We start from the raw sequence: 56,512 nt of genomic DNA on the forward strand, positions 1-56,512 counted from the left end.
CGGCGATCCGTGGATCACCCGATGCCATGTCTGCGATGCCACCATAGCTCAGGATATGCTTTCGATAGAAAGAGAAGTCCCCATGCGAACAGGAGCGCGAAGAATGAAACCAATGATGAAGCTGCTCGCCACCGGCATTTCCCTGGGAGCCGGGTTTGTCGGCAGCAAGCTGGTGGACCGCCTGTGGAAGGGATTCACCGGCAATGATGCCCCGCGCCACGGCCAGGAAGCCGAAGCCGAAGCCTCGATGCGCCAGGCCCTGGCGTTCGCCGTCTTCTCCTCCGTGGTGGCCGCAATCATCCAGGTCCTCACCGACCGCGGCACCCGCAAGGCGTTGGCCAAGCTGAACAAGTAGTTCCCCGGCGTTTGCGCCGTGGACAGGCAGGGCCTCGGAGCACCGTGATGCGGTGCTCCGAGGCCCTTGTTCGTGGTGCCGGCAGTGGCGCTAGTCCTTGTTCTGGCGGCTGGCGTTCTCCACCACGGTGCGCAGTTCATCGCTGTACAGCGTTTCGCGCTTCACGTGCTTGGTGCGGTACCCGGAACGGCCAATCATGTGCGCGGAGACCGGTGCGGTTAGCAGCTGCACGCCCCAGGCCAGGGCGAGCACCGGCACCACCTGCCAGGAGCGCAGGTGGATGGCCAGCCCGATGAACAGCAGCAGGAAGCCAAGCACCTGGGGCTTGGTGGCCGCATGCATCCGGGTGAGCAGGTCGGGGAAGGTCAACAGGCCTATGCCGGCGATCAATGACATCAGCGAGCCGACGATCATGCAGCCGGCGGCCACAATTTCCAGGAACTGATCCATCACGCATTCCTCTGGTCGGAAACGAACCGGGAGACGGTGACCGAGCTGATGAAGCCGATGGCGCAGGCGATCACCACGAACAGGATGTGGTTGGTGTGCCGGTTCAGGTACATTTCCAGGCACAGGGCGGCGGAGATGATCAGCAGCATCACATCCAGGGCCAGCACCCGGTCCAGGATGGAGGGTCCGCGGGCGACCCGGATCAGGCAGGCCACCGCACCCACCGAGAGCAGCACTCCGCTGATTCCCACGATGATGTAGCTCAACGCTTTGCCTCCTTGGCCTTCTGGCGGGCGCGCTGGGCGATGTCCTTGCGCACCTGCTTGACGTACTCGTACTCGTCGTGGCTGCCGATGGCCATGATCACCCGCCGTTCGATTTCATGGATCTTCGCCCGGGAGCGGGCGACCTTGATGGCGTTGGAGGCGTTGAGGTAATGCAGGTACAGGGTGGAGCTGCGACGGTCCACCTCCACCACGAACGATCCGGGGATCAGGGTCAGCACGTGCCCGACCGTGGTGACGATCAGGTCCGAGTCGGTGTGCAGGCGCACCGCAATGATGGAGCTGCGGGTCTTCTGGCGCCGGAAAAGCGCCAGGTAGGAAACCTCCAGGCTGGCCGCCACCACCTGCATGATGAACCAGCCCAGCAGCAGGAAGCAGTACCACGGGTTGATGCGCCCCGACAGGCGCACCGGGGGCAGCGGGAACAAGGCGACCAGCAGCAGGGACAGCAGCGCCCCCACGATTAGGGTTCCGGGGGTGAAGTCCTGCCACAGCGCGCCCCAGACCAGGGTCATGAACAGCAGCAGCGGCCACTCCTGGCGCAGTGTGGCGCGGTTGCGCTGGCCCGAGGCCTCATCCAGCGCGTCGGCGATGCGCTGGTCGCGTGGCTCGTCAATACGTTTTGGCATGTGTCCTTCCCCTTTAGCCTGGCGGCAGAACCGCGGTGATGTAGGGGGCCCGGCTCAGCAGCTCGGCGGCCACCCGCTGACAGAAGGCAAAGAGCGGTCCGGCGAACACGGTCAACGCCACCCCGGCAGCGACCAGGGCCCCGGTGGAGTAGCGCATCCCCCAGGGCAGGAACTTCGCCTCCATCTGCCGGGCGAGCCTGGCCCCCAGGATCGGCCCCTGATTGCCCGAGGACTGGATCAGTTCGGTCATCTCCTTGGACTGGTCCACCAGGGACGCCTGCGGGTCCTCCGCCTCGGCCGCCCGGCGCCAGAAGGCGCGGGCCCAGACGCGGATGATGGCCAGCAGGGTCAGCAGGCTGGTCAGCAGCCCGGCGGCGATCACCGCCCAGTTCAGTGCCCCGCCCTGTTCGGTCGCGGCGTGCAGCAGGCCGAACTTGCCCAGGAACCCTGAGAATGGCGGGATGCCGCCCAGGTTGATGGCCGGGATGAAGAACAGCACCGCCAATGCCGGGGAAAGGCGGGCCAGGGATCCCAGTTCGGTGATGTTCGCGGTGCCGGCTCGCCGTTCAATCAGCCCGGCGACCATGAACAGGGAGGTCTGCACGATGATGTGGTGGCCCACGTAGTAGATCGTGGCGGCAATCGCGGTTTCGGTGCCGACCGCGATCCCGAAGATCAGGTAGCCGATGTGGCTGGTCAGCGTGAAGGAGAGCATGCGCTTGAAGTCCGACTGGGCCAGCGCACCGAAGATGCCGATCACCATGGTCAGCGCCGAGACCACCAGCAGCACCGAGTTCACTTCCCCGCCCGGGAACAGCAGCGTCTCGGTGCGCACGATCGCGTACACGCCCACCTTGGTCAAGAGTCCGGCGAACACGGCGGTCACCGGGGCCGGGGCGGTCGGGTAGGAGTCCGGCAGCCACAGCGAGAGCGGGAACACGGCGGCCTTGATGCCAAAGGCGATCAGCAGGAAGCTGTGCAGGATCAGCTTTGTCCCCGAATCCAGGTCGGCCAGCTTCAGCGCCAGATCCCCCATGTTCACCGTGCCGGTAGCCGCATAGATCAACGCGATCGCGGTCAGGAACAGCACCGAGGAGACCACGGAGACCACCACATAGGTGATGCCCGAGCGGATCCGTTCGGCGGTGCCGCCCAGGGTGAGCAGCACATAGCTGGCGGTGAGGAAGATTTCGAAGCCCACGTAGAGGTTGAACAAGTCCGCGGCCATGAACGCGTTGGACACCCCGGCCAGCAGGATCAGGTAGGCAGGGTGGAAAATCGAGACCGGACCGTGCTCATCCCCGTCGGCCATCCCCTGACTGGTGGCGAACAGCAGCACCGCCAGGGACACCACGGTGGAGACCAGCAGCATGAACGCGCTGAATCCGTCCACCACCAGGGCTATGCCGGTGGGGGTGTCCCACCCGGCGATGGTGATCGCGTAGGTCTGCCCGTTCCAGGTGGCCGCCAGCATCCCGACCTCCAGCAGCAGCGTGGTGCACAACACCCCGATGGTGATGATCCGCTGCCAGCGCACCTTGCGCCGGGCCAGGAAGGTCGCGCCGGCGCCGAGGATCGGCAGGATGACCGCCAGCGGGGCCAGGGACATGAGCTGCTGCATCTATTCCTCCCCCTCGCGGATCGGTCGGCCTTCCTCATCGACGAATTCGGTGGTGTCTTCCTCCACGGGAGCGTCCTCTTCTTCGTCGTAGGCACTGGCCTGGGAGACGCGGATATCTTCTTCATCGTCCCGCACGGTATCGGCGTTGGTCAGCGACCAGGACCGGTAGATCAACGCGAGCAGGAACGCGGTCACCGCGAAGGTGATGACAATGGCGGTCAGGATCAGCGCCTGCGGCAGCGGATCCGAGTACTCATCGGCCGGCAGGTCGGGCTGGAACAGCGGGGCCTTGCCCATCCTCCCGCCGGCGGTGAGGATCAGCAGGTTCACCGCGTTGCCCAGCACTACGATGCCCAGCAGCACCCGGGTCAGGGTGCGTTCCAGTACCAGGTAGTAGCCCACCGCCAACAGCACGCCCGTGATGACCAGGAAGGTGATGTTCACACTCACCGGCCCACCCCCGTCTGGTAGCTGGCCACCACATCATGGCGGGCCACCGGGGAGCGGCCCTCGGAGAGCTGGTCGATTTCGCTGCCCAGGGATCGCAGCACGTCCTGCACCAGGCCGAGCACCACCAGATACACTCCAATGTCGAAGAAGGTTGAGGTCACGAACTTGTGTTCGCCAAATAGCGGAAGGCTGAACTGCCAGACGTAGGTGCTGAACACCGGGTCCCCCGCCAGCAGCGGAATGATGCCGGAGCAGGCCGCCACGGCCAGCCCGCCACCGATGAGGATGTTCGGGGAGACGCGCATCGATTCGGCCAGCTCCACCCGCCCGCCGGCCAGGTAGCGGATGGTCAGCGCCAGCCCGGCCAGCAGCCCGCCGGCGAAACCGCCGCCGGGGTTGTTGTGCCCGGTGATCAAGGTGAACACGCTCAACAGCAGGATCGAATGGAAGATCAGGCGGGTGACCACTTCAAAGACGATGGAGCGGCGTTCGGCGACCAGCGTGTGCCCGGCGATCAGCCAGTCCTCATTGTCCGAGGTGGCGAACTTGCGGGCCAGATCCAGGCGGGCCTGGCCGAATTCGCCGGTGGACATGGCCTCCGAACCGTGGTCGATGGAACCGCTTTCCACCTCGCGGGCACGCAGCCGGCGACGGGAGGGCACCGCCACGAAAATCAGTGAGGCCACCCCGGTGGCCGCGGCGGCCAGCACGGTGATTTCCCCGAAGGTATCCCACACGCGCAGGTCCACCAGGGTCACGTTGACAATGTTTGAGCCGTAGCCCTCGTGGTAGGCCAGGTCCGGGAAGGCCAGCGAGATCGGCGCCTCCTGGCGCGCTGCCATCATTCCGATGGCAACATATACGGTCATCAGCGCCAGGGCGGTGGCCAGGACGGCCCGTCCCAGCTTGATCCGGGAGATGCCCACCCACAGCCGCTTGGGCAGGGCGCGCAGGGCCAGCACGAACGCGACCAGCACAATGGTCTCCACCAGCAGCTGGGTCAGCGCCAGGTCCGGTGCGCCCTGCAGCGCGAAGATGGCGACCATGCCAAAACCGGTCACCGAGACCATCAGCACCGCCATGAAACGCTTCGAGGCGCGGATCGCCGCGATCGCCCCGACGATCATGATGGCGCCGATGACGATCTGGGCGGGATGGTCGGCAATCACCCACTGATCGGGCCAGGGGGTGGGCACGGTCAGGGCGATGCTCAGCGGAACCACCATCGCCACGGCCAGGATCACGCCCAGGTAGAAGGAGAGCGAACCACGCTGGGTCCGCCCGGTCACCCAGATCGCCAATTCGTCGGTCAGGTTCACGATGCCGCGGTAGGCTTCCTCCGCGGCCGGCAGCCGGCGGTGCAGCCGGGCCGAATAATCCGCCCGCGCCCGTCCCACGAACAGCAGCACACCGCCGAGCACGGCCAGGACGCTGAGACCCAGGGCCGGGGTGAAGCCGGCCCACAGGGCCAGGTGCACCTCGATCGGCTGCGGGTAGAGCCCGGCGGCGTGCTTCACCAGCGGCTCCACCAGGCCGGGCAGCACGCCCAGCACCACGGTTCCGGCGGTGAGCACCAGCAGCGGGGCCAGGAAGATCAGCGAGGGGCGCTTGCAGGCGGTGGGCTGCATGCCGCGCTTGCGTCCGAAGGCGCCAAGCACGAAGCGCAGCGAGTAGGCCACGGTCAGGCCCGTGCCGAGCACAATGCCGGCCACCGGGAGCCAGGCCAGCGGCCCGCCCTGCTGCAGCAGCGCGTCGAACACCGATTCCTTGGCCACGAACCCGTACAACGGCGGGATCCCGGCCATGGACGCGGCGGCCAGGGTGGCCACGGTGGCCAGCACCGGCATGCTGCGTCCCAGCCCGGAAAGCTTGCGGATGTCACGGGTTCCGGTGTTGTGGTCCACGATGCCCACGGCCAGGAACAAAGTGGCCTTGAACAGCCCGTGCGCCAGGGTCAGGGCCAGCGCGGCAAAGGCGGCATCGGCGTTGCCCAGCCCGAAGATGGAAATGATGAACCCGAGCTGGGAGACGGTGCCGAAGGCCAGGATCAGTTTCAAGTCGTATTGCTTCAGCGCCCGGTAGCCGCCGATGATCATGGTCAGGATGCCGATGCCCACGGCCAGCGGCCCCCAGAACATCGTCTCGGAAAAGCCCGGGGCCAGGCGGGCCACCAGGTAGACACCGGCCTTGACCATGGCCGCAGCGTGCAGGTAGGCGGAGACCGGGGTGGGGGCGGCCATCGCGCCGGGCAGCCAGAAGTGGAAGGGCACCAGCGCCGACTTGGACAGCGCGCCGAGCAGCACCAGGGCGACGGCCACGTCGATGTGTCCGCCCATGGCGCTCAGCTGCGGGGCCGCCGCCACAATGTCTGAAAGCCGGTAGCTGCCGGTGGAGGTCCCCAGGATCAGCAGACCGCCGAGCATGGCCAGCCCGCCGAAGGTGGTGACGATCAGGGCATTCATGGCCGAGCGGCGAGCGGTGATCAGCGCCTGGCTGAAGCCGATCAGCAGGTAGGAAAGCACCGAGGTGATTTCCCAGAAGATGAACATGATGATCACGTCATCGGCGGTGACCAGCCCGGTCATGGCCCCGGCGAAGGCGACCAGCTTGGCCGCGAACGGGCCCACGCCCATGTCGTCGTTCTTGAAGTAGCGGGCACAGTAGACCAGCACCAGGGCGCCGACCCCGAGGATCAGCAGCAACAGCACCGCGGCCAGCGTGTCCAGGCGGAAGTCCAGGTTTACCAGGAACTCGGGGATCCAGGGGATCTGGATTGAGGGCGGGGCGTTCGGCAGCCCGTTGGCCAGGCTGGGATCGGAGGCCAGCACCTGCGGGAATCGGGTGAGCAGCCAGATGAATCCCATTGCGGGAACTACGGCGACAGTATAGAACCCATTGCGTCGGAAAATCCGAAAAATCAAAGGGCAGAGCGCAGCAGTTGCGAAAAGCGCAATGAGAATAATTAACACACGTCTCCTCTGTCGACTTGTATGGGGCAGAGTCCGACGATTTACACGGCCGGTCTGTTCATTTTATCAGTGCAAAGCCGCTTTCTACCGTCCGGTAGATCACCTTGCTCGCTCCTGACCACAGAAAATTCGGGAGTGAACGCTTGGACCCAGATTTCTCCCGTTGCCTCGAATTCATGTTCTGATCACCATTAACCGGATACGATGCGAGCATGGAAAGCAACGTGGCGCGGGATCTTGCCCGACCAAAAAACTCGTGGCTTAATACTGCGACTCTGGCCTGGGCCAGCTGGGACTGGGGCCAGGCCGCCATCAACGCCGTGATGACCACCTTTGTCTTCACCGTCTACCTCACCAGTGAGCTGTTCGGATCCACCGATCACGCCTCGGTGGTGCTGGGCCAGGCGCTGACCGTGGCCGGGGTGGCCATCGTCCTGCTGGTGCCGGTAACCGGGATGCGTTCGGACGCGGCCGGGCGGCGCAAGTTGTGGCTGACGGTGAACTCGCTGGTCGTGGTGGCGCTGACCGCCGCCTGCGTGTTTGTTGCCCCGGACCCGAAGTACCTGTGGTTGGGAGCCTCGCTGATCGCCGCGGCCTCGGTGTTCTCCGAGTTCGCCTCGGTGAACTACAACGCGGTGCTCACCCAGATCTCCACCCCGGCCACGATCGGCAAGGTCTCCGGTTTCGGCTGGGGCATGGGCTATGTGGGCGGGATCCTGGCCTTGGCCCTGGTCCTGTTCGGCTTCGTGGACCCGTTGTTCGAATGGCCCGGTGCGAACACCGAGGATTCGTGGAACCTGCGCTGGGTGGCGATCTTCAGTGCCCTGTGGTTCCTGGTCTTCGCGCTGCCGGTCTTCTTCCGCATTCCCGAGTCCCCCGCCAGCCAGTCCGCGCGCATCCCCCTGGCCAGCTCCTACAAGGTGCTCTTCGGGCGGATCGCCCAGCTGTGGCGGGAGGACCGCAACGCGGTCTTCTTCCTGGGCTCCTCGGCGATCTTCCGTGACGGGCTGGCCGCCATCTTCACCTTTGGCGGGGTGATTGCCGCCGGGACCTTCGGGTTCGCCCTGAACGAGGTGATCATCTTCGCGATTGCCGGGAACGTGGTGGCGGCCCTCGGTGCGCTGGCCGGCGGGTGGCTGGATGACGTGATTGGACCCAAACGGGTCATCCTGGGTTCGCTGGTCGGACTGCTGGTGGCCGGGCTGGGCGTGTTCTTCTCCCCCGAGGCCAGCGGCTTCTGGTTGTTCGGGCTGCTGTTGTGCCTGTTTGTTGGTCCCGCGCAGTCCGCGTCCCGCTCGCTGCTGGCGCGCATGGCCCCGGCGGGCCGCGAAGGGGAAATGTTCGGGCTCTACGCCACCACCGGTCGGGTGGTCAGTTTCCTGGCCCCGGCCCTGTTCACCACCTCGATCGCGCTGGCCACTCCCCTGGTGGAGCCCGGGGCGGCGCAGCGCTACGGGATCCTGGGCATCCTGCTGGTGCTGCTGATCGGGTTGCTGTTGCTGCTGCCGATCAAGACCCCGCGCACCCGATTGGAAGACTAGCCCGCCTCCGGGCGCACGGGCCCGGCGCGGGCAGAATTAGTTTTCCAGGAGGCTGCGATGGAAATTCAGGTGGCTGCGTGAGGCCGTTGGCCCGCGCTGCCCCTGATAGCGGTTGCCGTAGGGGCCAGAACCGTAGGGGTGTTCGGCCGGCGAGGTGAGCTGGAAGAAGCACAGCTGGCCGATCTTCGACCCGGGCCAAAGCTTGATCGGCAGGGTGGCCATATTGGACAGTTCCAGGGTGACGTGGCCGGAGAAGCCGGGATCGATGAACCCGGCAGTGGAGTGGGTGAGCAGCCCCAGGCGGCCCAGTGAACTCTTGCCCTCCAGGCGGGCGGCGATGCCGTTGCCCAGGGTGACCTTCTCGTACGTCGCGCCCAACACAAATTCCCCCGGGTGCAGCACGAACGGCTCATCCGGGTCGACTTCCACCAGCCGGGTCAGTTCCGGCTGGTCGGTGGCCGGATCGATGTGGGCGTACTTGTGGTTGTCGAACAACCGGAAGAAGCGGTCCAGCCGCACATCCACCGAGGCCGGTTGCACCATTTCCTCGGAGTACGGTTCCAGGGCGATCTGCCCGCTGTCTATTGACCGACGAATGTCACCATCTGAATACAACACGCCTATAAATTTATCCTGCTGGCGCCCCCGACGGTAACCCGCGGCCGAATGTGGCGCAAATGGGGCGATTGAATCGGCGCAATCCCACATGGCTGCGGGCCACCTTCAGGCACTATCCTTGAAGTGTTGTCGTGCCAAAACCCAAAGGATGGTGTCTTACCAACAATGCGCTCCGTTACCCGGGCAGCCAGTGCCGCGCTGGTCTCACTGCTGTTGGCGGCAGGCGGCCTTTCCGCCGCGAACGCCGCCCCCGCCGATGAGGTGCCCGAGGTCAGTGCCGAGGAGCTGTCCGACAGCAGCAGCCTGTTGGCCTTGATCAACCCCAGCATCAAGCTGCCCGAGGAGGACTACCACCCCAAGGGGCTGCGCAACGTCGCCGGTTCGGGTGATCAGTTGCGCGACGAGGCGGCCGACGCGGTGGAGGATCTGGTGGCCGATGCCCGCAAGGCCGGGCACCCGCTGAAGGTCATCAGCGCCTTCCGTTCCTATGAACGCCAGCAGGTGCTGTTCAACCAGTACCAGACGAAGTTCGGCACCGAGTATGCCGAGCGGATTTCGGCCCGCCCGGGAACCAGCGAACACCAGCTGGGTCTGGCCGCCGATGTTGGCTACAGCGGCAGCAAATGCGAACTGCACGCCTGCTTTGGCCAAACTCCGGCCGGCAAGTGGATTGCCGAGCACGCCGTGGACTACGGGCTGATTGTCCGGTACCCGGAAGGCGAGGAGAAAACCACCGGCTACCGTTACGAGCCGTGGCACCTGCGCTACATCGGCACCGAGCATGCCCAGGCAATGAAGAAGCTGGACATGGACACGTTCGAAGAGTACTTCCAGCTGCTGGTGGAGAACACCGAGCAGGGCGACCAGGCCGCACAGGAGTCGGCCCCATCCTCCCCCGCCCCGAGCGACAAGGAAGATGATGCGGCATCGCAAGAGGCCAGTGAACCGAGCCCCACGCCGACCTCCCTACGGGAGCCCGAGGACCTGATGGTGCTGCGATTCCTGCCGCCCTTCAGGGATTGGGCATTCGGGCTGGGCCAGTAGCTCCTGCCGGCCCTCCCCCAGAACTGCACGAAGGCCGCCCCACTGGGGCGGCCTTCGTTGTTGGTACCGGTAGGCGGTGCGACGTCGGTTAGTTCGCGCGCACCGGGATGCCGGTGAAGGTCGGCTTGGAGGTGGCTTCGAAGAAGTCGTTGCCCTTGTCATCCACGACGATGAATGCCGGGAAATCCTCCACCTCGATCTTCCACACTGCCTCCATGCCCAGCTCCTCGTATTCCAGGACCTCGACGTTCTTGATGCAGTCCTGGGCCAGGCGGGCAGCCGGACCGCCGATGGAACCCAGGTAGAAGCCGCCGTGGCTGTTGCACGCGTCGGTGACCTGCTTGGAGCGGTTGCCCTTGGCCAGCATCACCTTCGAGCCGCCGGCCGCCTGGAACTGCTCCACGTAGGAGTCCATGCGCCCTGCGGTGGTCGGTCCGAAGGACCCGGACGCCATGCCGTCCGGGGTCTTGGCCGGGCCGGCGTAGTAGACCGGGTGGTCCTTGAGGTACTGCGGCATTTGCTCGCCGGCGTCCAGCCGTTCCTTGATCTTGGCGTGGGCGATATCGCGGGCCACGACCAGCGGACCGGTCAGCGAGAGCCGGGTCTTGACCGGGAACTTGCTCAGCCCGGCCAGGATCTCATCCATCGGCTTGTTCAGGTCCACCTTCACCACGGAGCTGCCGCCGGTGCCGGTCACCCCGTCGGTGGCCTCCCCGTGTTCGGCCACGGCCGGGTGGGACTCGTCGGGCATGAAGCGGGCCGGGTCGGTTTCCAGCTGTTCAACGAAGACGCCTTCTTCGGTGATCTTCGCCAGCATCTGCCGGTCGGCGGAGCAGGAGACCGCGATGGCCACCGGCATCGAGGCGCCGTGGCGCGGCAGGCGCACCACGCGCACGTCATGGCAGAAGTACTTGCCGCCGAACTGCGCACCGATGCCGAAGTTGCGGGTCAGCTCCAGGACCTTGTCCTCCAGGTCGGTGTCGCGGAATCCGCGCCCGGTCATGGCGCCCTCGGTGGGCAGCGTGTCCAGGTACTTCGCCGAGCCGTACTTCGCGGTCTTCAAGGCCATCTCGGCGCTGGTGCCGCCGATGACGATGGACAGGTGGTAGGGCGGGCAGGCGGCGGTGCCCAGGGAGCGCAGCTTCTCATCGAGGAAGCGCAGCATCGAGTTCTCGTTCAGGATCGCCTTGGTCTCCTGGTAGAGGAAGGACTTGTTGGCGCTGCCGCCGCCCTTGGCCATGAACAGGAACTTGTATTCGGTATCCGCCCCGGGCTTGGTGTTGGCGTACAGGTCGATCTGCGCCGGCAGGTTGTTGCCGGTCTGCTTTTCTTCCCAGGTGGTCAACGGAGCCAGCTGCGAGTAGCGCAGGTTCAGCTTGGTGTAGGCGTTGTAGATGCCGCGTGAAAGCGAAATTTCGTCCTGCTCCTCGGAGAGCACCCGCTGTCCTCGCTTGCCCATCACAATCGCGGTGCCAGTGTCCTGGCACATCGGCAGGATGCCGCCAGCGGCGATGTTCGCGTTCTTCAGCAGGTCCAGGGCCACGAACTTGTCGTTCGGGCTGGCTTCCTCATCGTCGAGGATGTTGCGCAGCTGCTGCAGGTGGGCCGGACGCAGGTAGTGGGAGATGTCGCGCAGGGCGGTTTCGGCCAGCAATTCCAGGGCCTGCGGGGAAACCTGCAGGAACTTCTTGCCATCTGGACCGGTGGCGACATTGACACCGTCCGAGGAAATCTTGCGGTAGGGGGTGTTGTCCTCGCCGATGGGCAGAAGATCTTCATAACGGAATTCAGGCATGCTCAGTCCTTGCATCTTTTGTGGGTTGCTCGAGAGCCATTTTAGGCTCTCGGCCGCAAAATGCGGATTTGGTGTTTGCGCGGGTGGGCCAAGGGCGACATGCTTGAGGGCATGAGCAACGAAAACCCAGAGGCAACCTCCCAGTCCGGGCAGCCCGAACAGCTGCCGGACATGATCATCGAAACCCCGATGGACCAGGAGCGGGCCCGGCCCAAAACCCACTTCGAGAACATGATCGCCGCGGGCCTGAACAAGCCCGAGCTCTCCGGCTCAGTGGTGGGCGCCTTCATGGCCGCCGAGGTGTATTTCCTTTCCCGCGAGGAAGTCACCGGCGAAAACCCCAACGCGCAGCCCATGTTGCTGACCAATCCCGCCGGGGCGCCGATGGTCGCGGTGTTCAGTTCACTGGAGCGCATCCCGGGCGCCTACATTGACCAGGCACCCTACGGTGTGAAGGTGCAGGGGGCCACCATTGTGCGCGCCCTGGAGGGCACCGGGATTGTCATCAATCCCGGTGACGATCTCAGTTTTGAGATTCCGGCCGAAGGTGTGACGGTGTTGCGTCAGGAACTGGGCAAGGGCCGAGGCAGCCACTAGCCGTCGCGCGCCGCCGGCACCCGCGCCGGGATGTAATCATGGTCACACCCCGGACAAGCGGTTGGCCGCGGATTTCCGCGGTTCGAGCGCCGCACCTGTGGCCATTGGCGCATGCCACAGGTCATCTTGACGTCATTGGCTTGAAAACCAGGGCGCTGATTGCGCTATGCTGGGATACGCCCGGGCCGCCAATAGGCCGCTCGGAGCTTTGCGGGCGTAGCTCAATGGTAGAGCGCTAGCTTCCCAAGCTCGATACGCGGGTTCGATTCCCGTCGCCCGCTCGCAAGACCAAACGCCGGGACCCAGCAGGGTCCCGGCGTTTGGCGTCTGGGCACCCACCAGGGCGCCGGCCCGCTGGCGCGGGATCGACTCCCAGCCGCCGTCCCAGCCGGTGCCCCACCCGAGCAGCACAATGATCCAGGAGGCCGTCATGACCGGAGTGCTGTCCGGCTTCTCCATCATCTGGGTGGTCATCCTGGTCGGCTACGCGGTCGGGCGCACCGGGGTGCTGGGCGACCAAGGCCGGTGGGTGCTGAACCGGTTGACCTTCTTCGTGGCCAGCCCCGCCCTGCTGTTTCTGGCCATCGCCGATTCCGAACCGACCCAGGTGCTCGGACCGCTGCTGTGGATCGCCACCATTTCGGCGTTCCTCACCGCCGGGATCTATCACCTGGCCACCTTCAAGTGGCTGCAGCGCCCGGCTGCCGAACGCATCGTCGCCGCCATGAGCGCCTCCACCGTGAACTCCGCGAACCTGGGCCTGCCGATCGCCCTGTACGTGCTGGGCGACATGGCCCATGCCGCCCCGGTGATCCTCTTCCAGCTGGCGTTGTACCAGCCGGTGAACCTGGCCATGCTGGATGCAACCACCATCAAGCACCGCACCACCTTCTGGGCGTTGGCCTCGGCCACCGCGAAGAACCCCATGATCATCGGCTCCCTGGCTGGCCTGGTGGTCGCGCTGACCGGCGTGCAGCTGCCCGAACTGGTGTTGGCGCCCATTGAACTGATTTCCGGGGCCTCGATCCCGGCGATGCTGCTGGCCTTCGGGATCTCGCTGGTCGGTTCCAAGCCCCTGGACCCAGGCACCGGGCGACGGGCGGACGTGCTGATTGGTTCGCTGGCCAAACTGGTCATCCATCCGCTGATCGCCTGGCTGCTGGCGGCCTTCGTGTTCCGCCTGCCCGCGGAAATGATCGTGGCGGCGGTCATCATGGCCGGGCTGCCCACCGCGCAGAACATCTTCGTCACCGCCTCGCGCTATGAACAGGGCGTGGTGATCGCCAAGGACACCGTGCTGATCACCACCATCTGCGCCATCCCGATCATGATGCTGCTGGCGCTGTTGCTGGGCGTGTAGCCCCTGCCTGATCACGGCGGCCATCTCGCGCTGCGCCCGCCCTATGCCGCCGGTCGGCCCGGCGCGGTGTGGGCTGTGTCAAGAGTGTGAATTTTTGTGACACCCCCGCCCCGGAAACTCCCCGCCGGCCGGCGGGGCAGGGAATACTCGGATATGACCGGGACGTTGTGACGTTCAGGCCATCACCCGCCGCAACCAAACCGAGGGGTTCTCATGAAACGGATTTTCACCGCACTGTCCACCGCAACCGTTCTGGCCTTATCGCTCAGCGCCTGCGGCTCCTCGAACGATTCGGGCGGCGACGAGGCCAGCGGCTCCACCTACCAGCAGGTGCAGGAATCCGGGACCCTGACCGTGGGCACCGAAGGCACCTACCGCCCCTTCTCCTACCATGAGGGCAACGAGCTGACCGGCTACGACGTCGAGGTGATCGAGGCCGTCGGCGAGAAGCTGGGGGTCGAGGTCGAATTCGAGGAAACCCAGTGGGATGGCATCTTCGCGGGCCTGGATGCAAAGCGCTTTGACGTCATCGCCAATCAGGTGAGCGTGAACGAGCAGCGCGAAGAGAAGTACCTGCTGTCCACCCCCTACACCGTCTCCAACGGGGTCATCGTGACCAAGTCGGACAACACCGAGATCACCTCCTTCGAATCCCTCAAGGGCAAGAGCACCGCCCAGTCACTGACCAGCAACTGGTATGAGACCGCCAAGGACGCCGGCGCGAACGTACAGGCCGTGGAGGGCTGGGCGCAGGCCGTCACCCTGCTGAAGCAGGGCCGGGTGGACGCCACGATCAACGACAAGCTCACCTACCTGGATTCGCAGAAGAACCAGCCGGATGACGCGATCAAGATCGCAGCTGAATCCGATGACAAGTCCGAGGTTGCCGTGGCGATGCGCAAGGACGACACCGAGCTGCATGAGGCGATCAACAAGGCGCTCGATGAGCTGCGCCAGGACGGAACCCTGGCTGAACTGTCCGACAAGTACTTCGGCAGCGACGTCACCAAGTAGCCTTTTGCCGTGTGCGGGCCCGGCCCGCACACGGCCCGTGCACTGAACGAATGGCGAGGCATCCCCCACCGTGGGGTTCGGCCTATGCGTACACTTGCCCCAAGGAGATTTCCTCGGGGCAAGTTGGCTTAAACCGCAAGGAGAAAGAGGACCGATGGACCAGACATGGCAACTGGTTTTGGATTCACTGTGGCCCCTGGCCAAGGGGGCACTGACCGGAACCATTCCCCTGTCGCTGTCCAGCTTCGCACTGGGACTGATTCTGGCGCTGGTGATCGCGTTGATGCGCATCAGCGCGAACCGCTTCGTCTCTGCGATTGCCCGGATCTACATATCGGTGATCCGCGGCACCCCGCTGCTGGTGCAGCTGTTCGTGATCTTCTTCGGCATGCCCTCGGTGGGAATCACCGTTGATCCCTGGCCCAGCGCGATCATCGCGTTCACGCTGAACGTGGCCGGCTACGCGGCGGAGATCATCCGCGCCGCGATCCTCTCGGTCCCCTCCGGGCAGTGGGAAGCCGGCTACACGATCGGCATGTCCCGCACCCGCACCCTTTACCGGCTGATCCTGCCCCAGGCGACCCGGGTGGCGGTCCCGCCGCTGTCCAACACCTTCATCTCCCTGGTCAAGGACTCCTCGCTGGCCTCGCTGATCCTGGTCACCGAAATGTTCCGCCGGGCCCAGGAAATCGCCGCGAGCAGCCTGGAATTCATGACCCTGTACCTGACCGCGGCCGCCCTGTACTGGGTGATCTGCCTGGTTCTCTCCACCCTGCAAACCCGCCTGGAAGGAAGGCTTGAAAAATATGTTGCCTAACACCGCAGCCCCGCTGCTCACGGTTACCGGGCTGCACAAGGCCTTCGGCGACAACCAGGTGCTGCGCGGCATCGACTTCACGGTGCACGAGGGTGAAGTGCTGGCACTGATTGGCCCATCGGGCTCCGGAAAGACCACGGCGCTGCGCTGCCTGAACGGGCTGGAGGCCGCCGATTCGGGGACCGTCGCCTTCGCGGGCGGCCCTCAGGTCACCTTTACCCCGCAGCTGCGCAAGAAGCAGGCCTCGGTGCTGCGGGACCGTTCGGCGATGGTGTTCCAGGGCCATCACCTCTTCCCGCACCTGACGGTGCTGCAGAATGTCACCGTGGGGCCGCTGGAGGTGCAGCGCCGACCCAAGGCCGAGGTGCTGGAGCAGGCCAACGCGCTGCTGCAGCGGGTGGGGCTGGCCGCCAAGGCCAGCGCCTATCCCTCATCGCTTTCCGGCGGCCAGCAGCAGCGGGTGGGAATTGTGCGCGCCTTGATGCTGCAGCCGGACCTGCTGCTCTTCGATGAGCCGACCAGCGCCCTGGATCCTGAACTGGTCGGGGACGTGCTCACGGTCATCAAGGAGCTGGCTGCGGAGGGCTGGTCCATGGTACTGGTCACCCATGAGCTCGCCTTCGCCCGGGACGTGGCCGACACGGTGGTGTTCATGGACGAGGGGCACGTCATCGAACGCGGCCCCGCCGCGCAGGTGCTGCGTGAGCCGTCCCAGGAACGCACCAAGGCGTTCGTGCACCGGCTGCTGAACCCCTTCTAAGCGCCGGTGCGCGAACCGGAACACCTGGCGGCGACAGGTGCTGGCGGTACCCTGGAGGGCAACGCCGTACGGCGCGGTAATTTAAGAACTCACCAGCGCAGCCGATACCCTTATGGGGAGATGAACGCACCTAATCCTGTGACCCGAGTCGCTCTGCGCTGGGCCCTCGTAGTACTTGCCCTTGTGCTCCTGTTCGCCGCGGCGATCATAGTTTGCAACCGAACGATCTGTTCCCCGGCAGCACAGGTCAAGCACCTGCATCAGCTGTTGGAGGAAGGCAAGGGCGCCGAGGCGCTGGGTCTGCTGGGGGCCAAGGTGCCCCAGGGGGACGCGGTGGCCCTGGATGGCGAGGTGCTTTCCCGCACCCAGTCCGGCATCACCGAATTCGAGGCGGATACGGCCCAGCAGGATCAGGATGTGCCCGGCAGGGTGACGGTCACCGCCCACTACAAGGCCCACGGGGTGCCCAGCGAATCGACCTATGCGCTGCACCATGACGGGAAGTCCTGGATGTTCTTCGACACCTGGAAGTTCGAGGAAGTCACCCTGCCCACCGTGCAGATCAAGGCGAACACCGTCAACGAGATCGAGGTCAACGACCAGAAGATCCCGCTGCAAAAGGGCCGCACCGAGCTTCCGGTGTTCTTCCCCGCCGTGCTGGACGCCGGGTTTGAAACCAAGAACTTCAAGGCCGACACCCGCGGCAAGCTGATCACCTCCCCGGTCCAGAAACCGGTGGAGATCGCCCTGCGCACCGAGCCGACCAGCCATTTCACCCAGAACATCAGCAAGCAGCTGAAGAAGTACCTGGATGGGTGCGCCACCCAGAAGGTGCTGATGCCCACGAACTGCCCGTTCGCGTATCACACGACCGCGCGGGTGGATGCCAAGACCATCAAATGGCAGATCACCGACTACCCCAAGCCGAAGGTGTCCTACTATGACGGGGCCTGGGTGCTGGGACCGCTGACGGTGAAGGCCGAGCTGCAGCTGACCGAACAGGATCTGCGCACCGGTGAACTAAAGCCGAAGGTGGTCAAGGACGCGTTCGGGTTCAACGCGAACCTGGACACCAGCACCACCGAGGTCAATGTGCGCCCCGTGGCCGCCGTGGAACAGCCGGCCCACTAGCCGGTCGCAGCCGGGGCGCCGACTCTAGCCCTCGCCCTCACGTCCCGTGGGTTCTTCCTGGTGGCGCAGCCGCAGCAGCTGCACCTGCCGGCGCAGCGGGATCGCATCGGCACGGAACTTCTGCCACAGGATCAGGGCAATGATCCCGGAGACCAGGGAGGCGCCCGCGCCCAGCCCGACCGCCATGCGCGGCCCGAACAGGGTGGCCAGCCAACCGACCAACGGCGCCCCAATCGGGGTGCCGCCCTGGACCACCATCAGGTACAGCGCCAGCACCCGGGCCCGGTATTGTCCCGGAACCGAGGTCTGCACCATGGTGTTGCAGCTGTTCAGGAACGTGAGTGCAAACAAGCCGATGGGGACCAGGGAGAGCGCAAAGAGCGTGTAGGTCGGCATCAGGGCGGACAACAGCGCGCTGGCCCCGAAGAACGTGGCGCCCAGAATGATGTAGCGCCACCGCGGCCGGGAGCGCCGGGCCGCCAGCAGGGCTCCGGCGAAGGTGCCCACGGCCATAATGGTTCCCAGCATGCCGTACTCCCCCGCCCCGACCCCGAACACCTGGGCCGCCATCATGGCGTTGGTCAGTTGGAAGTTCAGCCCAAAGGTGCCCACCACGAACGCCAACCCAAAGATCAGCAGCAGGTCACGGCGTCCACGCACATAGGCGAACCCCTCCTTCACCTGGCCCTTGGCCCGCGCCACCCGCTTCGCCGCGTGGATTTGGCTGCGGTCCAGGTTCGTCAGCGAGAACAGCACCGCAATGAATGAGAACCCGTTGATCAAGAACGCCGGGCCGGTGCCGAACGCGGCGATTACCAGGCCGGCCACGCCGGGGCCGGCCAGCCGGGCCAGGTTGAAGTTCGCACTGTTCAGCGCCACCGCGTTGGTCAGGTGGGTACCTGGCACGATCTCCGAGACGAACGCCTGGCGGGCCGGGGCGTCAAATGCGGAGCCGACGCCCAGCGCGGTCGCCAGCACGTACACGTGCCACAGCTGGGCCACATCGAGCAGCACCAGGGTGCCGAGCACCAGGGCGCACAATCCCATGAAGCTTTGGGTGCACAGCAGCACCTTGCGTTTTTCGTAGCGGTCGGCGATCAGTCCGGCATAGGGGGCCAGCAGCAGCACCGGCAGGAACTGCAGGCCGGTGACGATGCCGGTGGCCGTGCCGTCGTTGTTCGTCAGCTCGGTGAGCACCAGCCAGTCCTGCGCGACCCGCTGCATCCACGTGCCAATGTTCGATACCAGCGCGCCGATCACCCACAGCCGGTAGTTGCGGATCGACAGTGCCCGGAACATCTTCGTAGCCACGTGTTCTGATAGCCGGCCCAGTCGGGTGCCGGCGTTCCTCCTCACCCTTTGTAGTCTAGCCACGTTGCCGGGACCCGAAACGGTGCGGTCATGAAACTTTCACCCCGCCTGCTTCCCGCTGCGCCTGGGCTTCACACCCCGGGGGCTTCAGTGCCTAGAATTAACCCAGGCACACACCGGAAGGAACATGGCAATGGCCAGCGCAGAAGAAACCCTGGAACTCAGCGGCACCACGCGCCTGATTGGCGAGCGGCTGATCCTTGAATTTGATGCCGACTCCAGCGGGCTGCTGCCCAGCCGCGGCCAGGTTGCCGTGCGCCTGCAGTCCGCGGACAGCACCCCCACGGTGGTGTTGGAACCCGATGGCCGGCGCGGGCACTGGCTGGCGCTGGACCAGGACGCCACCGCGGCATTGGCCAGCGGCCCGGGCGAGCAGCTGACGCTGCGGGCCACCCTGGCCGAGCAGTGGCCCGAGACCCGCGTGCCGCAGGACCTGGCCGAGGCGCTGGAGGAGGCCCAGGATCTGGAGGGGACCTGGGAGAGCCTGACCCCGATGGCCCGCTGGGAATGGGTGCGCTGGGTGGGGGCCACCAAGAACCCGTCAACCCGCCAGCGCCGCGTGGAAGTGAGCATCTCCAAGCTGCGGGACGGCAAGCGCCGCCCCTGCTGCTTCGACCTGTCCTCCTGCACCGACCCGGAGGTCGCCAAGAGCGGCAAGCTCATCGAGGCGTAGTCGGCCACCGAACCACAACAGCGGGCCGCCCACCGGATCCTCTCCGGCGGGCGGCCCGCTGCCTTGCTCTTCGTACGGCCCTTCCCGTACGCGGGTTAGTTCACCCCGCGCAGGTCCAGCTCCAGCTGCTGGTCCCCTTCGGCATCCAGCAGCACCGGGATGCCCCAATCCTGCTGGTACAGGTGGCAGGCGGCGTGGTCCGGAATTTCTCCACCCGGCTCCCCGTCACAGGCGGCGGCGCGGGCGGTGATGTGCAGGACCCCCTCGGGCACGTCCGGGTTCAGGCTCAAGGTGCGTTCCAGGCCCACCGAGGTGCCGGCCCCCTCCAACAGCAGCTCCTCCGGGCTGGCGGAGATCTTCAGCTGGGTCGGGTCCCCCCACCGGTCATCGAGCTTCTGCCCGCTCGGGGCGGCGAAGCGCACGGTGATCCGGTGCTGCCCGGAACGCACCTTGGTACGCGGACGCTGGGTCTGGCTGGCGCCCTTGTCCACTGACAGGGCCTCTGCCGGGACCGGGATGCGCACCAGCTGGTGAGCGTTGGTTTCCACGATCAGCAGCACCGGGTCCCCGTCCACCGAGTCATCCAGCAGCACGTCCGCCGGTTCCTTCAGACCCTTGGCCAGGGTGGAGACGGTTTGGTTCACCGGATCGTAGCGGCGCACCGCCCCGTTGTAGGAGTCGGCCACCGCCACCGAACCATCGGGCAGGTTCGCCACGCCCAGCGGGTGCTGCAGGCGGGCCTGTTCGGCCGGCCCGTCACGGAACCCGAAGTCGAACAGGCCGGTGCCGATGGCGGTGGAAACCTGAAGGGCCTGGCCACGCTCATCGGTGGTGACGCTGCGCAGCGCACTGGTTTCGGAGTCCGCCACCCACACGGTGCCCTGCGCGTCGATGCTCAGCCCGGAGGACTGGGCGAACCAGGACTCATGGGCCGCACCGTCGGCCAGCCCCTCCAGGCCGGTGCCGGCAAAGACGCTGACCGCGCTGGTGCGCGGGTCGAAGGAGAAGATCTGGTGGGTGCCGGCCATCGCCACGATTACCTTGCCCGCCGGGTGGTAGACCACGTCCCAGGGCGAGGAGAGGGAAATGTTCAATGCATCGGTGCCCAGTTCGGTGGGCTGTTCGGTGTTCCGGGCCGTTTCGGCATCCAGCAGGCGCTGCACGCCGTTGCCGGCCAGGGTGCCGACCTTCCCGGTGCCCAGGTTGACCGAGCGCAGCCGGTGGTTCACGGTGTCCGCCACGACCACGTCGTAGCCGACCTCCTCGGCCAGTTCGGCCGGCAGCAGGCTCAACCCCTGCAGTTCGTTGAACTGGGCGCTGTCCGCGTCCCCGTCCGCGTAGCCGCGCACCCCGGAGCCGATGGTGCGCACCACGCTGGACAGGTCCGGCCCCAGCTCCACCAGGCGGTGGTGGCCGGAGTCGCCGACCAGGAAGTTCCCGTTGGGCAGCGGCATGACCTTGCCCGGGAAGCGCAGGTCCCCCTCGCGGGCCGGCGGGGCCACGTACGGCCCATCCCCACGGTGCAAGGTGCCCTTCGCCTCGTGCTCGGCAACCAGTTCGGCGACCAGGGAGCGCAGCCCGGCCGCGTGCCCCTCCCCGGAGAGGTGGGCGACGATGTAGCCCTCGGGATCCAGCACCACCAGGGTGGGCCAGGCGCGGGCCGCGTAGGCCTGCCAGGTCTGCAGTTCGGGGTCATCGAGCACCGGGTGCTCAATCTCGTAGCGTTCCACGGCGGCGGCCAGCGCGTCCGGGTCCGCCTCGTGTTCAAACTTTGGCGAATGCACGCCCACGGTCACCAGCACGTCCCGGTACTCTTCCTCCAGCGGGCGCAGCTCGTCGAGCACGTGCAGGCAGTTGATGCAGCAGAAGGTCCAGAAATCAAGCAGGACAATCTTGCCGCGCAGGGCCTCCAGGTCCAGCTGCCGCCCGCCGGTGTTCAACCAGTTGCGGCCCACCAGTTCGGAGCCGCGGACCTTGTATGCGGTGCGGACGGAAGAAGTATCAGGGCTCATGCCAAGGGCTCCTTAGGTTGGGGACAGCGGTGGCCGATGGCCGACCGGGATACGTCCATGGTAGTCGTGGCCCGCCCCGGCGGCGGTGCGCATGACGCTGTGCGAAGCCGGGGCCGGGCCGGCGGTGTTACAGCTGGCCCAGCACGCTGTCCATGATCTGCTTGGCGACCTGGCCGAACTGTTCATCGGCCAGCGATTGGCCGGAGATGAAGGAGACCATGGCCACGTACTGGCCCTTGGTCTGCACCAGCACCAGGGTGTCCTGAGCGGTGTCCGCGTTGCCGCGCCGGGTATAGGCCAGCTGGGACTCCACCTCGCCGACCTGCGGGTTGCTGAACTTCAGCGTCTCGGTGTACTCGCTGCGGTTCAGCTTCACGCTGGAGCAGTCGGTGCGCATGGTCAGCACGGTCTTGAAGTGCTCCTCCACCGGGGCCCGGTCCGCGACCTTGGCCACCTCCACCGAGCCGGCGATGTTCCCGGCCTGGTTGGTGAAGTCGGTGCGCGCCACCTCGGTGCCCAGCTGCGCCGGGGACCAGTTCAGCGCCTCCAGCGGCTGCTCGCACTGGGAGGGCAGCACCACCACATCCTTCAGGGTGTCGGTGGGCGGGGTGGCCAGTTCCTTCAGCTGCTCCTGGCCGATCCGCTGGGACTGGTCAAAACCCAGTTGGGCGGCGAAGACGGCACCGACCTGGGTGGCCAGCTCCACGGTGGAGGCCTGCCCGGTTTGCTCGCTGCTGCCCGGTTCGGGGCTGGGCAGCGGCTTGCCGCTGGGCTTCGGGTTGGCGGTGGCGGAGACATGGATGTCATCCTGCGGCATCTGCTCGGCCTGTGGTTCTGCCGAGCAGCCCGCCAGCAGCAGCCCGGCCACCAGCAGTCCAGCGCCGGTCCTGAATCGTTTAGCTGCCACGGTGCTCCCTGTGCTCAACTTGCTGCTCCATTTTCTTGTCCATCTGCTTCAGCCGGGCGAACATTTCGTTGTAGGCGGCCAGGTCCGCGTCCCCGTCACGGTCCGCTTGGCGGTCCACGCGCTTCTTCTCCCGGTCATCGCTGCGCGCCCAGGTGATCATCACGGCGATGGCGATCACCAAGGTCGGCACCTCGCCGATCGCCCACATCGCCCCGGCACCGACCACCTGGTCCTCCAGGGCGCTGCCGCCCCAGGTGCGGCCCATGTTGCCGAACCAGTCGGCGGCCAGCAGCGTGTCGGTGCTCATCAGCGCCACGGCGAAGAACGCGTGGAAGGCCACGGTGGCCAGCAGCAGCAGCAGGCGGAACGGGTAGTTGAAGCGGAACGGGATCGGGTCGGCCTCAATGTGGCTGAGCACGAACAGGTATCCGGTGAGCAGGAAGTGCACGTTCATCAGCTCATGCCCGGCGTGGTAGCGCATGGCCGGTTCCAGGATCGGGGTGAAGTAGAAGATCACGATGGACCCGGCGAAGTTCACGGCGGCGAAGATCGGGTGGGTGATGACCTTCGAATACGGTGAATGCACCAGCCACAGGATCCATTCGCGGGCCCCGCGGGTCCCGTCGGTGCGGGTGGGCAGCACCTTCAGCGCCAGGGTGACCGGGGCGCCGAGCACCAAAAAGATCGGCACGATCATGGTCAATGACATGTGATCGACCATGTGCACCGAGAACTGGATTTTGCCGTACACGGTCAGGGCGCCGCTGGTGACATAGAACAGGGCCACCAGGCCCACAATCCAGCTGATCAGGCGCAGCACGCTCGGCTTGTCCCCGCGCCGGCGCAGGGTGATGAACGCCCACAGGTAGAACACCAGCAGGAACACGCACACCGCCACCCACAGCCAGTCCGGGCGCCACACCGTGAACCAGCTGGAGGTCTGCAGCGGTTCGGGCAGTTCATAGCCGGTCAGCAGCCGGGCCGGGGTAGGCTCGGCCGGCGGGTCATCCGGGGTGGGCGGTGCGGTGCGCGAGAGCACGGTGGCCACCGACATGGTGGCGCCCATCAGCGCCACCTCCACGGCGATCACCCGCCAGGCCGCGGCCACGGCACTGACCTTCCCGGCCAGCAGCCGGGGAATGATCCAGTTGCGGTGCGCCAGTCCCAGCGCCCCCAGGATGAGGGTCAGCACGATTTTGGTGATCACCAGGGTGCCGTAGGGGCTCAGCCACTGGTCCCAGTCGGTGATGCGGATCAGGGCGGAGACCAGCCCGGAACCGGCCATCAGCACGATCGCGCCGGCGGCCAGGGTCGAGTAGCGGCGCAGCACCACGCCCAGCAGCAGCGGCCGGTCCTGGTAGCGTCCCGGGGCAGGGCCGGTCAGGGTGGGGGTCAGCAGCCCAAGCACCACCAGCCCGCCGAACCACAGCACCACGGCCAGCAGGTGCAGCCCGATGCCGTTGACCGCGGCGTAGTGGTCATCCCCGCCGGCGGCGTGGCCGATGAAGGCCAGCGGCACGATGCCCAGCAGCGAGAACCCGGCCACCAGGCCCACCCCCACCTGGGAACGCACGGCCAGGGCCAGGGAGGTGACGATCGCGGAGATCACGATCATCCACGCCCAGGCCCGCCCGGTGGCGATCTGCAGGATGTAGTCCAGGATCGCGGCGGTGTAGTTCGGTTCAAAGTTGATCGGCACCCCGGCCAGGTCCCAGAAGGTCAGGATCAGCACGCTGCCGGCGGCCAGCGTCCACACCACCCCGGCCCCTGCGGCCAGGTTCATGGCGCGGGTGAAGGAGGGGTGCTCCGTGCCGGCGTCGGTCACCGGGTTCTCCGCGGTGGGTCGGCGCGACTTGGTGCTGCGCGGGATGATGCAGGAGGCGAAGATCAGTGCCGCGATGGCCACGGACATCGCGGTGTGGTGGATGATCCGGCTGATCGGCAGCGCCCAGCGCACGAACCCGCCCGGATCAGCCAGCAGCCGGGGGGCGGTGATGCCGCCGACCAGCACGGCCAGCAGGAAAGCCACCACCATGCCCAGCACACCGGGGATGATGAAACGGGTCAGTTTCGGGACAGGCATGCCCAGCTCAGCCTGCCGGGGTTCGCGTGATTGTGTCGCCATAGCCTCTCCATCATCTCATTGCGCGCCAACCGCCGTTAAGCTTCCGGCGGCTGGTTGGCGCATCTCACATGTGCGCTTCCGAAGGGGCCGGGCCCCACGCCCGGGCCCCTTCGGACGGCGCTAGTGCCCTGCGGCCTGGAACAGCTGCTGGCCCAGGTACATGCCCTGGCTGATGCCCGGCAGCACCCCGTACACGGCCGAGCCGATGGGGGTGGTCCATTCGTTCAGGGCGTCCAGTTCGGCCAGCCGGGTTTGGACCGGGATGAAGCTGCGGGCCACATCCACCTGGTAGCTGGCGAACAGCAGGCCGGCACTCCCGCCCTCCTGGTAGCTGTAGCCGCGGCGCCACAGCACCTCATCCCCGCTGGCGGGCATCGCCCGGGCCACATGGGCGTGCCCGGCGATCGCCGGCAGCCCCAGTTCGGTGACCGCCTGCAGGTCCACCGGGTCCTGCGGGTGCTGCCCGGACAGCGGGGCGCCGTCGCTCTGCCGGCGCCCGAGCGCGAAGTCCCGGGCGGGGCGGTCCACCTCATCCCAGGTGTCCAGATCCATCTGGATCCGGCGCAGCACCAGGGTGGTGGCATCCGGGAACCAGGCGTCGGACGGCTCATGGCCGAACACCGCCAGCCGGCGGGTGTCATCCTTCGGGTTCGCGATCCCGTCCACCTGCCCAAACAGGTTGCGGAACGGTGAACCGGCCGGTTGGGAGCTGGCGGCATGGGTGAACCCGTGCTGCTCGTATTTCACCCGCGTGATCGAGCGCAGGTTCTTGCGCACCGAACGCACCGCGTGCGCCAGCACCGTGGGGTCCTCCGCGCACAGCTGGATCACCAGGTCCGACTGGCCGTACTCTTCACGCAGCCGGTCGATCTTGAACTTGGGCAGCGGTCCCAGGCTGGCGGGGGCCAGGTCGGGGCCGATCAGCCCAATCGCGGCACGGCTCAGGCCCACGGTCAGGCTCAGGTTCGCCGGCAGCTGCGCCATCTCCGGTTCCGTGTCGGCCAGCACCCCCTGGCCGGCCATGAGCCGAACCGCGTCATCGGTGATCATCCGCAGAATCGAGCGCAGCCGTTCGCGCTTCGCGGCGGGCTCCAACCCCTCCACCACCATGTCGATGCCCAGGAACACGGCGTGGGCCTGCGGATTTTCCAGGATCCCGGGCTGGTGGCGCCCGTACGGGGAAAGGTATCGGGCCAGTGCCGGTTCGGGCGCCGCCGGGCTGGCGGCGGCCTGCTCGGCGGTGAGCTGGCCAACCCCGAACCCGCTGACCAACCCGCCCAGCGCCGCCACGGCGGAGCCGGTCAGCAAGGTGCGCCGCGAAGGTTCAGCACGGCGGGTCGATGCCGGAAGCCCGCTCATTTAGTGCCCTCCCCCGTGCTCCTCGTGGGTGCCCTCGGTGTCCTGGGAGTGCTGCGAGTGGTAGCTTTCGTTCGCGCCGTCGTAGTTGCGGATGGGGAACTGCACGTCCTTGCTGGAGCCGTCGGCGAATTCCAGGCGCAGGGTGGCCACCTCGGCGGGCACCAACGGCTGCTTCAGGTCCATGAACATGATGTGGTTGCCGCCCGGGGCCAGTTCCACGCTCTGTCCGGCAGGAATCTGCAGCGCCCCCTCGATCTGCTGCATGACGGCATCGGTGCCCTGGCCGGCCATTTCATGGATCTGCAGGGCGTTGCCGTGTTCCTGGTCCACCACTGCCTCCAGCTCCACCGGCTGGTCGGAGTCGTTGCGCAGGGTGCCGAACGCGGCGCTCATCCCCTTTTCGGCGGCCTTCGCCCACGGGTCGGTGACGGTCAATGCGTCGGCCTGCCGGCTGGCGTGCTGTTCGTTGTGGCTGTTCTGGGCCGTTGGCTCCTGTGCGGTGCCGTCGGCTGGGGCGCAGCCGGTGAGCAGCAGGGCCGCCCCCAGGCCGAGGGCGGCAAGGGACTTGGTCGAGATCTTCTTTGACATCATGATTTGTTCGCTTTCTTGCCCGCCGCGCGTGCTCACCAGGGGTGCGCAGGGTAGGGCTGGGCGCGCCTCGCAGGTGGACCGGGAGGGCGCGCCGGATGGGCGCGCCACCCCGGAGAAATGCGTTGGGGTGCGCGGCAGCGGCGCGCGGCAACTGCTGGGCTGCGGCGGCGTGGCGGTAGGTTCGGGAGGTGGCGCGATTCCGCGCCGGAAATTTGGTGGAGGGGCTACTTCATGTTGTTGCGGCGGGCGAAGTTCACCAGCACCGCCACGGCGACACCGAAAATCGCTACGCCGACGATGATCCACACGATCGGGTTGATACCGGCGGCGGCCTCCTGCGGCGCGGTGGCCGGTTCCTCCGGTGACTGGGTGGCAGCATCCTGGACGCCGGCTTCGTCGCTGGCCTCGGTGCTCGGGGCCGCTGCGGTTTCGGACGCGTCGCTGCCGGCCGCCTGGCCCTCCAGGGTGAAGCCCACGGTTCCGTCGATGGGGTGACCGTCGGAGGAAACCACGCGGTAGGTCACGGTGTATTCACCGTTGGGCAGCGGCTGGTTCGGGGTGGCGATGACATCCCGGCCCTTGACCTGCAATTCGTTGTCGAACTTTTGGCCCTCGGCGTTCGAGATGACCACCACGGTCATGTCTGCGCCCTCCACGTGCTGCAGTTCGCCGGAGAAGTTCAGCTTGATCTGCTCTGGCGACTCACTGATCGTCGATTCGTTCTTCGGGGTGGAGCCGGTCAGCTGATCGTGGGCGTTGGCCGCGGTGCCGGCGGTGAAGATCGCCAGCACGGCGATCAGCAGGGCCGCGAAGAGGCGTGCGGCGTAGGTCGTCTGGCGGGTGATGGCCAGGGTCTTCATGGGTTTTCCTTCCATCCCTGTCCGCAGGTGTTCCCCTGGGACAAGGCAGGTATTGAGTTCGGGGTTCAGGCGAAGGTCAATACGGCGGAAGGCGGTCCGCGCAGCAGCGGCAGCCGGTGGTCGTGCCGGCCGGAGAGCACCGGCACTTCACGAGTGTTCGTGGTGACGCGGGGCCAGGGGGCCGGGGCGGTGCGCAACAGCAGCAGCAGTCGGCGCACGAAGGAAAGGCTCAATATCTCCAGCACGGCCCGGGCCAGTCGTTCGCCCTGGCGCAGGGTGAAGATGGTTAGCACGGCGGCGCCCATGTGGGCGGCGAGCATGTCCAGCGACGCGGCCTGGACGGCTTGCGGGTTCACGCCCAGCGACATGACGTGGTTGGCGTGCACGCCGGTGCCGGTGGCGGCAACCAGGCTGGAGCCGTGGTGCGTCATGACCGACAGTGCCAGGTGGTAGAGTCCCTGGCTTCCGAAGACGAGCAGGCTCAAACTCAACAGGCTGTTCTTGCGCCCTAGCATCGCCATGGCCACCACCGCGGAGACGCAGGTGATCAGGACCATGACCACCAGGGATGCGACGGTGGGGACGGCGTGGGCGTGGGCGGCAAACGCCATCCAGGTGCACACAGCGGCAGCAAGCCATCCGCGCATGACGCGTGGTGCTGCTGTGCTCATGACTGTGCTACCCCTACCGGTTCGAGCTGGACGTGCCCATTGTGGGTAATTCTACGTTAGGTAGAAGCAGGGATCGAATCGGCCCCTGCACCATGCAGCAGAGGCCGGAATCCATGATGGATTCCGGCCTCTGGCAACAGTTCGCCCGGGTAAGCCCGGACACCGTTGAAAGTCTGAAAGAAGACTACTTCTTGGCTACGGCGGCCTTCAGCTTCGAACCAGCGGTCAGCTTCACCGAGTGGCCGGCCGGGATCTGGATGGCTTCGCCGGTCTGCGGGTTGCGGCCGGTGCGGGCGGCGCGGTCGGTGCGCTCAACGGCCAGCCACCCCGGGATCGATACCTTCTCGCCCTTGGAGATCTGCTCGACGAAGACGTCGAACACGGCATCCAGCACACCGTTGACGGCAACCTGGGAGTTATCGGTCTTTGCTGCAACAGCAGCAACAAGTTCGCTACGGTTCATAGCCAATGTATGGTCCTCCTGGACTAGTCTTCCTTGGCCCAACGAGCCTTGGACGCCACGCGGTCGCGCGGTCTTCTAGAAACAGAACCTATCAAATGATTATGGGCGAAACGCCCGAAATCACCGGAAATCTGCGGATTTTTTTGGAGATTGGCGGAATTTCAAGCTCGGCTTGACTAGTTCACCACATTTTGAGGTGCGCCGATCCGGCGCTGAGTGAAGACTGTGCCATCTGTTGCTAGAGGCCGAAGGGGTCGCTCCCGTCATTGGCTCGCCGATAAAGCTCCCACACCGGATCCAGGAGTTTCTTGCTGCGGGTCAACCGGGACGGTTTGACCATGCGCACCCGCCCCTTGGAGAGCAGTGCCGGGCCAAAATACGCCCCGCGTTCGGTGGCGGCGATCCCCGGGTTCAGGGCTGCCTCGATGATCGGCACCGCCCCCTGGTGCTTGCCCTGGGCAAAGCCCGACTGCAGCTGATCGCGCCAGCGCCGGGCCGGGGTCGGTTCGTTGATCCCCGGCACCGCGATGCTCAGACCGGATATGGAGTATCCCGGGTGCACGGCCAACGACCGGGCCGGCCAGGACAGTTGCTTCAGGCGGTGGTCCAGGGCCATGGTGAAGCACTGCAGGGCCGCCTTGGACTGGGTATAGGCGCGGTAGGCGCTGTACCTGTGGTGCAGTTCCAGGTTCTGCGGGTCGGCCGGCAACATCCGGGTGGACATGGATCCCAGGCCAATTAGTCGCAGCTGCCGCTGGCGGAACTGCTCCGCCAGGGAGCCGATGAGCCGGGCATGGCCCAGGAAGTTGGTGGCCAGGGTCAGTTCGTGCCCGTCGACGCCCACCTGGCGTTGCCGTGGGGTGTGGATCAGGCCGGCGTTGGCGACGATGATGTCAAGTTCCTCCGAGGCCAGGTCGCGGCCAAGCCGGTCAACGGAGGCGTAGCTGCTGGTGTCCAGTTCATGCTGCCGTATCCGGCTGCCCGGGACGAGCTGTTCAATCAGCTCCCGGGCCAAGCGACTGCGCTGCATCGAGCGGCTGGCGATGATGACCTGTGCCCCGCTGGCCGCCAGACCCAGTGCGGTGAAGAAGCCAAGCCCGGCGTTGCCGCCGGTTACCAGGGCAGTCTTGCCCTGCCCCCAGCCGTTCCAGCGTTCCCGGTTGGCATGGACGGTATCCGCTGGTTCCCCGTGCCCCAGCAGGCCTACCGCTCCGTGTCGATACTTTCTGGTCATGGCTTTCAGGCTACTACGGGCCATGGCACGACACTGGGAGGCGGACGGCGACTATTGCCGCAGCGACCGGCACGGTGACACGATGGATTCATGAGCAACGAGTCCAAACGCCCCGGCGAAGACGCGTCGCTAAATGCCGCCCGCTATCAGATGCAGCGCTCCAGCGAGGAGGCGTTGCCCGAGGACGAATATGCCCGGCGGGCAGGACGCAGCGACCCGCAGGCCAAGCCCCGCACTCCCCTGCAGTATCACGCCGAGGATGAGGCGTGGCAGGTGGCCAATTCGGCGATCGAGGAAGCCATGTCTCGCGGGGAATTCGACAACCTGGCGCTGGCAGGTCAAAGGATTGACCATGTCACCGGCGACAGCGACCCGGACTGGTGGCTCAAGGGCCTGATGAAGCGCGAACAGATCAGCGGACTGGGTCCTCCGGCCCTGACGTTGCGGGTTGAGGATCAGCACCTGGAGCAGGTACTGGACCAGCTGCCCGGCGAGGCCGGAGTGCGGGAGCATCTGAAGGATTTCAACCGCCGCGTTATTGAGGCCCGCCGTCAGCTGCAGGGTGGTCCGCCGGTGATTACGGCGTTGCGCGACGTGGAGGAAGAAGTGGCCCGGTGGCGGGATCGTCGTGCCGCCCGCAAGCCACAGCAGCCCTCGAACGAGCCCGCGGCCCGCCGGCGCTGGTGGCAGCGGCGCACCAACCAGCCACGGCCGTGATGATCCAGTTCGGCCGTTAACGGCAGCATGCCGCCGCGCCAGTCGGCGCAGCGGCATGCTGCTGGGGACGAATCCCTGAACTTTGGTGCTTACCAGGAGGACTTGGTAATGCCCGGCAGCTCACCGCGGTGAGCCATGTCGCGGAAGCGAACACGGGAGATACCAAACTTCTGGAAGGTACCGCGCGGGCGACCGTCGATGGAGTCGCGGTTGCGCACGCGCACCGGCGAAGCGTCACGAGGAAGCTTCTGCAGGCCCACGCGGGCTGCTTCGCGAGCCTCGTCGGAAGCGTTCGGGTCCACAAGGGTCTTCTTCAGTTCGAGACGCTTTTCGGCGTAACGCTCGACGATGACCTTGCGCTGTTCGTTCTTGGCGATCTTTGACTTCTTGGCCATGTCTTAGCGCTCCTCTCGGAATTCAACGTGCTTACGGACAACCGGGTCGTACTTCTTCAGAACCATGCGGTCCGGGTTGTTACGACGGTTCTTGCGGGTCACGTAAGTGAATCCGGTACCGGCGGTCGACTTCAGCTTGATGATCGGACGTACGTCCTTATCCTTCTTTGCCATGTTTAGAGCTTCACACCCTTCGCAAGCAGTTCGGAAACAACGGCGTCGATACCGCGCACGTCGATCAGCTTCATACCGCGAACGGAAACGTTCAGGGTCACCTTACGACGCAGGGAAGGAACCCAGTAGGTCTTCTTCTGGATGTTCGGGTCGAAACGACGCTTGGTGCGACGATGCGAGTGGGAGATGCTGTGTCCGAAGTTCGGAACTGCACCGGTCACCTGGCATACAGCTGCCATGATCACTCCTCAGTTAGTAGTAGTAAAATTTGACGGTACTCGCGCGTGACAAGGGCCAACGAGCCCATACCACTCAGGCGTTATGAGTCCCGCCAACCAGTGAAACACCGTTAATACTGCACACTATGAAGGTAACCAGGCTGGGTGAGAACCAACCGAAGCGCCTTGAAGCATGTAAGACGGTGAACTTCGTGACCGGTAGAGCATTTTCCCCGTACTCAGGTGGTCGCGATATTCGGTATTACGGGCTACGCACGCCCACAATGCCACCGCAATGGCGGCACAACGAAGCGCGCGATTAACGCCATATTAGGATAGCCAATAAATCGGCGGCAATCCAAATCGGCTCAGGAGCGCTCCAGGATCCAGTGTTCGGGGTCCAGACGCTGCACAATTTTTCGCGCAATCCGCCTCAGATCCTTAACGTCCTTGTCATCGAGGGATTCGAAAACCAGTTGGCGTACCGTGGCCACATGATGCGGGGCCATCTGCACCAGCATGTCCCATCCCTTGGTGGTCAATGAGGCGATCTTCACACGCGCGTCCCCCTTGGACTGCAGGCGCACCACCCAGCCGCGGGCCTCAAGCTTCTTCACCACGTGGGACAGCCGGGAGAGCGAGGCGCTGCTGCGCGAGGCCAGCTCGGTCATGGTCAGGTTGCGTTCCGGGGCCTCGGAGAGCATCGCGAGCATGTGGTAGTCGAACAGGGTGATGCCCTGCAGGTTCTGCAGCTCGGTATCCAGTGCTCCGGGCAGCAGGGTGATCACGCTGTTCAGGGCCAGCCAGGCCTCGCGTTGTTCCTCGCTGAGCCAGACTTGCTGATCTTCCATCGTGCCCCGTACCCCGTTCACTGTCGTTCCACCGCCTGGGTTGCGCCCCGGGAACCAAGTGTAGGCCACCGTGGCCGGCGCTCCCCGCCCGGCAGCCGCCACCGGCCGCAGCGCAGCACGGGTGCTGTCCTGCGGCCGGTGGCCTCACTTGGCGGCTTACTGCGCTTTTTCCAGGGCGCGGCGTTTGCGGTAGCTGAGCACCTGCCCGATGACCACGACCAGCAAGGCCAGGATGAACATGGCCGAGCCGATGACATTGGCCTGGGCCGGGATGCCGCGCGTGGCGGCCACGTAGATGAACTTCGGGAAGGTCTCATAGTTGCCCGAGTTGAAGTTCGTGATGATGAAGTCATCAAAGCTCATCGCGAAGCTCAGCAGGGCGGCGGCGATGATGCCGGGCAGCAGCAGCGGGAAGGTGACCTTCCAGAATGTGGTGCGCGGGTTGGCGTACAGATCCGCTGCGGCCTCCTCCAGTGTGGGGTCCAGGGCCGAGACCCGGGCCCGCACCGTGACAATCACAAAGGCCATGCAGAACACCACGTGGGAAATCACGATCGTGGTGAATCCCAGTTCCCATCCCAGGTTCAGGAACTGCGCCAGCAGCGCCGCACCGAGCACCACTTCCGGCGTGGCCAGGGGAAGGATGATCAGCAGGTCACTGACGTTGCGGAACCTGAACTTGTAGCGCACCAGCCCCAGGGCGACGCAGGTTCCCAGCGCGGTGGCAATCACGGTGGCGACCACCCCGATCTGCAGCGAATTGCCCAGTGCCTGGCATACGGCCGGGGCACCGCACGGGTTCAGCCAGTTCCCCCAGGTGAAGCCGCGCCACTCCAGGTTGGTGCGGCCGGCGTCATTGAAGGAGTAGATAAATATGTACGCGATCGGCACCAGCAGGTAGATAAAGGCCAGCCCGCCGATGGCCGGGATGATCCAACGTCCAATCTTGTGTCGCATCATGTGCTCCTACATCAATTCCTTGGTGCCAAAACGTCGGATATAGATAATGACCAGGATCAGGATGGAGAGCATCAGCACGAAGCTGAGTGCCGCCGCCCCCGGATAGTCAATGACCCGGAAGAACCGGGAGTCGATGACCTGGCCGATCATCGTGGTGTTGCGGTTGTTGCCCAGCAGTGCGGCGTTGATGTAGTCGCCGGCCGCCGGGATGAACGTCAGCAGGGTTCCGGCGAACACCCCGGGCGCCGACAACGGCAGGGTGACCTTGCGGAAGGTGGTCGCCGGGCTGGCGTACAGGTCCCCGGAGGCCTCCAGCAGCCGGGTGTCCAGGCGATCCAGGTTGGCATAGATCGGCAGCACCATGAACGGCAGGAAGTTGTAGGTCAGCCCCGCCACGACGGCGAAGGGTGTCGCGGTCAGGTGCCCGTCGGGCGGCAGCAGCGCCAGCGCCTTCAGGCTCTGGGCGACGAATCCCTCATCGGCCAGGATCTGTTTCCAGGCCTGGGTGCGCAGGATGAAGCTGGAGAAGAAGGGGGCGATCAGCAGCACCAGCAGGATGCCCTTGAGCAGCCCGTGGTTGCGCAGGCGCACCGCCACCAGGTACGCCATCGGGTAGCCGATCAGCAGTGCCAGCACCGTGGCGATCAGTGCGAACCAGAAGGAGCGCAGCAGCTCGGGCCAGTACGCCGACAGCACCGTGGCGTAGTTGCTGATCTGGAAGGAGGGGACGAATTCCCCGATTTCCGCGCCCGGTGGGCGGGTGTACAGCGACATCGACAGCAGCACCAGCACCGGCAGCGCGAAGAACAGCAGCAGCCCGATGATGCCGGGCAGCACCAGGTACAGGCCGGTGCGCCCCTTCTTGCGTTCGGCCTTGATCTCCTCCTTGCTGCGCAGGTCCGCGATCTTTCCGCGCTTGGTCATCACCGGGGTGCTCATGACTCCTCCACCCCCGCGGCCGCATTTTCGCTGCCCTCCAGTCCGAAGGTGTGCACCGGGTCCCAGGAGAGGTAGACGCGTTCCCCCACGTCCCCGGGCTGCTGCCCGCGGTTCTGCGAGAAGGTGCCCAGCAGGCCGATCCCCTCCACCTGCACCAGGTACTCGGTGGTGGTGCCGGTGAACGAGGCGTCCTTGATGGTGCCGCTGAGCAGGTTCGCCCCCGGTTCCACCGCATCCGGGGTGGCGGCGATGTGCATTTTTTCCGGGCGCACCCCAACCATGATCTGTCCCTGGGCGGAGACGGCGCGTTCGGCCGGCAGCAGGACCTGGTTGCCTGCGACATCCACGCGCAGCATGCCGGCCTCGCCGCCGGTGACCTCGCCGCGCATCAGGTTGGACTTGCCCAGGAAGTTGGCGACGAAGGCGGTGCGCGGCAGGTCGTAGAGTTCGCGGGGTGGGCCCATCTGCTCGATGCGTCCCTCGTTCATGACCGCGACCACGTCGGCCATGGTCATGGCCTCCTCCTGGTCGTGGGTCACGTGGATGAACGTGAGTCCCACCTCGGTTTGGATGTTCTTCAACTCCAGCTGCATCTGGCGGCGTAGCTTCATGTCCAGGGCGCCGAGCGGCTCGTCGAGCAGCAGCACCTGGGGACGGTTGACCAGGGCACGGGCCAGGGCCACGCGCTGCTGCTGGCCGCCGGAGAGCTGGGCGGGTTTTCTGGCGGCCAGGTGCCCGAGCTCCACCAGCTCCAGGGCGGCTTTCGCCTTGGGCATCGCTTCGCGGTCCTTCTTGCGCTTGAGCCCGAACGCCACGTTTTCCAGCACGCTCATGTGCGGGAACAGGGCATAGGGCTGGAACACCGTGTTCACCGGCCGCTGGTGGCTGGGCAGCTGGGTGACGTCCTGGCCGCCGATGGAGATGCTGCCCACGCTGGGGGCCTCCAGTCCGGCGATCATCCGCAGGGTGGTGGACTTGCCGCAGCCCGAGGGGCCGAGCAGGGCGAAGAAGGTGCCCGAGGGCACCGTCAGGTCCAGCTGGTCTACGGCAATGAATTCCGCGAAGCGCTTGGAGATGCTGCGCAGGTGCAGATCCGCGCCTTCGCTGGTGTTGGTGCGGGTCTTGGCCGATTCCCGGCTGCGAATTTGAGTGTTCATTTCGTCCTATACCCCAATGACTGCTTGGAATTGGTTCTGCAGTTCGGTTTCTTCCTCAACCGACAGTTCACGTTCGGTGGTGGCCTTGGCCAGGAACTCCTGATCCGGGAAGATCAGCGGGTCCTCGACCAGTTCCGGGTCGATCTTGGCCATTTCCTGCTGGGCGCCGACCACCGGACAGAGGTAGTTCACGTATGCGGCCACCTCCGCGGCGACGACCGGGTCGTAGTAGAAGTCCATGAGCTTCTCGGCGTTGGCCTTGTGCCGGGCCCCGATGGGCACCATGAAGTTGTCGGACCAGATCAGCCCCCGCCGCTCGGGCATGATGAACTCCCACTGGTCCCCCTCCTCGAAGTTCAGCTGGGTGATGTCCCCGGAATACACGATCCCGGCCAGGGCGTCCCCGGAGACGAAGTCCTGTTTGTACGAGTTGCCCTTGACCTGCCGGATCTGCCCGTTGGCGATGTTGCGTTCGAGAACTTCCAGGGCCGAGGAGTATTCGTCCTGACCCCAGTTGCCGGCGATGTCCACGCCCTGGTCCAGCAGCAGCATGGGCACGGTGTCGCGCATTTCGTCCAGCACCGTCACCCGTCCCTTGAGCGCCGGATCCCACAAGTCCTCGACGTTGCGCAGCCCCTTGGGGAAGGCCTTCTTGTTCCAGGCCAGGCCCGTGTAGCCGGATTGCCAGGTCAGTGAGAATTTCCGGCCCGGGTCAAAGCGCACGTCCTTCAAATCCGGCAGCAGGTTGGCCAGGTTGGGGATGTTGGCGTGGTCCAGCGCCTGGGCGTACCCCATGCGGATCAGCCGTTCGCTCATCCAGTCGGTGAGGGTGATCAGGTCCTGTCCGATGTCCTGCCCGGCCGCCAGCTGTCCCTGGATTTTCCCGTAATACGAGTCATTGGAGTCGATGTCCTCGGAGTACTGCACATCGATCCCGGACTGCTTGATGAATTTCTCCAGTGTCGGGTACGTCTTGGACTGGTCGTCGTAGTCCAGGTACAGCGTCCAGTTCGCCCATCCCAGCCGTTGCTCCGCGTCGGAGAGGTCGGCGGCGGCGGTGGGAGCGGTGGTGGTCTTGCCCGTTCCCCCGGTGCCGCAGGCCGCCAGCAGCCCGGCCAGGGCCAGGCCTGCCGCACCGCCCAGCACCCCGCGCCGGGTCATCTGTGCTTCGGCAATCGCCCGGGAAAGCGCGCGCCGCTGCCCTGCCTGGTGTTGTGCACGAGACATTACGAATCTGCTCCCCTCGGCTTCTTAAGCCCCGATGGCACTTTGGAATTCGGAACTGAAGCTGGTTTCCTCCTCCGGCTCCAAAGACCGGAAGGCGAAGGCACGGTTGAGGTCTTCCTCAGTGGGGAAGATCAGCGGGTTGTCCACCAGTTCCGGGTCAATGGACTGCATGGCTTCGCGGGCCCCCACAACCGGGGAAATGAAGTTCACGTACGCCGCAACCTCGGCGGCCACCTGCGGTTCGTAGTAGAAGTTCATCAACTTCTCGGCATTGGCCTTGTGGGGTGCGGCAATGGGCACCATCATGTTGTCGCTCCACAGGGTGCCGCCGGCTTCGGGCAGCACGAACTCCCACTGGTCGTCGTTCTCGAAGTTCATCTGCACGATGTCCCCGGACCACACGATCCCGGCAATCGCATCCCCGGAGATGAAGTCCTCCTTGTACGCGTTGCCCTTGACCTGGCGGATCTGGCCGTTGGAAATGTTCTGGCGCAGGGTATCCAGGGCGGTACCGAACTCCGATTCGCCCCACTGCCCCGAGATGTCCACGCCGTTGTCGAGCATCAGCAGTCCCATGGTGTCGCGCATTTCATCCAACACGGTGATCCGGCCCTTCAGCTCCGGCTGCCACAGGTCGGCAACGGTTTTCAGGCCCTTGGGGAAACGCTTCTTGTTCCAGGCGATGCCGGCGTAGCCGGACTGCCAGGTCAGTGAGTGCTTGCGTCCGGGGTCAAAGTCCACCTCCTGCAGGTTGGGCAGCAGGTTGGAGATGTTAGGGATGTTGCCGTGATCCAGTTCCTGGGTGTAGCCCTGGCGGATCAGCCGGGCGCTCATCCAGTCGGTGAGGGTGAAGATGTCCTGGCCAATGTCCTGGCCCGCGGCCAGCTGGCCCTGCACCTTGCCGTAGTAGGTGTCGTTGCCGTCGATGTCCTCGGAGTAGTTCACCTTGATGCCGGTGTCCTTGGTGAACTGCTGCAGGGTGGGATACTTCTTGGTCTTGTCGTCGTAGTCCAGGTACAGCGTCCAGTTGGCCCAGTTCACGACCTTTTCGGAGTCGGACAGATCGGTGACGTCCACCGGCGCCGCCGAGGTTCCCCCTCCGGTGCCGCTGGTGCCGCAGGCTGCCAGCAGACCGGTGAGTCCCAACGCGCCGGCGGCCCCCAGCACCGAACGGCGGGACATGGAGCGGGCGGCCAGGGCCTGGGCCAGCGCCCTGATCTGTGGATCTTCAGGCAGTCGTCTTTGCGAGTGAGACATGGGCTTCCCTTCATCAGCAAGGTCCACGGGAAACTGTGGCGTGCACCACAGTCGTTGGTGCCGCTTATCCTTTCAGCATTTCCGGCGCGAAACAAGAGCCAAACGAAAGAATCCTTTACTCGTCCGAAAGGGTGCAACGAAATCATTTTCTCCATAGCCCTTCCGCAACTGATTTAGTCGCTGTATGGTCGGGATTACACCTCAGTGCCGCGGCCGGGTGGCAACGGCGCTTCCAGCAATGACCGGGGAGGTCGATATTTAATGACGGTGCCGCACAACGGAAGTACCCCCCACGCAATTGACGAAATCTCCAAGGAGATCATCGAGCAGCTGCAGGAGGACGGGCGTCGCTCCTATGCGGCTATCGGCAAGGCCGTGGGCCTGAGTGAAGCCGCTGTCCGGCAGCGGGTACAAAAACTGGTCGAAAGCCGCGTGATGCAGATCGTGGCGGTCACCGACCCGCTGGAACTGGGCTTCACCCGCCAGGCCATGATCGGCATCGTCGCCTCCCAAGACATCAACACCACAGCGGATCGCATCGCGGCCCTGCCCGAGGTCGACTACTGCGTGGTCACCGCCGGTCCATCGGACATTCTGGCGGAAGTCATCTGCGCCAACGACGAGGACCTGCTTCGCGTCGTCGCCAACATCAGGGGCATCGAAGGGGTCAAAAGCACCACCACCTTCATGTACCTCTCACTAAAGAAACAGGAATACAACTGGGGAACGAGATGAGCACAACTCCACGCGGCACAGACCGCCAACAAGCCGCCCGCGACCACCTGTGGATGCACATGGCCCGCCATTCACACCTGGCCTCCGGGGGCACCGTCCCGGTCATTACCCGGGGCGAAGGCCACAACATCTACGACGATGCGGGCAAGGAATACTTTGACGGGCTCTCGGGCCTGTTCGTGGTCAACGCCGGACACGGCCGCACGGAACTGGCCGAGGTCATGGCCAAGCAGGCCGAAAAGCTGGCCTTCATGCCGCTGTGGTCCTACGCCCACGAACCAGCCATTGACCTGGCCGAGCGCCTGGCCGGCTACGCTCCGGGCGACCTGAACCGCGTCTTCTTCACCACCGGCGGCGGTGAAGCGGTCGAATCCGCGTTCAAGCTGGCCAAACAGCACTTCAAGATGAAGGGCAAGCCGGGCAAGACAAAGGTGATTTCCCGTGCCCTGGCCTACCACGGCACCCCGCAGGGGGCGCTGGCCATCACCTCGCTGCCGGACATGAAGACCCCGTTCGAGCCGCTGGTGCCCGGCACCTTCCGGGTACCGAACACGAACTTCTACCGCGCCCCGGAAATGTTTGCCGACAATGAAAAGGACTTCGGGTTGTGGGCCGCCGAACGGATCCGCGAGGCCATCGAGTTCGAAGGCCCCGATTCGGTTGCCGCCGTGTTCCTGGAGCCGGTGCAGAACTCCGGGGGCTGCTTCCCGCCTCCCCCGGGCTACTTCGAACGCGTGCGTGAAATCTGCGACGAGTACGACGTGCTGCTGGTCTCGGATGAAACCATCTGCGCCTTCGGCCGCATCGGCTCCATGTTCGCGTGCAACGATTTTGGCTACGTCCCGGACATCATCACCAGCGCCAAGGCGCTGACCAGCGGCTACGTCCCGCTGGGCGTCATGATCGCCTCGGATCGGTTGTTCGAGCCGTTCACCAAGGGCGACACCACCTTCTACCACGGCTACACCTTCGGCGGTCACCCGGTGGCGGCCGCGGTGGCGATGGCGAACCTGGACATCTTTGAACGCGAATCGCTGAACGAGAACGTGAAGAACAACGCGGAGAAGTTCAAGGAAACCCTCTCCAAGCTCACCGATCTGGACATCGTCGGCGACGTGCGCGGGGCCGGTTACTTCTACGGGATCGAGCTGGTCAAGGACAAGAGCACCAAGGAGACCTTCAACGACGAGGAATCCGAGCGGCTGCTGCGCCAGTACCTGACCCCGGCGCTGTGGGAGGCCGGCCTGTACTGCCGCGCCGATGACCGCGGCGACCCAGTGATCCAGCTGGCCCCGCCGATCACCATCGGCCAAAGCGAATTCGACTACATCGAATCCACGCTGCGTTCGGTCCTGGCCGAGGCCTCCAGCAAGATCTAGGGTCCTGGACCCCAACCCCGGCGGGCCGCTCCACTGCTGGAGCGGCCCGCCGGGCTGCATTCGGCCTTGGGTTGTTGGGTCCCGGGTCGGCGCCTACCCCTACCCCAGGGGCCGGTTCGGCGCTAGGCTTGGGGCACCTCATCGGTCTGGCAGTCTGCCGCCGGCAGATTGCGCGCTGGTACTAAGGATCTGCCATGAACCAACAAGCCGGATTGAACCACGTCGACGCGGCCCGCTCCCGGGAAGTCGCCGAAGCCTCCCGTGAACAGGACTGGCAGCGGCCCAGTTTCGCCAAGGGCCTGTACATGGGGGATGCCGATTTCTCCCTCATCGACCCGTTCCCGCAACCCGACCCGGACGCCGCCGCACGCGGCGCCCACTTCCTCTCCCGGCTCGATGCCCTGGTGCAGAACATCGATGCGGCCCGCCTCGAGGCCGAGGCCCGCATCCCGGATGAAACCATTGCCGAGCTGCGCGGCATCGGAGCGTTCGGGATGAAGATCCCCACCGAATACGGCGGACTGGGCCTGAGCCTGCTGGACTACGGCCGGGCGCTGATGCGCATCGGCTCGGTCTCCCCCGCTATCGGGGCGCTGCTCTCGGCCCACCAGTCCATCGGGGTGCCCGAACCGGTCAAGAGCTTTGGCACCGAGCAGCAGAAGCGCACCTACCTGCCGCGTTGCGCCGCCGGGGCGATCAGCGCCTTTCTGCTGACCGAGAATGACGTCGGCTCCGACCCGGCCCGCCTGGGCACCAAGGCCCGGCTCAGCGAGGACGGGGAGCACTACATCCTGGACGGCGCGAAGCTGTGGACCACCAACGGGGTGGTGGCCGAGCTGCTGGTGGTCATGGCCGCCGTCGCCCCGCATGAGGCCACCGGCTCCCAGCCGGCTGGCCGCGGCGGGATCACCGCGTTCGTGGTGGAGGCGGACAGCGCCGGAATCACCGTGGAGAACCGCAACGCCTTCATGGGTCTACGCGGAATTGAGAACGGGGTCACCCGATTCCACGGGGTCAAGGTGCCGGTGGCCAACCGGTTGGGCAAGGAGGGCAGCGGGCTGAAGATCGCGTTGAGCACGCTGAACACCGGCCGGCTTTCCATTCCGGCCATGTGCGCCGGGGCCGGAAAGTGGGCAACCAAGATTGCCCGGGAGTGGTCCGCGGCCCGCGTGCAGTGGGGCCACCCGATCGGCCGGCACCAGGCGGTGGCCTCCAAGCTGTCCTACATCGCCGCCAGCACCTACGCCCTGGAGGCGGTCTTTGAACTTTCCGCCTCACTGGCCGATGCCGGGATGAAGGACGTGCGCATCGAGGCGGCGCTGGCCAAGCTCTACAGTTCGGAGGTTTCCTGCAAGATTGCCGACGAGCTGCTGCAGATCCGCGGCGGACGCGGTTACGAGACGGCCGCATCCCTGGCCGAGCGCGGCGAGCGCGCGGTGCCGGTGGAACAGCTGGTGCGGGACCTGCGAATCAACCGGATCTTCGAGGGCTCCACCGAGATCATGCACCTGCTCATTGCCCGTGAGGCAGTGGACGCGCACCTGCAGGCCGCCGGGGACCTGGCCCGGGCGGATTCGAGCATGGAGCAGAAGGCGAAGGCCGCGCTGGGGGCCTCGGGGTTCTACGCCAAATGGCTGCCCCAGCTGGCGCTGGGCTCCGGGAACCTGCCCACCGCCTATTCGGGACACGGTCCGCTGGCCCGGCACCTGCGCTATGTGGAACGCGCCTCGCGGCGCATTGCCCGCCAAACGTTTGCGGGCATGGCCCGCTGGCAGGCGGCCATGGAACGCCAGCAGAATTTTTTGGGGCACATCGTGGACATTGGCGCCGAACTGTTCGCCATGGCGGCGGTAATCTCCAAGACCCACGCCCTGCAGGAGGCCCAGGACGGCCGACACGATGCGGCGCTGGCCCTGGCGGAGGCATTCTGCGAGCAGGCGACGCTGCGCTGCGAGGAACATTTCGAGCGCCTGTGGCAGAACACGACGCAAACCGATGACAAGCTGGCCCAGCGGCTGCTGGACGGTGACTTCAGCTGGCTGGAGGAGGGCGTGCATGACGTCTCCGCCGGCACCGGGCCATGGATCGCGGACTGGTCCCAGCAGCAGCGGCCCGATGCCCGACGGCTCTACGGGCCCGATGCGGGCCAGGCGGAACCCACCGCCGACGCCAACGGCTAGGACCAAGCGGCGCCGGGAGCTAGCCGTGCAGCCGGTACCACATCAGTGCCACCTGCAGGCTGGCCCGGGATTCGGCGCTTTCCAGCGATAGCCCCAGCTTGTCCTCCAGCTTGGCCAGCCGGGCGTAGAGGGTGGGGCGTGAGAGGTATCCGGCCTTGGCCAGCGCGGACTTGTTCCCGCCGTGGCGCAGGTAGAGCTCGAGCAGTTCCAGCCCCTCCGCGTCCAGGGGCTGCAGCACCCCGGAAAGCTCGGTGTGGGCGAAGCTGCGCATCCTGGCGTCCTGGCCCATGGCCGCCAGCACCCCGCGCAGGCGCAGGTCCGCGAACCGGTAGTAGGGCTGGGCGCGGGTGGGCAGGTTCGGCACGATCTCGGCCACCTGCGCGGCATCCTCCAGGTTCTTGGCGCACTGGGAAATGCCGGTCGCCTCGGCCCCCACGCCCACCGCCACCGTCAGGCTCAGGCTTTCGCCCAGCTCCCGGGAGAAGCGCTGCAAGGTTCCCTCGACCAGTTCCCGGGCCGCCACCGGCAGCACCGCCCCGAGCACCCCGGAGCGCAGGGAGCCGGCCAGCACGCCCAGGCGCATGGTCTCGGCCACCTGGTCCATGACCTCCAGCACCTCGCGTTCGCGCAGCTGCATGCTCGTGGGGCTCTGCCCGGCCGGCAGCATCAGCCCGACGGCGACCGGCACGTAGTGCGCGGCCGCGTCCAACCCCAGCGCCTCGGCGCGCACCTGCACCTCCCCGGCGGAGAGCGAATGGTGCTGCAGCAGTTCGTGCAGCAGTGAGGTGCGCGCCTGGTAGAGCAGTTCGCGCTGGTCGCGCCCGGAGAGCCGGGCAATGGTCAGCGTCTGCCCGGCGCGTTCGAGCACCAGGGCGGCATTGGCTTCATCCTCCAGCCGGGCCGGCACCACCAGCCGGCCCCAACGGCTCTTGACCGCACCGACCGGGGTCTGCAGCCAGTCCTCGGCCCCGTGGCTGCGCCCGGTGGATTCGGCGTAGGCCACGAACCGCGAGCGGCTGATCCAGTGCTCCAGCACCGAGGCGGCCCCCTGCCCTGCCCCGGCGTGCGCGAGCACCCGGTGGCGGACGTCTTCGAGCACCACCGGGGCCTGCAGCAGTTCGGCGGTGCGCTCCACGATCATGTGTTCATCGGCTTCGCTCAGCGAGAGCTCGGTGAAGATCTCATGCACGTGCCGGGAGAACTCGACCACGCGCAACTGCTCGGCCACCAGCAGCTTGTGGATCACCTCGGTAATCTGCACGAACCGCACCCGCCGGCGCAGCCAGATCACCGGCAGCCGGTGTCCGGCCGTGGCCTGTTCAAACAACCCCCGGCACGCCTCCGGCTCGGCCGAGTAGTACTCGATCAGCACCCCGGCCGCCCCGGCCCGCTGCAGCTCGTCGAGGAATTCACGCAGCCGCCGTGGGCTGGGTTCCACGTTGCGCAGCGTGCTGAGCACCAGTTCCCCGCCTTCGAGCAGCCCGGCGTTGTCCGGGGATTCGGTGACGTGCACCCAGCGCACCGGGCGGTGCAGATCCTGGTTGCTCCCGTAGACCACCGGCTCCGCGGCGCGCACCACCTCCAGGTCCAGTACCTGCGCCATTGTCAGTTCACCCACGGCCAGCCTTTACAGTTCGATAACTACTACAGGTAAATCATGACACGTTGTCTGTGTGGTTCGTCATATTTTTGGCCCATGATGTTTTCAAGAGCACCCGAACGTCCCGGAAAGGACCACCTCGATGACCACCACCATGACCGAAACCCTGCAGCACTGGGTCAACAACGCCGCCTTCTCCGGTGAGGGCCAGAGCCGCACCGGCAAGGTCTACAACCCGGCCACCGGCGAGGTCGCCCGCGAGGTCGCCCTGGCCTCGAAGGCCACCACCGAGGCCGCCATCGCCGCCGCGGCCACCGCCTTCCCGAAGTGGCGCGACACCTCCCTGGCCCGGCGCACCGCCATCATGTTCCGCTTCCGCGAGCTGCTGGCCGAGCGCAAGGGCGAACTGGCCGCCATCATCACCGCCGAGCACGGCAAGGTGCTGGATGACGCGCTGGGCGAAGTGGCCCGCGGCATGGAGGTGGTCGAGCTGGCCTGCAACGCCCCCTACCTGCTCAAGGGCGAATACTCGGAAAACGCCTCCACCGGGGTGGACGTGCAGTCGCTGCGCCAGCCCGTGGGCGTCTCGGCGATCATCTCCCCGTTCAACTTCCCGGCCATGGTGCCGCTGTGGTTCTTCCCGGTGGCCATCGCCGCCGGCAACGCCGTGGTCCTCAAGCCCTCCGAGAAGGACCCGACCGCAGCGAACTGGCTGGCCGAGCTGTTCGCCGAGGCCGGGCTGCCCGAAGGCGTGCTGAACGTGGTGCACGGGGACAAGGAGGCGGTGGACACCCTGCTCACCGACGAGCGCATCGCCTCGGTCTCCTTCGTTGGCTCCACCCCGATCGCCCAGTACGTCTACTCGACCGGCACCGCCCACGGCAAGCGGGTCCAGGCCTTCGGCGGGGCGAAGAACCACATGCTGGTGCTGCCCGACGCCGACCTGGACCTGGCGGCCGACATGGCCGTGAACGCCGGCTATGGTGCCGCCGGCGAGCGCTGCATGGCCATCTCCGTGGTCGTGGCCCTGGAGCCGATCGCCGATGAGCTGGTGGCCAAGATCGCCGAACGCTCCAAGAAGCTGCGCGTGGGTGACGGCACCCGCGGCTGCGACATGGGCCCGCTGATCACCGGGGAACACCGCGACAAGGTCGCCGGGTACATCGATGCCGGCGTGGCCGCCGGGGCCGAACTGGTCCTGGACGGACGAGAGGGTTCCACCGACGCGGACGGTGAGGGCTTCTTCCTGCACCCGACCCTGTTCGACAAGGTCGGCACCGACATGTCCATCTACACCGATGAGATCTTCGGCCCGGTGCTCTCGGTGGTGCGCGTGGAAAGCTTCAACGACGGCATCGAGCTGATCAACGCCTCGAAGTACGGCAACGGCACCGCGATCTTCACCAACGACGGCGGCGCGGCCCGCCGCTTTGAAAACCAGATCCAGGTGGGCATGGTCGGGGTCAACGTCCCGATCCCGGTGCCGGTGGGCTACCACTCCTTCGGCGGCTGGAAGGCCTCACTGTTTGGTGACCAGCACGCCTACGGTCCGGAGGGCTTCAAGTTCTTCACCCGCAACAAGGTCGTGACCAAGCGCTGGCTGGATCCCAGCCACGGCGGCATCAACCTCGGCTTCCCGCAGAACGACTAGCGCCGCGCCCCGGCGCACGTCACCCAACGCGTTTCGTTGAGTAAAGGATAGAACTCATGACCGAACAACTGACCAGCGATCTCTCCGCCGAGCAAATCGCCGCGGGCCGGCGCGCCTACGAGCTGGACAAGGCGCACGTCTTCCACTCCTGGCAGGCCCAGGGCCCGTTCAGCCCGATGACGATCCTGAAGACCGAGGGCTCCCACGTCTGGGACGGCGAGGGGCGCAAGCTCATCGACATCTCCAGCCAGCTGGTGAACACCAACATCGGCCACCAGCACCCCAAGGTCATCGCCGCCATCCAGGAGCAGGCCGCCAAGATCGCCACGATCGCCCCGCAGCACGTCAGCGACGTGCGCTCCGAGGCGGCCCGGCTGATCGCCGAACGCACCCCCGGGGATCTGAACAAGATCTTCTTCACCAATGGCGGGGCGGACGCGGTGGAGCACGCGGTGCGCATGGCGCGGCTACACACCGGGCGGAACAAGGTGCTTTCGGCCTACCGCTCCTACCACGGCGGCACCCACATGGCGGTGAACATCACCGGGGACCCGCGGCGCTTCGCCTCGGACAAGGCCACCGACGGGGTGGTGCACTTCTTCCCGGCCTACCCGTACCGTTCCTACTTCAACTCCACCACCGAGGCGGAGGAAACCGAGCGGGCGCTGAAGCACCTGGAGGACACGATCATCCTGGAGGGCCCGGGCACCATTGCCGCGCTGATCCTGGAAACGATCCCCGGCACCGCGGGCATCTACCTGCCCCCGCCCGGCTACCTGCAGGGGGTGCGCGAACTGACCCGCAAATACGGGATCGTGTACATCGCCGACGAGGTCATGGCCGGCTTCGGGCGCTCGGGTGAATGGTTCGCCCTGGACCACTGGGACGTCACCCCGGATCTGCTCACCTTCGCCAAGGGCGTGAACTCCGGCTACGTGCCGCTGGGCGGGGTGGCGATCAGCGAACCGATCTTCGAGACCTTCCGCGAGCAGGTCTACCCCGGCGGGCTGACCTACTCGGGGCACCCGCTGGCCTGCGCCGCGGCGGTGGCGACGATCAACGCCATGGAGGACGAGGGCATGATCGCCAACGCCAAGCGGTTGGGCGATGAGATCATCGGGCCGCGGCTGCGCCAGTTCGCCACCGAGCACCCGGCGGTGGGCGAGGTGCGCGGCACGGGGGTGTTCTGGGCGATCGAACTGGTCAAGAACCGGGCCACCCGAGAACCGTTGGCCCCCTACGGGGGCAGTTCGCCGCAGATGAACGAGGTGGTCACCGCGGCGAAGTCCGCCGGCCTGCTGCCCATGGCCAACTTCAACCGGCTGCACGTCGTCCCGGCGATGAACATCCCCGACGAGGTGCTCATCGAGGCACTGGACCGGCTGGAACAGGCCCTCATCGTGGCCGACCGCTTCGTCGAGGAATAGACGCAAAATCCGGCACGGCCCGGAAGAACACCGCGGTCCGGGTCCCTGGCACAGGCCAGGGGCCCGGACCGCGGTGCTGTTCCCGGCGTGGCGGCAACCCTTGACAGGGTGATCCGCTGCACTAGATTTGGATCATGGATGCACGGACATACGCTGAGGTGGACTACCTCACCCCGATGATGCATCTGGGGATCGCGGGCATCCTGGTGGTCTTTGGCATTCCGCTGCTGCTGCACGGGCTGTTCCGCCGACGCCGGTTCAGCCGGTTGCGCGACGGGGAACAGACGTGGAAGGCCCGCTCCTCCATCCGCGTCCAGCTGCTCACCGGCGGTGTGGCGCTGCTGATCGCGGCCGTCTTTGGCGCCCTGTCGTGGAACGGCTACGAGCGCTCAACACGCCACCTTGAGGCGAACATCGTCCAGCGCTACCACCCCAGCAGCTTCGAACTGGGCTACTGGAACGGCTCCTGGGCCACCATCGACATCACCTTGCCCGACGGCACCCGCTTCCCGGACAGCATCGTGATGCTGCGCGCCGGCAGCGAACCGTTCATTGAGGACATCTGGTACCACCACAACCCCAAGCCCTGAGCCTGGCCCCACCCGGTTTCGGCCCCGCCGCACCGCACGTTAACGGCCACCGGCGCCGGACACGGTTTCCCGTGACCGGCGCCGGTGGGCGCAGCCTGGCGCTAGCTCTTGATGATCTGCGGCTGGGCCAGGGACTTCAGCCCGTCCAGGCCGAACTCCAGCCCGTAGCCGGACTGCTTGGCCCCGCCGAACGGCACCCGTGGGTCAATGGTGCCGTGCGAGTTGATCCACACGGTGCCGGCCTGCAGCTGCGCGGCGACCTCCTGGGCCTTGGCCTTGTCGGCGGACCAGACCGAGGCGCCCAGGCCCACCTCCAGCGAGTTCGCCAGCTCGATCGCCTCCTGCACGTCCTTGACCTTCACGATCGGCAGGGCCGGGCCGAACTGCTCCTCGGTGACCAGGCGGTTCTGCGGGTCGATGTCCGCCACCAGGGTGGTGGGGTAGAAGTAGCCGGCCGCCTGCCCATCCGGGTTGGCGCCCAGCAGCACCCGCGCCCCGGAGTCCACCGCGTCCTGCACCAGGTCCGCGACGATGTCGTACTGGGCCTTGTTCTGCAGCGGGCCGAGCACGTTCTGCTCCTCCAGGCCCACCCCCATCGGCATCTTGCCGGCGACCTCAACCAGCGCGTCGCACACCTGGTCGTAGATCGCCTCGGGCACGTAGAGGCGCTTCAGGGCCGCGCAGGTCTGCCCGGTGTTGATGAAGGCTCCCCAGAACAGGTCCTCGGCCACCGCTGCCGGGTCCACGTCCGGCAGCACCACGCCGGCGTCGTTGCCGCCCAGTTCCAGGGTCAGGCGCTTGACCGTGTCCGCGGAGGAGCGGATGATCGCCTTGCCGGTGCGGGTGGAGCCGGTGAACATGATCTTGGCGATCTGCGGATGGCTGGAGAGCTTCTCCCCCACCTCACGCCCGCCGGGCACCACGTGCAGCACGCCCTGGGGCAGCACCTGGTTGATCACGTGCACCAGGGCCACCACCGACAGCGGGGTGTACTCGCTGGGCTTCATCACCACGGTGTTGCCCATGCGCAGGCTCGGGGCCAGCTGCCAGATTGAAATCATCATCGGCCAGTTCCACGGGCCGATCGCGCCCACCACGCCCAGCGCCCGGTAGTGCTTGACCGCCAGGGTCTGCCCGTCATCGACCACGACCTCCGGCTCCACCTCATAGGCGGTGGCGGCGCGCAGCCAGCCCACCGCCCCGCCGACCTCGAAGCGGGCGTTCGGCCCGTTCAGCGGCTTGCCCTGCTCCCGGGAGAGCAGTTCGGCCAGCGCCTCGGCGTTGGCCTCGATGGCGTCGGCGGCCGCGTTCAGCAGACGCTTGCGCTCCTCATGGCCCAGGGCGTCCCAGCCGGGCTGGGCGGCACGGGCGGACTCGACGGCGGCGTCCAGGTCCGTGGCCGTGCCTTCGGCCACGCGGCCCACCAGTTCCCCGGTGGCCGGGTCGTGGACCTCGGTGCCCCCGGAGGCCGGCTGGATCGCGGCCAGCAGCTGCTCGGCGTTCGCGTACTGTACTTCGGTGTTGGCGGTAGTCATTGCTAACTCCTTCGACTCGGTCTGTTGCGGGCCCTGGATCGGGTGATCCCGCAGGTGGGTCTTGGTTCAATCATGCCAGCGGCGCACCGGGAGGACAGGCACCCGGTGCAGGCGGTGCCGGCGGTACGAGGTGGTGGCGGCCGGCCGGGGCCTAGCCGCGGTGGGCCGGCACCTCATCGCGGGCCGGGTCGTGCTGGTCCTGCCGGGAACGGCGGGCGATGACGGCGATCAGGAAGCCGAGCACCCCGGGCAGCAGCACCACGGCCTGCAGCACGTACTGCAGCGGCCCGGCCTCCTCCATCCCGATCAGCACATCGAAGTTCACCACGATCTGGGTGAACACATAGCTCAAGGCGATCCCCGCGGCGATCGGGGCGATCACCCTGGTCAGCAGCGAGGCCTCAATGCGCCGCCGGGCGAAGTACCCGACCACCGCGAAGGAGGTCAGCGCCATCAGCAGCACCAGCCCGTAGGCCCCGGAATTGGTCATCCAGGTGAACATGGTCAGCACGATGAACATCGGATCCTTGCCGGTGGAGATCACGGCGAACACCGCGATCACCAGCAGCGCCAGCACCGACTGGGTCAGCGAGCCGGCCAGCGGGGCCTGGGTGCGGGCCGAGGTGCGGGCCAGGAACCGGGGCAGCGCGCCGCCGCGGCCCATCGCGTAGAAGTAACGGGCCACCACGTTGTGGAAGGCCAGCAGCGCGGCGAACAGGCTGGTGATGAACAGCAGGTTGGCCAGGTCGATGAACCAGCCCGGCGCATGGCTGGCCAGGAACACGAAGATCAGATCCGGGCCGTGCTCCTGGGAGGCGCCCACCACCTGGTCCGGCCCCAGGGCCACCAGCACCGCCCAGGAGGACAGGGCGTAGAAGCAGGCGATGATGCTCACCGCGATGATGGTGGCCAGCTGCGCGGTGCGCTTGGGGTCCTTGACCTCCTGGTTGTAGATCGTGCCGGACTCAAAGCCCATGAACGCGGCAATCGAGAACGCGAGCACCGCGCCGATGCCGGGCATGAACAGGTCCCCGGTGGCAAAACCGGTGCTGCTGACCCCCTGCGGGGACTGGGCCACGGCCACCACGTCGAAGATGATCACCACCAGGAACTCCAGGCCCACCACGATGCCCAGCACCTTGGCGGAGAAGTCCACCCGGTTCACCCCCAGCATGGCCACCAGCGCCCAGGCGACCAGGGCGCACACCCACCACGGGATCGCGGTGCCCAGCACCGCGTTGACGAAGGAGGCCGCGGCGAAGCCGAACAGCCCGTAGATGCCGATCTGCATCAGGTTGTAGCTGACCACCGCCACCATCGCGGCACCCACCCCGGCCGGCTTGCCCAGCCCCTGGGCGATGTAGGCGTAGAAGGCGCCGGCGTTGCTCACATGCCGGCTCATGGCGGTGTAGCCGATGGCGAACACCAGCAGGATCGCCCCGAGCACGACGAAGGACAGGGGCACCCCCAGCAGCCCGGTGACGGCGAAGTTGGTGCTCACCCCGCCGGCGACCACCGTCAGCGGCGCGCTGGCCGCGATGATCATGACAACGAGGGCCGGCACGGTCAACGTGCGCTGTTCGATACCCATTGCTTTTCCCCATTCCAAACGATGACCATCCCAGCATCTGTGAGGGGCGCCGCAGGTGTCTTGGCATTGCGCGCACACCACTTGGCATCGGGTGCAGACCTGGCCTGTGGGCGGTGAAAATCCGGGAGCGGCGCGGCGGGCCCTAGCCGGCGAGCTGCTGCCGGTAGCGGCTGGGACTCACCCCGTGGTGGGCGGCAAAGGCCCGGGCGAAGCCGGCCGCATCGGGCAGGCCCACCCGCGCGCCGATCGCCTGGATCGGCACCTGGGCCAGCATTGGGTCCGCCAGCAGTTCGGCGGCCAGTTCCATGCGCTGGTGGCGGATCAGGGCGCCGACCGGCCGGGGCTCGGCGGCGAACAGGGCGTGCAGGCTGCGCACCGAAAGGTAGTGCGCGGCGGCGATGCTGCCGGGGCACAGCGCCGGATCGGCCAGCCGGGTTCGGATGTACTCCTGGATGCGCTGGCGTTGGCGCTGCTTGTCCCCGGCTGGGCTGGCCGGGGTCAGCACCCCGCCCAGCGCCGTGGCCAGCAGGTCCGAGGCGTTGCGCGCCAGCGGCGCGCCGCCGTGTTCATCCCACTGGTCCAGGTGCTCGCCCAGGTGGTGCAGCAGCGGGGTGACGGTGCCGGCCAGCGGATGGCGTCCGTCCAGCTTCACGGCGGTGATCTGGTGGACCTGCTCCTGGGGCAGGCGGAACTGCTCGTGCGGGATCATGACCACCATGGTGGTCGCCTCGCGTTCGAAGGCCAGCGAATAGGGCCGCTGGGTGTCGTAGATGGCCAGTTCCCCGGGGGCCAGCAGCACCTGGCGTCCGTCCTGGACCAGCAGCCCATGCCCGGTCAGCTGCAGTGAAACCTTGAAGTACTTCCCGTCCCCGGCCGCCGCCAGCGGTTCGGTGCGCTGCACGGCGTGGGGCTTGGCGCTGATGCGCATCATCCCGATCCCGCCAAGCATGTTCGTGGCCAGGCTGGCGCGGAACCGGCCGGAGGACACCGCTTCGCTGCGCAGCGGAACGAAGGACTGGGAGACCAGGTCCGACCAGGCGGTGTGCGAATCCACGTGCTGAAACTGGTACATCCCTCTCCTTCCGGCGCCGGCACCGCCCCTGTAGTGCGCGTCACGTTGAATGTACGGCAGATTTTCGTCGCTGTCACCTGCCGCCGCTGCGCCCCGGGGGCTAATGCAGGGATTCGAGCAGGTAGTCCAGCTGCGCCAGCAGCTGCTGGCGCGAGTTGCCCGCATGGTCCAGCACGGCGGTGATCTGCGCCCCGAGCAGGAAGGTCATCAGCGCATTGCGCGCCACCTCCACGCGCTGCGGGTCCAGGCCCGGCACCTGGTGCAGCCAGCCATCGAGCTGGCGGCGCCAGTCATCCATGGAGTTTGCGTTCAGCTGCGCCATCTTCTCATCCTGCAGGGCCACGTGCCAGAAGTGGATGACCACCCGGGACTCGTCGCGGCGCTCCTCATCCAGCGGCAGCACCTCGGCGGCGAAGGCGCGGATGGCAGCCATTCCCGCCAGGCCCCGGGTGGTGCGGGCGATGCGCCGCCCGGTGGAGTTGAACACGAAGTTGAACGTGGCCGAGAGCAGCGAGTTGCGGGTGGGGAAGTACGGCTTGAGCCCCCCGTTGGCGTAACCGGCCGCGGCGGCCAAATCACGCAGGTTCAGCTTGTCGAAGCCCTGCTGGGCAATGAAGCGCCAGGTGACTTCGATGATTTCGCGGCGGCGCTGCTCATGGTCAACGATCTTGGGCATGTCACCAGTCTAGGGCCGGGGCAGAAATATCCCGCGCCCCCTTGTGAAGCACTCCACAAATCCGTATTCTCTACACGTAGAGAATTAAAAGTGTTTCGCTTCACACTCCCTGGAAGGTTGCATCACATGAAGACCCGCACCGTCGACTACACCCTGCTGGGCGCCGAGGAAATCGCCGCCGCCCGCCGGCTGCTGCAGGAGAACAACCTGTTCACCGCCTCCACCCGCATCGCCTACCTGGGACTGGAGGACCCGAACCCTCAGGCCCCGGCCCGCCGGGTGCGGGTCATGCTCATGGATTCGGCGCTGAATGAGCCCAAGGACGTGGTGCTGGACCTGACCCGCAACGAGATCGAGCAGGTCACCGAGATCGACGCGGCGGCCGTGGGGCAGCTGCCGGTGCTGGAGGAGGAGTTCGAAAAGGTCGAGGCCATCGTGGCCGCGGACGAAGGCTGGATCCAGGCGCTGGCCAAGCGCAACCTCACCGTCGAGCAGGTGCGCGTCGCGCCGCTGTCCGCCGGCGTCTTTGAGTACCCGCAGGAGTCCGGGCGGCGCATCCTGCGCGGGCTGGCCTTCCGCCAGGACTTCGCCGAGGACTCGGCCTGGGCCCACCCGGTGGACGGGCTGGTCGTCTACATCGACACCGTCGCCGGCAAGGTGGACCAGATCCTGGACTTTGGACCGGTGGACATCCCGGCCGACCACGGCAACTACACCGACCCCGAGCTCACCGGCCCGATCCGCGACACCCAGAAGCCGCTGCTGATCACCCAGCCGGAGGGCCCCAGCTTCACCGTCACCGACGGCAACCACGTCGAGTGGGAGAAGTGGAGCCTGGATGTGGGCTTCGACATGCGCGAGGGCCTGGTGCTGTACAACATCGCCTTCGACGACAAGGGCCAGCGCCGACGCATCCTGGACCGCGCCTCGATCGCCGAGATGGTCGTGCCCTATGGCGACCCCTCCCCGGTGCGCAGCTGGCAGAACTACTTCGACACCGGCGAGTACCTGATCGGACGCATGGCCAACTCCCTGGAACTGGGCTGCGACTGCCTGGGCGAAATCCACTACATCTCCCCGGTGGTGGCCACCGCCGACGGCGAGGCCCGCACCATCCACAACGGCATCTGCATGCACGAGGAGGACTCCTCGATCCTCTCCAAGCACTCCGATGACTGGTCCGGGGTGAAGTACACCCGACGCAACCGCCGCCTGGTGATCAGCTTCTTCACCACCGTGGGCAACTACGACTACGGCTTCTACTGGTACCTGTACCTGGATGGCACCATCGAATTCGAGGCCAAGGCCACCGGCATCGTGTTCACCTCCGCGATGCGCGACGAGCGCTTTGCCTCGGAGATGGCCCCGGGCCTGGGGGCCCCGTTCCACCAGCACATCTTCGGCGCCCGGCTGGACTTCGCGCTGGATGGCGGGCCGAGCCAGGTCATCGAGGAGGAGGCGGTGCGCCTGCCGATCAGCCAGGAGAACCCGCGCGGCAACGCGTTCAGCCGCAGCCACACGGTGCTGTCCACCGCCAAGCAGGCGGTGCGCGATGCGAACATGCCCGCCGGGCGCTCCTGGGTGGTCACCAACCCGGAATCGAAGAACTACCTGGGCAAGCCGGTGGGCTTCAAGCTGCACCCGCAGGGCCTGCCCACCCTGCTGGCCGCCGAGGGCTCCTCGATCCACAAGCGCGCCACCTTTGCCTCCAAGGCGCTGTGGGTCACCAAGCGCGAGGCCGGGCACCGCTACCCGACCGGCGACTTCGTGAACCAGAACCCGGGCGTGGAGGGGATCAACGACTGGATCGCCGATGACCACAGCGTGGACACCCAGGACATCAGCCTGTGGCACACCTTTGCGCTGACCCACTTCCCGCGCACCGAGGACTGGCCGATCATGCCGGTGGACTCGGTCGGGTTCAAGATCCGCCCCGAGGGCTTCTTTGACCGCTCCCCGGTGCTGGATGTGCCCGAGCCGGTCAAGCACGGCTGCTGCTCCAGTGGTGAGGCCGAGTGCTGTGGCGGCGGAAACTAGGCGAACCGCGGGCACCTGGGTGCTGGCCGGCGGCGCCGCGGCGCTGGCGGCCGCCCACGTGCTGATGCTGCTGGCCCTGCCCCACTCGCCGGGCTGGGTCATCGCCCTGGGCGTGATGACCCTCTGGTGCCTGAAGTGTTCGGTGGACGCCCTGCGCACCGGGCAGCTGCTGGGGCTGCTGCTGATGAGCGCGGCCATGGGCATTGCGCACGTCGTGATGGTGCTGGGCCTGCCGCTGGGGCACGCCGGTCACGGGGCGCATGCCGCGGCTTCCGGCGGCCATGCGGACGGGCACCTGTGGATGCTGGTGATCGCGCTGGCCGAATTCGCCCTGATGTTCGGCTGCGCCCTGGGGATCAGCGCCGGGCGCCGGGTCCGCGGTTCCACCGCGGCCCGCAACGCCGCCGGGTGCGCCGTGGCACACCGCAGCACCCGGAGCGCGCGCGCCGTCCCGGCGGCCGCGCCCCTGGTGCCCTCCGGGTCTTGACAGTCCGCCGGCCACCGCGGTTGAATGTGTAATGAATCACATTCATTACACATTCAACCGTGATCCTTGTGGGGAAGAGGGATAAGCGTGGCCAGCCTCCGGCTCCCACTGAGCACCCCTCCCCCGCTGCGACCACACTGGTCATCCCACCACTTCCAACGCTGGCGATGAACGGGCCCGCCTTCGCCCACCCGTTCACCGACCTCGACAAGGGATAACCTGCCCGTGACCGCCACCCCATCCACCCCCGCCACCGGCCCGCTGAGCTTTGATCGGCACGAGGCCGAAATCGACCCCGAACGCATCCGCCAGTCACTGGCCGGGGCCCGGCACACGTCCTACTGGCTCGACACCCCGCTGCGCCCGGACCCGCACCCGGCCCTGGAAGGTCCCGCCTCCTGCGACCTGCTGGTCATCGGCGGAGGCTACACCGGGTTGTGGACCGCCCTGCAGGCCAAGGAGCGCGACCCGCAGCGCAGCGTCATCCTGCTGGAGGCCGAACGCATCGGCTGGGCCGCGTCGGGACGCAACGGCGGGTTCTGCGAGGCCTCCCTGGTGCACGGCGAATCCAACGGCGAACAGCACCTGCCCCGGGAGAACGCCCGGCTCACCGAGCTCGGTGAGGAAAACCTGCTGGAGCTGCTGGAGACCATCTCCCGCTACAACATGGACGTGGAGCTGATCAAGGACGGCATCCTCACCGTGGCCACCGAGGACCACCAGGTCCCATGGCTGCGCGAGGAGCACGCGGCACACCCCGACACGCTCTACCTGGGCCCCGATCAGGTGCGCGGCTGGATCAACTCCCCGGACTTCAAGGCCGGACTGTACAGCGAAACCGACGGGGTGCTCGTGCACCCCGCCAAGCTGGCCTGGGAGCTGGCCCGGGTGTGCGCCGAGATGGGGGTGCAGATCCACGAGCACACCCGCGCCGAAGCGCTGGCGCCGGTGGAGGGCGGCCTGCGCGTGCTGACCCCCAGCGGACAGGTGCAGGCCGAACGCGTCGCCCTGGCCACCAACGCCTTCCCCTCGCTGCTGTCCCGGCACCGGCTGCACACCATCCCGGTCTACGACTACGCGCTGATGACCGAACCGCTCAGCCCCGGGCAGCGGGCGGCGCTGGGCTGGGAGAAGCTGGTGGGCCTGTCCGACATGAACAACCGCTTCCACTACGTGCGCCCCACCATTGACGCCGAGGGCGGCTTCCGGCTGCTCTACGGCGGCTACGACGCGCTCTACCACTTCGGCGGGCGGATCCGCTCCAGCTACGACCGCTCCGAGGCGACCTTCGAAAAGCTGGCCGCCCACTTCCTGGGCAGCTTCCCGCAGCTGGGCCAGGTGCGCTTCTCCCACGCCTGGGGCGGGGCGATCGACACCTGTTCACGCTTCTTCGCATTCTTCGACAGCGCCTACGGCGGGAAGGTGGCCTACTCGGCCGGCTACACCGGCCTGGGGGTGGGGGCCACGCGCTTCGGGGCGAAGGTGATGCTGGACCTGCTTTCGGGGAAGCCGACCGAGCTGACCGGACTTGAGATGGTGCGCCGCAAGCCGATCCCATTCCCGCCCGAACCGGCCGCCTGGCTCGGGGTGAAGCTGATGACCGGGCAGCTGGCCCGCGCCGACCGCAACCAGGGCCAACGCTCCCTGTTCCTGAAGGCCATGGACAAGCTCGGCATGGGTTTCGACTCCTAGAACTTCGCGCCGGCACCGGCCCGCGGCCGGACCCATTAACGACCACCCCCAGGAAAGGGACCCCAGATGCGCAGCTACGACTTCCCCCACGGCCACCAGTTCATCAACGGTGCCTGGCGCCGCGGCGGCGGCCAGCGGGTGGAGCGGATCAATCCCGCCACCGGCACCGTCCTGGAAACCATCGACTACGCCAGCGCCGAGGACGTGGAGGATGCGGTGCGCGCGGCCCACACCGCCTTCGGGCCCTGGTCGCGGCTGACCCCC

53 protein-coding genes and 1 tRNA gene (1 of these 54 only partly in view) are annotated in these 56,512 nt (G+C 66.5%); 22 read left to right on the forward strand and 32 right to left on the reverse strand.

What is annotated here, in order from left to right:
- The first annotated feature begins 112 nt into the window (after positions 1–112).
- Positions 113–355, forward strand: a complete 243-nt coding sequence (locus AC6I21_RS11870; protein ID WP_349291713.1) for a DUF4235 domain-containing protein — start codon at positions 113–115, stop codon at positions 353–355.
- Positions 356–445: 90 nt separating this feature from the next.
- On the opposite strand, the gene mnhG is transcribed toward AC6I21_RS11870, so the two are convergent.
- From mnhG to AC6I21_RS11900, 6 genes are read right to left on the reverse strand one after another with little or no spacing between them, the layout of a single operon-like run.
- Positions 446–805 carry a monovalent cation/H(+) antiporter subunit G gene (gene mnhG, locus AC6I21_RS11875; RefSeq protein ID WP_054821139.1) on the reverse strand — a complete coding sequence of 120 codons (360 nt, stop codon included), beginning with the start codon at positions 803–805 and terminating at the stop codon, positions 446–448.
- Complete coding sequence (locus tag AC6I21_RS11880; RefSeq protein ID WP_138176739.1) at positions 805–1,071, reverse strand: MrpF/PhaF family protein; 267 nt, start codon at positions 1,069–1,071, stop codon at positions 805–807. The genes mnhG and AC6I21_RS11880 overlap by 1 nt, the downstream gene beginning before the upstream one ends.
- Positions 1,068–1,718 carry a Na+/H+ antiporter subunit E gene (locus tag AC6I21_RS11885; protein ID WP_138176736.1) on the reverse strand — a complete coding sequence of 217 codons (651 nt, stop codon included), beginning with the start codon at positions 1,716–1,718 and terminating at the stop codon, positions 1,068–1,070. The genes AC6I21_RS11880 and AC6I21_RS11885 overlap by 4 nt, the downstream gene beginning before the upstream one ends.
- A gap of 13 nt (positions 1,719–1,731) precedes the next feature.
- The gene (locus AC6I21_RS11890; RefSeq protein WP_138176732.1) at positions 1,732–3,339 is read right to left on the reverse strand and encodes a Na+/H+ antiporter subunit D; all 1,608 of its coding nucleotides are present in this window, start codon (positions 3,337–3,339) and stop codon (positions 1,732–1,734) included.
- Positions 3,340–3,789: a Na(+)/H(+) antiporter subunit C gene (locus AC6I21_RS11895; protein WP_054821137.1), complete on the reverse strand. Its 450-nt coding sequence runs from the start codon at positions 3,787–3,789 to the stop codon at positions 3,340–3,342.
- Positions 3,786–6,758, reverse strand: coding sequence for a Na+/H+ antiporter subunit A (locus tag AC6I21_RS11900; protein ID WP_497762442.1), 2,973 nt, complete (start codon positions 6,756–6,758; stop codon positions 3,786–3,788). The genes AC6I21_RS11895 and AC6I21_RS11900 overlap by 4 nt, the downstream gene beginning before the upstream one ends.
- Before the next feature lie 212 nt (positions 6,759–6,970).
- On the opposite strand from AC6I21_RS11900, the gene AC6I21_RS11905 reads away from it, so the two are divergent.
- The gene (locus tag AC6I21_RS11905) at positions 6,971–8,299 is read left to right on the forward strand and encodes an MFS transporter (protein WP_138176726.1); all 1,329 of its coding nucleotides are present in this window, start codon (positions 6,971–6,973) and stop codon (positions 8,297–8,299) included.
- 36 nt (positions 8,300–8,335) lie between these two features.
- On the opposite strand, the gene dcd is transcribed toward AC6I21_RS11905, so the two are convergent.
- Positions 8,336–8,917: a dCTP deaminase gene (gene dcd / locus AC6I21_RS11910; RefSeq protein ID WP_138176723.1), complete on the reverse strand. Its 582-nt coding sequence runs from the start codon at positions 8,915–8,917 to the stop codon at positions 8,336–8,338.
- A gap of 165 nt (positions 8,918–9,082) precedes the next feature.
- Here dcd and AC6I21_RS11915 point away from each other — a divergent pair, with 165 nt between their 5' ends.
- Positions 9,083–9,961, forward strand: a complete 879-nt coding sequence (locus AC6I21_RS11915; RefSeq protein WP_497762443.1) for a M15 family metallopeptidase — start codon at positions 9,083–9,085, stop codon at positions 9,959–9,961.
- 88 nt (positions 9,962–10,049) lie between these two features.
- Here the strand turns inward: AC6I21_RS11915 and AC6I21_RS11920 are convergent, their stop codons facing one another.
- Positions 10,050–11,756 (reverse strand): fumarate hydratase, encoded by a 1,707-nt coding sequence (locus tag AC6I21_RS11920; RefSeq protein WP_138176715.1) that lies wholly within the window; start codon positions 11,754–11,756, stop codon positions 10,050–10,052.
- A gap of 111 nt (positions 11,757–11,867) precedes the next feature.
- Between AC6I21_RS11920 and AC6I21_RS11925 the strand changes: the two genes are divergently transcribed.
- From AC6I21_RS11925 to AC6I21_RS11955, 7 genes are all read left to right on the forward strand, one after another.
- Positions 11,868–12,353, forward strand: a complete 486-nt coding sequence (locus AC6I21_RS11925; protein WP_497762444.1) for an SseB family protein — start codon at positions 11,868–11,870, stop codon at positions 12,351–12,353.
- Positions 12,354–12,563: 210 nt separating this feature from the next.
- Positions 12,564–12,634 (forward strand) — tRNA-Gly (locus AC6I21_RS11930).
- A gap of 149 nt (positions 12,635–12,783) precedes the next feature.
- On the forward strand, positions 12,784–13,713 hold the full coding sequence (locus AC6I21_RS11935) for an AEC family transporter (RefSeq protein ID WP_497762445.1): 930 nt from the start codon (positions 12,784–12,786) through the stop codon (positions 13,711–13,713).
- 213 nt (positions 13,714–13,926) lie between these two features.
- Positions 13,927–14,727, forward strand: coding sequence for an amino acid ABC transporter substrate-binding protein (locus AC6I21_RS11940; protein ID WP_343831997.1), 801 nt, complete (start codon positions 13,927–13,929; stop codon positions 14,725–14,727).
- Positions 14,728–14,881: 154 nt separating this feature from the next.
- Positions 14,882–15,544, forward strand: coding sequence for an amino acid ABC transporter permease (locus AC6I21_RS11945; RefSeq protein ID WP_497762446.1), 663 nt, complete (start codon positions 14,882–14,884; stop codon positions 15,542–15,544).
- Positions 15,534–16,304: an amino acid ABC transporter ATP-binding protein gene (locus AC6I21_RS11950; protein WP_138176701.1), complete on the forward strand. Its 771-nt coding sequence runs from the start codon at positions 15,534–15,536 to the stop codon at positions 16,302–16,304. Before AC6I21_RS11945 ends, AC6I21_RS11950 begins: the two co-directional genes overlap by 11 nt.
- A 138-nt stretch (positions 16,305–16,442) precedes the next feature.
- Positions 16,443–17,435, forward strand: coding sequence for a hypothetical protein (locus AC6I21_RS11955; protein WP_138176698.1), 993 nt, complete (start codon positions 16,443–16,445; stop codon positions 17,433–17,435).
- Between the two features lie 24 nt (positions 17,436–17,459).
- Here the strand turns inward: AC6I21_RS11955 and AC6I21_RS11960 are convergent, their stop codons facing one another.
- Positions 17,460–18,746, reverse strand: coding sequence for an MFS transporter (locus tag AC6I21_RS11960; RefSeq protein WP_249354503.1), 1,287 nt, complete (start codon positions 18,744–18,746; stop codon positions 17,460–17,462).
- A 193-nt stretch (positions 18,747–18,939) separates the two neighbouring features.
- Between AC6I21_RS11960 and AC6I21_RS11965 the strand changes: the two genes are divergently transcribed.
- Positions 18,940–19,479 (forward strand): YdeI/OmpD-associated family protein, encoded by a 540-nt coding sequence (locus AC6I21_RS11965; RefSeq protein WP_138176695.1) that lies wholly within the window; start codon positions 18,940–18,942, stop codon positions 19,477–19,479.
- Between the two features lie 95 nt (positions 19,480–19,574).
- Here the strand turns inward: AC6I21_RS11965 and AC6I21_RS11970 are convergent, their stop codons facing one another.
- The 9 genes from AC6I21_RS11970 to AC6I21_RS12010 all read right to left on the reverse strand — a co-directional run bounded on the left by AC6I21_RS11970 (position 19,575) and on the right by AC6I21_RS12010 (position 29,701).
- Complete coding sequence (locus AC6I21_RS11970; protein ID WP_138176692.1) at positions 19,575–21,491, reverse strand: NHL domain-containing thioredoxin family protein; 1,917 nt, start codon at positions 21,489–21,491, stop codon at positions 19,575–19,577.
- A gap of 127 nt (positions 21,492–21,618) precedes the next feature.
- Positions 21,619–22,398: a hypothetical protein gene (locus AC6I21_RS11975; RefSeq protein WP_497762447.1), complete on the reverse strand. Its 780-nt coding sequence runs from the start codon at positions 22,396–22,398 to the stop codon at positions 21,619–21,621.
- A complete protein-coding gene (locus AC6I21_RS11980; protein WP_497762448.1) occupies positions 22,388–24,523 on the reverse strand; it encodes a bifunctional copper resistance protein CopD/cytochrome c oxidase assembly protein in 2,136 nt (711 codons plus the stop codon). Before AC6I21_RS11980 ends, AC6I21_RS11975 begins: the two co-directional genes overlap by 11 nt.
- Before the next feature lie 120 nt (positions 24,524–24,643).
- Positions 24,644–25,882 (reverse strand): Dyp-type peroxidase, encoded by a 1,239-nt coding sequence (locus AC6I21_RS11985; RefSeq protein ID WP_497762449.1) that lies wholly within the window; start codon positions 25,880–25,882, stop codon positions 24,644–24,646.
- Positions 25,883–26,473 (reverse strand): copper chaperone PCu(A)C, encoded by a 591-nt coding sequence (locus AC6I21_RS11990; protein ID WP_497762450.1) that lies wholly within the window; start codon positions 26,471–26,473, stop codon positions 25,883–25,885.
- A gap of 224 nt (positions 26,474–26,697) precedes the next feature.
- Positions 26,698–27,333, reverse strand: coding sequence for a copper resistance CopC family protein (locus AC6I21_RS11995; protein WP_497762451.1), 636 nt, complete (start codon positions 27,331–27,333; stop codon positions 26,698–26,700).
- A gap of 65 nt (positions 27,334–27,398) precedes the next feature.
- Positions 27,399–28,004, reverse strand: a complete 606-nt coding sequence (locus AC6I21_RS12000; protein WP_497762452.1) for a hypothetical protein — start codon at positions 28,002–28,004, stop codon at positions 27,399–27,401.
- A 184-nt stretch (positions 28,005–28,188) separates the two neighbouring features.
- A complete protein-coding gene (locus tag AC6I21_RS12005; protein WP_054821492.1) occupies positions 28,189–28,473 on the reverse strand; it encodes an HU family DNA-binding protein in 285 nt (94 codons plus the stop codon).
- A gap of 232 nt (positions 28,474–28,705) precedes the next feature.
- On the reverse strand, positions 28,706–29,701 hold the full coding sequence (locus AC6I21_RS12010; RefSeq protein ID WP_497762453.1) for an SDR family NAD(P)-dependent oxidoreductase: 996 nt from the start codon (positions 29,699–29,701) through the stop codon (positions 28,706–28,708).
- Positions 29,702–29,791: 90 nt separating this feature from the next.
- Here AC6I21_RS12010 and AC6I21_RS12015 point away from each other — a divergent pair, with 90 nt between their 5' ends.
- The gene (locus AC6I21_RS12015) at positions 29,792–30,418 is read left to right on the forward strand and encodes a DnaJ family domain-containing protein (protein ID WP_497762454.1); all 627 of its coding nucleotides are present in this window, start codon (positions 29,792–29,794) and stop codon (positions 30,416–30,418) included.
- A gap of 89 nt (positions 30,419–30,507) precedes the next feature.
- On the opposite strand, the gene rpsN is transcribed toward AC6I21_RS12015, so the two are convergent.
- The 9 genes from rpsN to AC6I21_RS12060 form a co-directional block, all read right to left on the reverse strand.
- Positions 30,508–30,813 (reverse strand): 30S ribosomal protein S14, encoded by a 306-nt coding sequence (gene rpsN, locus AC6I21_RS12020; protein WP_054821833.1) that lies wholly within the window; start codon positions 30,811–30,813, stop codon positions 30,508–30,510.
- 3 nt (positions 30,814–30,816) lie between these two features.
- Complete coding sequence (gene rpmG, locus AC6I21_RS12025; protein WP_054821834.1) at positions 30,817–30,987, reverse strand: 50S ribosomal protein L33; 171 nt, start codon at positions 30,985–30,987, stop codon at positions 30,817–30,819.
- A gap of 2 nt (positions 30,988–30,989) precedes the next feature.
- Positions 30,990–31,226, reverse strand: a complete 237-nt coding sequence (gene rpmB / locus AC6I21_RS12030) for a 50S ribosomal protein L28 (RefSeq protein ID WP_054821836.1) — start codon at positions 31,224–31,226, stop codon at positions 30,990–30,992.
- A 347-nt stretch (positions 31,227–31,573) separates the two neighbouring features.
- Positions 31,574–32,056 carry a MarR family winged helix-turn-helix transcriptional regulator gene (locus tag AC6I21_RS12035; RefSeq protein WP_054821835.1) on the reverse strand — a complete coding sequence of 161 codons (483 nt, stop codon included), beginning with the start codon at positions 32,054–32,056 and terminating at the stop codon, positions 31,574–31,576.
- Positions 32,057–32,212: 156 nt separating this feature from the next.
- On the reverse strand, positions 32,213–33,013 hold the full coding sequence (locus tag AC6I21_RS12040; RefSeq protein WP_138177556.1) for an ABC transporter permease: 801 nt from the start codon (positions 33,011–33,013) through the stop codon (positions 32,213–32,215).
- A 9-nt stretch (positions 33,014–33,022) separates the two neighbouring features.
- Entirely contained in the window at positions 33,023–33,955 is a 933-nt protein-coding gene (locus AC6I21_RS12045; protein WP_138176660.1) for an ABC transporter permease, read from the reverse strand.
- Positions 33,952–35,112, reverse strand: coding sequence for an ABC transporter ATP-binding protein (locus AC6I21_RS12050; RefSeq protein ID WP_497762455.1), 1,161 nt, complete (start codon positions 35,110–35,112; stop codon positions 33,952–33,954). The genes AC6I21_RS12045 and AC6I21_RS12050 overlap by 4 nt, the downstream gene beginning before the upstream one ends.
- A 6-nt stretch (positions 35,113–35,118) precedes the next feature.
- Positions 35,119–36,339 (reverse strand): ABC transporter substrate-binding protein, encoded by a 1,221-nt coding sequence (locus AC6I21_RS12055; RefSeq protein ID WP_497762456.1) that lies wholly within the window; start codon positions 36,337–36,339, stop codon positions 35,119–35,121.
- Positions 36,340–36,363: 24 nt separating this feature from the next.
- Positions 36,364–37,596: an ABC transporter substrate-binding protein gene (locus AC6I21_RS12060; RefSeq protein WP_138176650.1), complete on the reverse strand. Its 1,233-nt coding sequence runs from the start codon at positions 37,594–37,596 to the stop codon at positions 36,364–36,366.
- Positions 37,597–37,857: 261 nt separating this feature from the next.
- Between AC6I21_RS12060 and AC6I21_RS12065 the strand changes: the two genes are divergently transcribed.
- The 3 genes from AC6I21_RS12065 (at position 37,858) to AC6I21_RS12075 (ending at position 41,890) form a co-directional block, all read left to right on the forward strand.
- A complete protein-coding gene (locus AC6I21_RS12065; RefSeq protein WP_138176647.1) occupies positions 37,858–38,331 on the forward strand; it encodes an Lrp/AsnC family transcriptional regulator in 474 nt (157 codons plus the stop codon).
- Positions 38,328–39,710 (forward strand): aspartate aminotransferase family protein, encoded by a 1,383-nt coding sequence (locus AC6I21_RS12070; RefSeq protein WP_054821243.1) that lies wholly within the window; start codon positions 38,328–38,330, stop codon positions 39,708–39,710. The genes AC6I21_RS12065 and AC6I21_RS12070 overlap by 4 nt, the downstream gene beginning before the upstream one ends.
- A gap of 194 nt (positions 39,711–39,904) precedes the next feature.
- On the forward strand, positions 39,905–41,890 hold the full coding sequence (locus AC6I21_RS12075; RefSeq protein WP_497762457.1) for an acyl-CoA dehydrogenase family protein: 1,986 nt from the start codon (positions 39,905–39,907) through the stop codon (positions 41,888–41,890).
- Between the two features lie 19 nt (positions 41,891–41,909).
- Here AC6I21_RS12075 and AC6I21_RS12080 read toward each other — a convergent pair whose 3' ends face one another.
- Complete coding sequence (locus AC6I21_RS12080; RefSeq protein WP_138176639.1) at positions 41,910–43,508, reverse strand: PucR family transcriptional regulator; 1,599 nt, start codon at positions 43,506–43,508, stop codon at positions 41,910–41,912.
- Between the two features lie 124 nt (positions 43,509–43,632).
- Between AC6I21_RS12080 and AC6I21_RS12085 the strand changes: the two genes are divergently transcribed.
- The 3 genes from AC6I21_RS12085 (at position 43,633) to AC6I21_RS12095 (ending at position 47,158) form a co-directional block, all read left to right on the forward strand.
- On the forward strand, positions 43,633–45,141 hold the full coding sequence (locus AC6I21_RS12085; protein WP_138176636.1) for a CoA-acylating methylmalonate-semialdehyde dehydrogenase: 1,509 nt from the start codon (positions 43,633–43,635) through the stop codon (positions 45,139–45,141).
- Between the two features lie 56 nt (positions 45,142–45,197).
- Positions 45,198–46,568, forward strand: a complete 1,371-nt coding sequence (locus tag AC6I21_RS12090) for an aspartate aminotransferase family protein (protein WP_497762458.1) — start codon at positions 45,198–45,200, stop codon at positions 46,566–46,568.
- A gap of 134 nt (positions 46,569–46,702) precedes the next feature.
- Positions 46,703–47,158: a hypothetical protein gene (locus AC6I21_RS12095; protein WP_138176630.1), complete on the forward strand. Its 456-nt coding sequence runs from the start codon at positions 46,703–46,705 to the stop codon at positions 47,156–47,158.
- A gap of 101 nt (positions 47,159–47,259) precedes the next feature.
- On the opposite strand, the gene AC6I21_RS12100 is transcribed toward AC6I21_RS12095, so the two are convergent.
- From AC6I21_RS12100 to AC6I21_RS12115, 4 genes are all read right to left on the reverse strand, one after another.
- Positions 47,260–48,693 carry an aldehyde dehydrogenase family protein gene (locus AC6I21_RS12100; RefSeq protein ID WP_497762459.1) on the reverse strand — a complete coding sequence of 478 codons (1,434 nt, stop codon included), beginning with the start codon at positions 48,691–48,693 and terminating at the stop codon, positions 47,260–47,262.
- A 151-nt stretch (positions 48,694–48,844) separates the two neighbouring features.
- Positions 48,845–50,284, reverse strand: coding sequence for an APC family permease (locus AC6I21_RS12105; protein ID WP_497762460.1), 1,440 nt, complete (start codon positions 50,282–50,284; stop codon positions 48,845–48,847).
- Positions 50,285–50,426: 142 nt separating this feature from the next.
- Positions 50,427–51,356 (reverse strand): AraC-like ligand-binding domain-containing protein, encoded by a 930-nt coding sequence (locus AC6I21_RS12110; protein WP_171021212.1) that lies wholly within the window; start codon positions 51,354–51,356, stop codon positions 50,427–50,429.
- Between the two features lie 100 nt (positions 51,357–51,456).
- The gene (locus AC6I21_RS12115; RefSeq protein ID WP_138176619.1) at positions 51,457–52,032 is read right to left on the reverse strand and encodes a TetR/AcrR family transcriptional regulator; all 576 of its coding nucleotides are present in this window, start codon (positions 52,030–52,032) and stop codon (positions 51,457–51,459) included.
- A gap of 126 nt (positions 52,033–52,158) precedes the next feature.
- Here AC6I21_RS12115 and AC6I21_RS12120 point away from each other — a divergent pair, with 126 nt between their 5' ends.
- The 4 genes from AC6I21_RS12120 to AC6I21_RS12135 all read left to right on the forward strand — a co-directional run.
- Entirely contained in the window at positions 52,159–54,069 is a 1,911-nt protein-coding gene (locus AC6I21_RS12120) for a primary-amine oxidase (RefSeq protein WP_497762461.1), read from the forward strand.
- Positions 54,053–54,556 carry a hypothetical protein gene (locus tag AC6I21_RS12125; protein WP_497762462.1) on the forward strand — a complete coding sequence of 168 codons (504 nt, stop codon included), beginning with the start codon at positions 54,053–54,055 and terminating at the stop codon, positions 54,554–54,556. The genes AC6I21_RS12120 and AC6I21_RS12125 overlap by 17 nt, the downstream gene beginning before the upstream one ends.
- Positions 54,557–54,781: 225 nt before the next feature.
- Complete coding sequence (locus AC6I21_RS12130) at positions 54,782–56,248, forward strand: NAD(P)/FAD-dependent oxidoreductase (protein WP_497762463.1); 1,467 nt, start codon at positions 54,782–54,784, stop codon at positions 56,246–56,248.
- A gap of 66 nt (positions 56,249–56,314) precedes the next feature.
- Positions 56,315–56,512 carry the 5' end (the start) of a gamma-aminobutyraldehyde dehydrogenase gene (locus AC6I21_RS12135; RefSeq protein ID WP_497762464.1) on the forward strand. 1,293 nt of this gene lie beyond the right edge of the window, so only the first 198 of its 1,491 coding nucleotides appear in the window; the start codon lies at positions 56,315–56,317; the stop codon falls past the right edge of the window.

The organism is Glutamicibacter sp. St.4D3 (assembly GCF_059728615.1).

Excerpts from the sequence above, each read along its gene's own strand:
- AC6I21_RS11870 (WP_349291713.1), top strand. The coding sequence starts at position 113 with ATGATGAAGCTGCTCGCCACCGGCATTTCCCTGGGAGCCGGGTTTGTC.
- mnhG (WP_054821139.1), bottom strand. The coding sequence starts at position 805 with ATGGATCAGTTCCTGGAAATTGTGGCCGCCGGCTGCATGATCGTCGGC.
- AC6I21_RS11885 (WP_138176736.1), bottom strand. The coding sequence starts at position 1,718 with ATGCCAAAACGTATTGACGAGCCACGCGACCAGCGCATCGCCGACGCG.
- AC6I21_RS11890 (WP_138176732.1), bottom strand. The coding sequence starts at position 3,339 with ATGCAGCAGCTCATGTCCCTGGCCCCGCTGGCGGTCATCCTGCCGATC.
- AC6I21_RS11905 (WP_138176726.1), top strand. The coding sequence starts at position 6,971 with ATGGAAAGCAACGTGGCGCGGGATCTTGCCCGACCAAAAAACTCGTGG.
- AC6I21_RS11915 (WP_497762443.1), top strand. The coding sequence starts at position 9,083 with ATGCGCTCCGTTACCCGGGCAGCCAGTGCCGCGCTGGTCTCACTGCTG.
- AC6I21_RS11920 (WP_138176715.1), bottom strand. The coding sequence starts at position 11,756 with ATGCCTGAATTCCGTTATGAAGATCTTCTGCCCATCGGCGAGGACAAC.
- AC6I21_RS11925 (WP_497762444.1), top strand. The coding sequence starts at position 11,868 with ATGAGCAACGAAAACCCAGAGGCAACCTCCCAGTCCGGGCAGCCCGAA.
- AC6I21_RS11935 (WP_497762445.1), top strand. The coding sequence starts at position 12,784 with ATGACCGGAGTGCTGTCCGGCTTCTCCATCATCTGGGTGGTCATCCTG.
- AC6I21_RS11940 (WP_343831997.1), top strand. The coding sequence starts at position 13,927 with ATGAAACGGATTTTCACCGCACTGTCCACCGCAACCGTTCTGGCCTTA.
- AC6I21_RS11945 (WP_497762446.1), top strand. The coding sequence starts at position 14,882 with ATGGACCAGACATGGCAACTGGTTTTGGATTCACTGTGGCCCCTGGCC.
- AC6I21_RS11950 (WP_138176701.1), top strand. The coding sequence starts at position 15,534 with ATGTTGCCTAACACCGCAGCCCCGCTGCTCACGGTTACCGGGCTGCAC.
- AC6I21_RS11965 (WP_138176695.1), top strand. The coding sequence starts at position 18,940 with ATGGCCAGCGCAGAAGAAACCCTGGAACTCAGCGGCACCACGCGCCTG.
- AC6I21_RS11970 (WP_138176692.1), bottom strand. The coding sequence starts at position 21,491 with ATGAGCCCTGATACTTCTTCCGTCCGCACCGCATACAAGGTCCGCGGC.
- AC6I21_RS11980 (WP_497762448.1), bottom strand. The coding sequence starts at position 24,523 with ATGGCGACACAATCACGCGAACCCCGGCAGGCTGAGCTGGGCATGCCT.
- AC6I21_RS11985 (WP_497762449.1), bottom strand. The coding sequence starts at position 25,882 with ATGAGCGGGCTTCCGGCATCGACCCGCCGTGCTGAACCTTCGCGGCGC.
- AC6I21_RS11990 (WP_497762450.1), bottom strand. The coding sequence starts at position 26,473 with ATGATGTCAAAGAAGATCTCGACCAAGTCCCTTGCCGCCCTCGGCCTG.
- AC6I21_RS11995 (WP_497762451.1), bottom strand. The coding sequence starts at position 27,333 with ATGAAGACCCTGGCCATCACCCGCCAGACGACCTACGCCGCACGCCTC.
- AC6I21_RS12000 (WP_497762452.1), bottom strand. The coding sequence starts at position 28,004 with ATGAGCACAGCAGCACCACGCGTCATGCGCGGATGGCTTGCTGCCGCT.
- AC6I21_RS12010 (WP_497762453.1), bottom strand. The coding sequence starts at position 29,701 with ATGACCAGAAAGTATCGACACGGAGCGGTAGGCCTGCTGGGGCACGGG.
- AC6I21_RS12015 (WP_497762454.1), top strand. The coding sequence starts at position 29,792 with ATGAGCAACGAGTCCAAACGCCCCGGCGAAGACGCGTCGCTAAATGCC.
- rpsN (WP_054821833.1), bottom strand. The coding sequence starts at position 30,813 with ATGGCCAAGAAGTCAAAGATCGCCAAGAACGAACAGCGCAAGGTCATC.
- rpmG (WP_054821834.1), bottom strand. The coding sequence starts at position 30,987 with ATGGCAAAGAAGGATAAGGACGTACGTCCGATCATCAAGCTGAAGTCG.
- rpmB (WP_054821836.1), bottom strand. The coding sequence starts at position 31,226 with ATGGCAGCTGTATGCCAGGTGACCGGTGCAGTTCCGAACTTCGGACAC.
- AC6I21_RS12035 (WP_054821835.1), bottom strand. The coding sequence starts at position 32,056 with ATGGAAGATCAGCAAGTCTGGCTCAGCGAGGAACAACGCGAGGCCTGG.
- AC6I21_RS12040 (WP_138177556.1), bottom strand. The coding sequence starts at position 33,013 with ATGCGACACAAGATTGGACGTTGGATCATCCCGGCCATCGGCGGGCTG.
- AC6I21_RS12045 (WP_138176660.1), bottom strand. The coding sequence starts at position 33,955 with ATGAGCACCCCGGTGATGACCAAGCGCGGAAAGATCGCGGACCTGCGC.
- AC6I21_RS12050 (WP_497762455.1), bottom strand. The coding sequence starts at position 35,112 with ATGAACACTCAAATTCGCAGCCGGGAATCGGCCAAGACCCGCACCAAC.
- AC6I21_RS12055 (WP_497762456.1), bottom strand. The coding sequence starts at position 36,339 with ATGTCTCGTGCACAACACCAGGCAGGGCAGCGGCGCGCGCTTTCCCGG.
- AC6I21_RS12060 (WP_138176650.1), bottom strand. The coding sequence starts at position 37,596 with ATGTCTCACTCGCAAAGACGACTGCCTGAAGATCCACAGATCAGGGCG.
- AC6I21_RS12065 (WP_138176647.1), top strand. The coding sequence starts at position 37,858 with ATGACGGTGCCGCACAACGGAAGTACCCCCCACGCAATTGACGAAATC.
- AC6I21_RS12070 (WP_054821243.1), top strand. The coding sequence starts at position 38,328 with ATGAGCACAACTCCACGCGGCACAGACCGCCAACAAGCCGCCCGCGAC.
- AC6I21_RS12075 (WP_497762457.1), top strand. The coding sequence starts at position 39,905 with ATGAACCAACAAGCCGGATTGAACCACGTCGACGCGGCCCGCTCCCGG.
- AC6I21_RS12085 (WP_138176636.1), top strand. The coding sequence starts at position 43,633 with ATGACCACCACCATGACCGAAACCCTGCAGCACTGGGTCAACAACGCC.
- AC6I21_RS12090 (WP_497762458.1), top strand. The coding sequence starts at position 45,198 with ATGACCGAACAACTGACCAGCGATCTCTCCGCCGAGCAAATCGCCGCG.
- AC6I21_RS12095 (WP_138176630.1), top strand. The coding sequence starts at position 46,703 with ATGGATGCACGGACATACGCTGAGGTGGACTACCTCACCCCGATGATG.
- AC6I21_RS12100 (WP_497762459.1), bottom strand. The coding sequence starts at position 48,693 with ATGACTACCGCCAACACCGAAGTACAGTACGCGAACGCCGAGCAGCTG.
- AC6I21_RS12105 (WP_497762460.1), bottom strand. The coding sequence starts at position 50,284 with ATGGGTATCGAACAGCGCACGTTGACCGTGCCGGCCCTCGTTGTCATG.
- AC6I21_RS12110 (WP_171021212.1), bottom strand. The coding sequence starts at position 51,356 with ATGTACCAGTTTCAGCACGTGGATTCGCACACCGCCTGGTCGGACCTG.
- AC6I21_RS12115 (WP_138176619.1), bottom strand. The coding sequence starts at position 52,032 with ATGCCCAAGATCGTTGACCATGAGCAGCGCCGCCGCGAAATCATCGAA.
- AC6I21_RS12120 (WP_497762461.1), top strand. The coding sequence starts at position 52,159 with ATGAAGACCCGCACCGTCGACTACACCCTGCTGGGCGCCGAGGAAATC.